The organism is Dyadobacter sp. CY323 (assembly GCF_021390245.1).
In the GTDB taxonomy this organism is placed as follows: domain Bacteria; phylum Bacteroidota; class Bacteroidia; order Cytophagales; family Spirosomataceae; genus Dyadobacter.
Genome location: NZ_JAJUXH010000023.1, coordinates 1 through 57,671, shown reverse-complemented (window position 1 = coordinate 57,671; position 57,671 = coordinate 1). Strand labels below are relative to the sequence as shown.

The following is a 57,671-nucleotide window of genomic DNA, read 5'->3' as shown; positions in this document are numbered from 1 at the left end:
TTTTAGATTGGGATCGGCGGAAAGCATTTTCCGAAGCCTGGAAATAAAAACATCCACGCTGCGACCCACCGTAATTCCTTCATCTTCCAAACCGATTTGAGTATAAAATCACGTTCAAGAACCTGATTTGAATGGCGGGTTAAGAGATTGAGCAGCTTTGCTTCGCGGAATGTCAGCTGATGTGTAACGCTGCCGGAGACCAATGTTTGATTTTGTGTATCAAAATGCGAATTGCCGAAATGGATCGTCGATACCGGTTTTTCATCAGCAATACTTGCAATTAAAGTTACCGGTTTCCGACGTGACTTAGTCCAGGCAAAAAAGCCCAGCCCCGCCAACGCGCTGCCGAAAGGCAAAATCCACCAGTTACTTTTACTATCGGCGGCCGACGGATTTTCGGCAATGAAATTGACCTGCAAGGTGTAGCAGGCTTCCTCGTTTTTCCGATCGGCGCACGGAACGCCACCGGGTTGTTTTAAGTCGGAAAAGTGATACCCTAGCTGTATCGTACCATTGTCGCAGCTCAAAACTGAAACATTATATCCTTTTTCAATTTGCTGCATTTCAAGTGATTGCTGCAAAAGTTCTGGCAGTTTTCCATAATCAAACAAATGGTCAACCCGGACTGAATAGGTATTTCCATCGATTTGCTTTACCGGTGGGATTGTTGACGTGGAATCTCCATTCAGGAGCAGCAAATGATGTGCAGTCCGCCGCATGGCGAGATTCACTTTCTCGGCAAAGCGAAAATTGTCATTGTTGGCCTGCGCGACAGGGTTGGTTAATGCAAGTTTGATTCCAATGACCAGAAACAGAACTGTAAAAATTCGTTTCTGTATTTTTCGAGTAAATGAGAGCGTTCCGGTCATTGGTATTTTAATTTAGCAACCATCATTTTTAAACAAGCTCATTCCGTAAAACCATTTGAACTGAGGTCCGAGCTGAGGTTTTGTTACCGGGATTATCCTCCTTCCGACGGCATCTTCTTTCGAGGCGGGATCTATCACAATGTCGTCACCAACTTTTGCATACCTCAGAATTTCCGCCATCTCGTACTGCATCACTGCGTAGTTGTGTGCATGTGAGTCAGGATTTACGATTTTTCCGGCCCTTTTCAAATAAATCAAAAAAGGTACCCTGGTAGCATCGGCAGACTCAGGATTACCTTTTACCAACGTAATCATTCCTCTGTTTACAGCCGACAGTAATTTATACTCAACAGTATGTCCATTTAAGAGCAGAGGATTTGAATGAAAATTGCCTTCGAGATCGCTTGGAAGAGCCAGTGAAACCGGCAAACTTAAAACCATTAACAAGGCGGGAAACATGTGGAATAGTTTACTTTTCATGATCATCAGGATTGAAATGTTGGCGATTTAATACATGGTCAAATGTAGGTCAGCCACAGGTATCCAGCTATTTATGTGTGTAAAACATTGTAAATGAAATGTAAAAAAATGCCGATTGCATTAATTTTCAGTTAAAGCAGAACATTAAGCCTCCCCGAAGGTGTTACAATTCCAGAACACCACATTTTTGATTTGAAAACAGTATCTTCTCACGATCCCTATGCCGCGCTTCGCTACGCGGATTTCAGGTTTTTTATTTCCAATACATTTCTTTTTTCGGCTACGATCCTCATTCAGGAAGTGATTGTCGGGTATGAATTGTATAAAATGACTCACGATCCGCTGGCGCTCGGACTGGTAGGATTGGCAGAAGTGGTCCCGTTCATCATCACGTCTCTTTTCGGAGGTTACATTGCCGACCAGAAAAACAAGATCACGATCATGCACATTAGTCTGGTGGTGATTTTGTTGGGATCGGTGATTTTATATACTGCATTTCAGCCTTTTATCTACAATTCACTCTCGCAAACGCAGCATTTGATCGTCATCTATTCGGTTTTTGCATTGATTGGTTTCGCCAAAGGATTTTATTCCCCGGCTTCCAGTTCATTAAAGCCGTTCCTGGTTCCCCGCGCCATTTATCACAACTCATCCACATGGAGCAGCTCGTTCTGGCAGGCTGGCTCCATTGCCGGGCCTGCGCTTGCCGGGTTTTTGTACGCATTCATCGGATTGGCAAACACGCTACTTGTGGTCATTTTCAGCTTTGTGATTTGTTGGATCTTGCTGGCCATGATCAAAACACGGCCGGAATTTCCTAAGATCTCCACATCGATCCTGGAAAGTTTAAAAGAAGGTTTCCGGTTTGTATTTAGGACGAGGATCGTGCTTTATGCTATTTCACTGGACTTATTTTCCGTTCTTTTTGGAGGAGTAGTAGCATTGTTGCCTGTATTCGCGGAGGATATTTTAAAAGTCGGGCCCGAAGGTTTGGGCTTGTTGCGCGCGGCGCCGTCTATAGGCTCATTACTTACGATGTTTGCGATGGCATACTACCCGCCCACCCACAATGCATGGCGTAATATGTTGATCGCAGGTGTCGGATTTGGAATATTTACGATCGTTTTCGCCATTTCTACAAACTTCCTTCTTTCCTGCGGGGCATTGTTTGCTACCGGCGTTTTCGATAGTATAAGCGTTATCGTCCGCCAGACAATTCTACAAATTTATCCTCCCGACGAAATGCGCGGCCGTGTCGCGGCCGTTAATGGCATGTTCGTGAGTTCTTCCAACGAGTTGGGTGCATTTGAATCCGGCGTCATGGCGAAAGCATTCGGGACCGTTCCGTCCGTAATGATGGGAGGGGTACTCACGCTCGTCGTCGTCACCTGGATTTATTTTAAATCAAAGGATTTGTTTTCGGTCAGGCTGAGTTAGAGAGGGTGGTTTTAAACAATAGAACATTTCACTATTTTTGTTTAAAATAAACGGAACTTATGTTTATATATAAAAACATAATCAGCGTAGAAGACGGAAAAAGAAGCGGAAAACCATGTATCCGGGAAATGCGAATAACTGTTGAAGATATTCTGCGTTTTCTTGCATCGGGAATGTCTTTCGAAGAAATTCTTCTGGATTTTCCGGAGCTGACTAAGGAAGATATTTTAGTTTCACTTGAATTTTCTGCGAATCAACAGAAGCGGACATTTTACGACGTAGCTGCATGAAGCTACTGATCGATCAGAATATTTCCCACCGCATTGTACCGCTTCTTCATTCCACATTCCAGGCCCTACATCACACAAAGGACCTTGATCTGATCAATGCGGATGATTATCAGATTTTCATGTTTGCACGCCGTAATGATTTTGACGCAGTCATCACGATTGACGATGATTTTGTGAAATTGCTCAATACTTTTTCCATTCCTCCAAAAATAATATGGATTAGAACAGGCAACTGCTCTACGGCTAATCTTGCTGAAATACTTATTGTTAAGTTTGAAGCCATTAATAAATTTTTGAAGGATCAGAATTACTTTCTTTACGAAGTTTTCGGGCAGTGATAGTGTGCTGATCAGTCTGCTACGTCTTTTTGATGATTTTGCGACTAAATGATTCATGCCTTCATTTGGAATACCCTTCACTCCCCCCGCAACGACTTCACCGGATTCATTAACGCGGTTTTGTAAGTCTGAATAAAAACCAGGACAGTAATCATCAAAGTGAACAATACGCTGATTCTCACGAAAGTGCCCCAGCCGATTTCGATGCGGTAAGCATAGGCTTCAAGCCATTTATTCATGAGGATCATGGCGGTCGGGAAAGCGACTACGGCTGCAAAGATGAGTACCAAAAGAAACTCCTTCAGAAAAAGCATTACCACACTAAATCCCGAGGCCCCCAATACTTTGCGAATGCCCACTTCCCGCATTCTTCGCGCTACATTCAATGAGACCATTCCCAGAATCCCCAGCAGTACGATCACAATAGCTAGACCGGTAGCCATTTGGGAAGCTTTTTTCAACTGGATTTCACTGGTGTAAAGCTTTTGAAGCGTGTCATCCATAAAAACGAATTCAAACGGCGCGTCGGGCATAAGCGTTCTCCATTTCGTTTCGATTTCCGTAATGGATTTGCCCAAATCGGACGGTTTGATCCGAAAAGACAGATACCGATAGGAATTGGTATCGCCGATATGCACAAAAGCCAGCGGCTTGATTGTCTGATGCATCGACTCAAAATGAAAGTTTTTACATACGCCGGTAATGGTAACCGGTTTGGCGAAACTATGAATTCGCACCTGTTGCCCCACAGCCTCCTGCGCACTGGAAAAGCCCAATGCCTTGATTGCGGCCTCATTTACCACAAGTCGATCTGGTTGAAAGGATCCGTTTTTCGGCTGGAAGTATTCTCCCGCCAGCATTTTGATTCCGTAGGTTTCCGCGTAGTTTTCATCGGTTCCTAAAAGAAGGGTATGTACCGCATTCGCTGAGTCCTGACCTGATTTGTACACGCCATTATACCCGCCATAGTTGCCATTCGGGATCTCATACGAGAGGCTCACTTCTTTTATTTCTTTCAATCGGCTCAATTCGTCACGTATTCCCTGCATTTTGGCCAGACCGGCAGGAGTCCAGTCGCGAGGAACCCCTACGGTAATGAGCGATTCTTTTTCATAGCCCAGGTCTTTGTTAACAAAATAATTGACCTGCCCGGAAACAATGGCGGCACCTGCAAAAACAAAAAGTGCGATACTAAACTGAGAACTGATCAGCAATCGCCGAAAAAACACGTTTTCCCGGATCGATTTCAATTTGCCCTTCATCGAATCCACCGATGGAATGGATGATAATACAAAAGCAGGATAAATTCCGGCCAATGCGCCGATCAGTATCGCGGACAGTAAAGGAATGGCGAGCGAGTAGGGAAATAATGCTAAAACAGAGTGAATGGGTTTGTTTAAAAGGTCTGCAAAAAAAGGTCTGGATAATTCGTAAAAACCGATTGAGAAAATCATCGCCAGAGAAGCAAGCAAGACCGACTCCGCAAGAAACTGTCCGATCAATTGCCTTTTCAGACTTCCAAGCACCTTTCTGACACCAATTTCCTTTAATCTCGAAGAAGAATTCCCAATTGAGATATTAACAAAATTCACGATTGCCATGAAGAGAATAAATGCGGTAATGCCGGAAAGCGTGAGAATCATTTTACGGACCAGACCATTGTTGGCCTCGCGATAATACAATTTCAAGGGTGTGAGATAAACCTGCAGATTGGCCCGCATGGCTTCCGAAGCGTGAGTTCGAAGGATTTGTGAAATCGGTTTGTCCAAATCCTTTATGGAAACACCTTTCTGAAGTTCCAGGAATGTGATCATATATGGAAATTCCCAGTTGTTTTCTGCTCCTTTACGACCCTCCATACTGCTGAATGGAATGAATATCTCCGCCTGGTTGGGCAGTAAATGGGTTATGGAATTGTTGGGCAAATCCTTTAATACCGCCGTAATCTGGAATTCCTGTTTGCCACCGATGAAGTTGTGTAACGTGAGTGTTTCACCCAATACATCTGTTTTCCCAAAATATTTGATGGCTTTATTCTCGGTGATGGCAATGCTATTCGGAGCACTTAATGCAGAACGGGCATCGCCATGCAGTAATGGAAAACCGTACATGGCGAGCAAGGTCGAATCGCCGGTCTGCACATCCTCCCGGAAATGTTTGTCACCTTTTGAAAAAGCGACGGTAATGCCATCGTATCGATAATAATTGGCTACAAGATTGGGGTAATCCTGTTTCAAGGTTTCGCCCAGAGGCCCGAGTGTTGCCAGATCGACTCCCATATCCGCGTTTTTCCATTTGCTGCGCATGATCACCTGATGATCAGCATGACGCAGGTCCTGGTTGACATTCAGCTCGCCCGAAACGTAGCTCATCATCAGAAAAGTGAAAGTCATTCCTACGGAAAGCCCGAAAATGGTAACCAGCGAATAGAATTTACGTTTCAGCAAGTTTCGCCAGGCGATTTTAAAGTAGTTTTTCAGCATGCCTTAAAACTAGCCAAATTTCAGAATGCCCTGGTTTAAGTCTGCATCGTTTAACGATTTTTAACTTATGGGCAATCGGCAATCGGCAGTCGGCAATCAAACGTCGAAAGCCGATTGCCGACCGCCGTTTTACCCTTATTACAAATTATTTACCGTTTGATTATTTCCTACTATCCGATAAATAATTCGACTCTTTTTCGCAATAGTTAGTGTAACAATAGCATATACATTGCAAAAAAAATCCCACCCCCGGATTGGCGTCGGAAGGGTGAGATCGTAAGCAGTTTAAATAATTGTTCATTATCTAACCAAAACAAATTTATGCAAAATGGTTTAAGATGCATTCTCGCATTATCGGTATTTGGATTTACGCTTTTTTCTTGTGAAGAGAGAGAAATTCAAAAGGAAATCAGCGGCAATTCAGCTGCTAAAACGGAGCTGCTGGACTTTCGGGGAGAGATGGTCTCGATTCAGTCAAGTTTTCCAAAAGAGTTATTTGATCAATCCCTGGAAGATTTCGACGAATATTACGATTTACGGAGTTAACAGTGAGGATACCAAAGCGAATGCATTCAAGCCACGTGACCTGGAATGCATTATCTATCCGTTACATTTTAAAAGGCTCGCCGGCAAGCGAAAATCAAGCGATCGATTTTACCCAGGACGGAACTTCAAAACATGAACAGGATAATAGTGGTAATCAAATTCACTCAGATCAAGCTGCAATGGATCTCCACAATAATATGTCTGCCAGGGTTTGGATGGAAAATGAAACGAAATGGGGTATTGGACCTTTTAGAAAAATGCCTGATTCGAATGACATAGTCACTACAATGGTTTCAAAGGCAAATTCGAGTCCGCTTTTATTAAGAGCAGCTATACTTAATCTTCATGGAGGCGATAATGCCACAGTATGGAATAACCTCTTTAATAATATGTATGGACAACATCAGCATTTAGTTCATTTGTTACCGTAAAATACTATAAGGCCTGGTCACTCCGCTGGCGCTTGAACTCAGCCAGCTGGGAATTTTTAAATCAAAAAATTATAAATATGAAACCAAAAGTTGTTTTCCTGATAATAGCACTAATTTCCTTTTTATCAGCGTGTGATCAGGATATTGATATTGGCGTTGATACTCTTTTTATCAAGAATGAAGATCGAGAAACAGCCCGAAAAGACGCACTTAATGAACTTTATAAACATTATCAGAAGAGTACAAAAAATCGGGAAGCCTATGAGGTTGTTTGCAAGAAGAATGGTCGGTTCATTTTGAATTTTTCACCTGTCTTGAATTTTTTAACTGTCTGTGGTGATCCAGGTAGCGGGTGGTCAAGACAATATCAGAATGTTGACGAAACGTTGCTGAAAAGACTCGTGGACGAACAGATTTCCATTGAGGATTTGGCAGGTTTTGGGCCCCGAAGTAGCCTGATCGATAGTTTGCTCACCAGAAAAAGCCCCATTTACCGGGTAAACACAAACGGCAGCCCATCGATTTGAAAGGCTATCGGCTATCGATAAAACCGAAAGCCGATAGCTTGTTGCCGACCGCCGGTAGGTCATTACTTTAAAAACCACCATGCTCATGAAAAGCAACCTGATTGTATTGAGTCTTTTTATCTGCACTTCTTGCATCACATTCGATGATGGAGAAGAAAATGTCATGTTCTCTCTAAAGAATATTGGACAAACGCATTACTCAAAAATTACAGTTTATGCAAAGGAATTATCCCCGAGTACAAGCTATTTGGACTCTACAGAAGCTTTAATGGAATTAAATTCTCCGGTAAACAGGCCAAGCGATACAAGTTATGCGGTAACCGTAGATTTAGGGAAAATTAAAAATGCAAAGCAAGGCCTATTTGAAATAAAGGCAGTTAATGTAAACAGTGAGATGATAAGCAAAGAGTTTGGCTCCATTAACGGAGTTAAAACGCAGGAATTCTTCTGGATCGAGTTGAAGGATTCTGCAATTTTCGTTTATAACAAACGGCAGTAGTGGCAGTCGGCTATCCGCATTGAAACTTCGACCGCCGACTGCTAATGACATAGTCACTACAATGTCTTCAAAAGCAAATTCAAGTTCTTTGCAGCCAGTGACGGTTATCTTAGAATTGGCATGGAGGGGACAATGGCAACACATGGAATAATCTTTACAATAATATGTATGGGGTACATCAGCATTTGGTGCATGTAGAATAGTGAATGAATGAGGATCAATAAATAAGGCTGGAAGAACGATTTTTCCAGCCTTAAAAATTCAAATCAGCATCAATATGAAAATAAGAATTGTCTTTGTCTTAATATTTATATGTGCCTGTTTGACAGGCTGTTTTGACAAAGTTGACCCTTTAATCAGAACGCTTTATCTAAAAGAGGATGATATGGAAACCCAACGATCACAAGCAGTTAGCAGATTGTACGAGCACTATGTCACTAGTAGGTTTAAAGATGGACAGGGTTATGAAGTTATCTCTAAGAAACATGGTCGGTTTATTCTGCATTTCGCACCTATTCTTGGACTGCTTACTGTTTGCGGTGACCCAGGAAGTGGTTGGGCAAGGCAATACGAGGATGTCGATGAATTAATACTCAAAAAGCTGGTTGATGAAAATATCACTTTTAATGATTTGTATGGTACCGGACCAATGAGTTATAAAGTTGACAGTATGCTCGTTAAAAAGAACCCGATTTACAATGTAAATACGAACGGCAGTCCGATATAAGTCGGCAGTCGGCCATCGGCAATCAAATTTCGAAAGCCGAAAGCCGACTGCCGACTATTCCGTCCGTAGCGACTTCACTGGATTCGTTATCGCCGCTTTCAGCGCCTGGAAGCTGACGGTTGTTACGGCGATGACAATGGCGATCAGACCGGCCACGGCAAAAATCCACCAGGATAGGTTCTCCCGATATTCGAAGTTTTGCAGCCATTTATGCATGGCATAGGCTGCCACCGGAGTGCCGATGGAAATGGCGATGAGTACCAGTTTAACAAAATCCCCGGATAGCAGCATTACCACATTTCGAACGCTCGCTCCGAGTACTTTTCTGACAGCGATCTCCTTGGTGCGTGCTTCGGCGGCAAATGCTGCCAGGCCGAATAATCCCAGGCAGGCGATCAATACGGCGAGTACGGAAAATGAAAGTAGTACCCGTCCCTGCCGCTGTTCCGATTGATATTGTTTTGAAAAATTTTCGTCCAGGAAGTGAAAGTCAAGTTTTGCTTCGGGATCAAATTGCTTGTAGGCAGCGCTGATGTAAGCCAGGGCTTCTTTTGTTTTTTCCGGCTGGATCCGCACATACACATTGTCTTTATCAGATGCTTCCGGAAGCTGGATCATTAATGGCTCAATCTTGTGTTGAAGTGAATAAGTGTGGAAATCCTTGACAACGCCTATCACTTTCGCCTCTTTGGTGTTACCCACTTGATCTATAAAATAATGGATCCGCTTGCCCAATGGATTTTCCCATCCTTGTTTCCTGACAAATGCTTCATTGACCAAAACAGCTCCAAACAGGTCGGCCGGAGAATCCTCCTGAAAGTTTCTTCCCTGTAATAACTTGATTTCCAATGTCTGTAAATAATCCCCATCGGCTGAAAATTTCTGGATGATCTGCGTGGAAGACGGCATCTCGCCAGTTTCCGTTTCGATGAACAATCCAGTTGCACCCATGCTGTTGTTTCCCAATGGGTTACTCGCCGAGGCGGCGCTTTCGATCAATGGGCTTTGCGTCAGTTTTTCTTTGATCGCGCGAATCTGATTTCTTGGTTCGTCTTTGTCGATATGGAAAGTCAGTACCTGGTCTTTGTTAAAGCCGAGATTTTTGTGGTTTACATAATGCAATTGGCGGTACACAATTCCCGAGCAGGCGATCATCACGACGGTCGCGGCAAACTGGAATACGACCAGCGATTGCCGAAATTGATTGCCACCCGCTTTACTCCCGAACTGTCCTTTCAGTGCAGAAACCGGACGATATCCCGATAGCATTACCGCCGGATAAAAACCGCTCACCAGGCCAATGAATACGATAAATGCAGACGCTACAAAAACCGTAGGCCAGCCGTTGTAATCGATCGTCAATGATTTATTGGCAAGTTCATTAAAGAACGGCAACGCAATTTTTATCATTAAAACCCCGACACATCCAGCGAGAAACGTCATTATAAAAGATTCTGTGAGAAACTGTCCGACCAACTGAAAACGCTGGGAGCCAATCGCTTTCCGAACGCCAACCTCGCGAATGCGTTTCATGGAACGCGCGGTATAGAGGTTCACGTAGTTAATGCAGGCAATGAGAAGGATCAGCGCGGCGACCACTGAAAAAATGTAAATGGTATTGATATTTCCATTCGCGCTGATTTCGTAATCGAGGTGTGAATATAAATGGATTGAGGTGAGTGGTTGTAACCTGAGTTTATAGTCCACATTACCGATTTCTTTTTTCAGATATTTCGGGAAAAAGCCTGCTAGTTTTGTCTCAAACTTTTGATAATCAACATCTTTCTTTAATAAAACATAGGTGTAGAGTTCAGATTGCTGCCAGCCGGCTGTGTAGTTTTCGGGTAAGGAACGTAATGCGCTGAAATGCAGGTGAGAATTCTCCGGTATGTCGGCAATGACGCCGGAAACCGTATTTGGAAAGTTATTTGAGAATAAAACCGTTTGCCCTAATGCCTTGGAAGCGTCTCCAAAAAGCTTTTCCGCCAAGGTTTTGGTCAAAACAATTTTCTGAGAACCTTGTAATGCAGACTTGGGATCTCCAGATAAAAAGGGATAGGAGAAAATCTCAAAAATAGCGGCGTCGGAGAAGTACATATCACCAGCCTCAATCGTCTTTTCTTTGAAGGAAACTTTCCCGCCGCCCTCTGGATGGATCCGCACCGTCTTTTCAATTTCGGGATAATCATTCGCCAATGCCGGAGCGTAGGGTGCGGATGTGGGTGCTAATTTGAAACCGCCTGTCGGCCATTTAGCTTCGTGAACAACCCGGAAGATCCGATCCGATTTTTCGTGAAAACGGTCGTAACTGAGTTCATCCGCCACATAAAGTACCATTAACCAAACCGCAGCCATGCCGATTCCCAACCCGATCACATTGAGGCTGCTGAATAATCTTTGGTTCCGGAAGTTTCGGACGGCTATTTTGATGTAGTTTAAGAACATGGCATTTAAGTTTAATTAGTTAGGAACAGATCTTTCGTGATATGTCATTAATATAAATTAATGTGCCATTCTATAACTATACTGAATTTCAATTAATTGATTAATCTATTAGCGTTTATAGTGTTCGGTTGCGAACATTTTGTTCGGGCTGCTGAACAAGTTCAAATGCGTAATACCTGATCATTTACCAGTGAAGGAAATACGCATTGCCATCAAATTCCCTAATTTTGCCAAATTCATGATTTTGATGGATTTATTATTCATTTTTTCTTATTGATTTAACCAAATAGAATGAACCAAGCACCTGCTACTTCTTTACAAGACATTGTCGGACATGCCAAGGAATACGGTTTTGTGTTCCCCTCTTCTGAAATATATGATGGATTGCAAGCCGTTTACGATTATGGTCAAAACGGCGTAGAGCTTAAAAATAACCTGAAAGCAGCGTGGTGGAAGGCCATGACGCAGCTTCACGACAATATTGTCGGGATCGATGCGGCGATTTTCATGCACCCGCTGACCTGGAAAGCATCGGGGCACGTGGACGGTTTCAACGATCCGATGATCGATAACAAGGATTCAAAAAAAAGGTACCGTGCCGATCAGCTTCTGGAAGGAAAAGCGGAACAATATGAAGCTGAGGGAAATTCAGAGAAAGCGCAGGCATTGCTGGCTGAAATGGGAAGGTTGCTCAGCGCCGAGGATTTGAATGGGGTACGTGAGCTGATCATTTCTGAAAATATTAAATGCCCGGTTTCCGGGACTACCAACTGGACGGAAGTTCGTCAGTTCAATCTGATGTTCAGTACGCAGGTAGGTTCTGTTGCAGAAGATTCCAATTTAATTTATCTACGTCCGGAAACTGCTCAGGGGATCTTTGTAAACTTCCTGAATGTGCAGAAAAGCGGAAGAATGAAGATTCCTTTCGGTATAGCTCAAATAGGAAAGGCATTTAGGAACGAAATTGTGGCGCGCCAGTTTACATTCCGGATGCGGGAATTTGAACAAATGGAAATGCAGTTTTTTATTCGTCCGGGTACTGAAATGGCGTGGTACGAATCGTGGAAAGAGGCGCGTATGAAATTCCATAAGGCGATCGGTCTGCCGGCTGAAAAGCTAAAATTCCATGATCACGAAAAGCTGGCGCATTATGCCAATGCAGCGGTTGACATTGAATATCAGTTCCCATTTGGTTTCCGTGAAATGGAAGGTATCCACTCCCGTACCGATTTTGATCTTCGGAACCATCAGGAATTGTCGAAAAAGAAACAGCAATATTTCGATTCGGACCTGGATGAAAATGGAAAACCATACGGAAATTACATTCCTTACGTGGTAGAAACTTCGGTAGGTGCGGACAGGTTGTTCCTCGCCGCTTTTTGTAATGCATATACCAGGGAAACGGTTGGTGAAGGTGAGAACGAAAAAGAGAGAACGTATCTGAAATTGCATCCGGCCCTGGCGCCATTCAAGGCCGCAGTACTTCCTTTGGTTAAAAAAGATGGGCTAGCTGAAAAAGCGCAGGCGATCGCAAATTCGTTGAAATCGTCGTTCCGTACAACCTATGACGATGGTGCGGCAATTGGAAAACGGTATACGCGCCAGGATTTGATCGGAACGCCGTTTTGCATTGCCGTGGATTACCAGACGATGGAAGATGACACCGTCACAATCAGACATCGCGATACCATGGAGCAGGAGCGTGTGGCAATCAGTGACTTGAAAGAAAAGATCGGCTATCAGGTGGCTATCGAGCGGATCCTCGAAGCGATTTAGAAGCTTCAATTCATCAACTGATGCGGAATGATCAACAAGCTTTATGGCACGTCTTTAAGTTTACTAACCGATTTGTACCAGCTGACCATGGCATATGGTTACTGGAAAGCGGGGAAAGCGGAGCAAGAATCGGTTTTTAATCTCTATTTCCGAAAAAATCCTTTTCAGGGTGGATTTACAATTACTTGTGGATTAAACAGCGTTATTGATTACCTGAATGAGTTCCATTTCAGCGATGAGGACCTGGATTACATTGGCTCGCTCACCGGAAATGATGGCAATAAGCTATTTGAGCCCGGTTTTCTCGAATATCTCAAAAACATGGAGCTGCAATGCAGCATTCACGCGATTCCGGAAGGAACCGTAGTTTTCCCAAATGAACCGTTACTTAGGATCCAGGGACCGATTCTTCAATGCCAGTTACTGGAAACACCTTTATTGAACCTCATCAATTTTCAATCGCTCATCGCTACCAAAGCCGCGCGGATGCGGCTGGTCGCCGGGGAAGATACGTTATTGGAGTTCGGTTTGCGCCGCGCGCAGGGGCCAGACGGTGGCGTTACAGCCAGCCGGGCCGCATACATCGGAGGTTTTGATGCCACTTCAAATGTGTTGGCCGGCAAGCTTTATGGAATTCCTGTGAAAGGCACGCACGCGCACAGTTGGGTGATGTCGTTTGATACTGAGCTGGATGCGTTTGAGACTTATGCCAGGTATATGCCAAATAATGTTACTCTGTTGGTCGATACATACGATTCTTTGAATGGTGTCCGGCATGCGATCAGGGTGGGAGAGCAGTTGGAAGCGAAAGGATACCATTTGAGTGGCATTCGCCTTGATTCCGGGGATCTGGCTTATTTGAGTATTGAAGCGAGGAAAATGCTTGACGATACTGGTTTCAAAAAAACCAGTATCGTAGCGAGCAATGATCTGGACGAATACATCATGGACAGTCTTAAAATCCAGGGCGCCAAGATCGACATCTGGGGCATTGGAACAAAACTGGTTACGGCATTCGACCAGCCAGCACTGGGCGGAGTTTATAAACTTGCCGCGATAAAATCCGAAAACGGCGAATGGGATTATAAGTTGAAATTATCAGAGCAGGCCATTAAAGTTTCTACGCCGGGCATTCAGCAAGTCCGGAGGTTTAAAGATTCCAAAGGTTTTGTCTCGGATATGATCTTTCACATTGAATCGCCATTGATTGGAAAAGCAACGATGGTCGATCCTTATGATTTTACAAAAAACCGATCGTTTCCCGAGTCTACCCAGTATGAGGACCTGCTTGTGCCTATCTTCGCAAAAGGAGCGCTGATCTATGCGTTGCCTTCCATTCACGAAGCGCGGGAAAGGGTGCAAAACCAGCTTTCGCATTTTTATAAAGGCATTAAAAGATTTGTGAATCCCCACACGTACCCGGTTGGGCTGGAAAAGGAGCTTTTCGATCTTAAAACAGACCTTATCATGAAATTGCGGGCAGGAAATGAAGAATAATTTAATGACGAAACGATGCAGGAAGCCGCACAGCCGAACTCAGAATTATTGAAAGAACTGATCCGGTATAAAATGCCTTTTGGTAAATACAAAGACTGGCTGATTGCCGATTTGCCGGTTTCGTATCTGGAATGGTTTCATTCCAAAGGTTTCCCGGCCGGGAAGCTGGGAATGTTACTTGCCACCATGTATGAGATACAAACGAACGGGCTGGGCTATTTGATTCAAGGACTTAGAAAGCTGAAATAATGCTTTCCAAGTCCCTGAATGCTTATTTTTTCTCAGGCATCAATACTACTTTGATGAAGTTATCATCATTGAAATACTTTTGAGCGGCCGCTTTTGTACTGGCTACTGTAATGGATTTCAGAAGCTTATCCTGTTGAAGAACTTCCTCCAGATCATCTCCCAGGAAGGTGTTGTCATCCAGGTAATCCAGCCAGAAATTGTTGGTTTTTAATGCAGTCTCTGTTTTACGCTGCGTTTCTGCGACAAACTTTTCAATGTCTTTCGGATCAGCGCCTTTTTCTTTAATCTTCGCGATTTCCTCTTTGGTTCGCGCCACCAGCTTGTCTACATTCTCAGGCGCACATCCGAAACCGACGCTGAAACGGTAATGTCCGGTCGGGAATTTGTCGGTACTTTCTGAAACCCCGACGCCATAAACGCCGCTTTCTTCTTCACGCAGCGCCTCGATCAGTTTGATTTGCAGGACTTCCTGCAAGGCTTCAATCTGAATGTTATTTTCCGGACTGTACTCATATTCACCGCTTGAAATGAGCGTCACGCGGCTTTTTGGTTCAAGTCCTTTGTAAATGGTTTTTTCTATTTTCCCTTTTGGCGGAAAAATATTGGCATGCTTGAACGTGTCGTCGCGGTCGGTGGAAGGTAATGCGCCCAGGTATTTTTCCAGCAACGGTTTAATCTCCTCGGGTTTGAATGCACCGACAATGGTAAATACAAAGTCGGAAGCATCGGAAAAGCGGTTTTTGTAGATCTCAACCGCGCGGTCGAGACTTACTTTGTCAACACTTTCCGGTCTCAGTGGTCTGCGTTTCGGATTGTTACTGGTCAGGATCGCATTCAGTGAATCCGAGTACACTTTCTCGGGCGTCAACGTTTTTTGCTGATTTTCGAGATATGCTTTCTGATTTACCAGAATGCCTTTCACTACGTTTTCGTCTTTTCTGGGCTCTGTAAAATATGCGTAAATCAGCTGCAAAGTCGTTTCCAGGTCTTTCGGACTTGCATTTCCGCCGATACCTTCTGTAAGTTCACTAAGATACGGCCCGGCATTTGCCGTTTTCCCGGCCAGAAATTTCTGCAATTGCGTCTGGCTATATGGCCCCACACCACCCGATTGGATCAGGTAACTGGAAAATATCCCGGTTTCGCGTTCATCCGGAAATAATGAATAACCACCTTTCGCCGTGGCTTTGATCAGGATTTCGTCATTTTTGAAATCCGTCGGTTTTAGCAAAACCTTCACCCCATTAGAAAGAGTCAACTCGGTTACACCCAGCTTTTCCAGTTTCTTTTCAGAGGTTACTTTTCCGGCTTTTGGCTCGGTGCTGAGTAATGGAGAATCTACCGCGTCATCTACGTAAGCTGTAACATCTTTCCCGGCTTCCGTCAGCAGTTTTTTGATTTCAGCTTCGGTTGGCAAAGCATCTTTGCTTTTCTCCGGCCCCATTACTACAACCGCACGGTTTTTATCGGTAATGTATTTTTTCGCCAGCCCGTTTACCTCAGCCAGCGTAACGCCGTCCAGGTGTTTTTTGACAAACTCGTAATATGCTTCGGCGCTCATATAAGGTTTCTCGTGCAGGAAATGTTCGAGATATTCCTGTACGAGCGTGGACGATCTCGTTTTGTCTCTTTCCTTGTAATACTGTTCGATACTGTTGAAAAAGTCCTTCTTCGCGCGGTCCAGTTCAGGCTGGGTAAATCCGAATTTCTGGACACGTGCATTTTCTTCCAGAACCGCGGTCAATGCGGTTTTCATCGAGCCGGCATCTTTTGCCACCGCAACGGATGTGTACGAATCCAGGTTTCCAAGAAAATCGCCGTATTCACTTCCACCATATAAAAAAGGAGGATCTGCTTTTTGGGTGAGTTCCTGCATCCGCTGGCCCATCATCGCATTATATAGCTCCTGGCCAAAGTTATTGCGGACATCCTGCAGCGTCTTCTCTTTGTTATTTGGCTGTTTATAAATGACTTGTATCGCATGTTGAGGATATTCCGGATCCGTAACAATCGCAACCCGGGTTAAACCGTCCAGCGGAATTTCGTATTTAGTACGTTTTTTTGGATTAACAGGCGGCTTGATAGATCCGAACTTCTGCGCGATCGTCGCCTCGACTTTGGCCACATCAAAATCCCCGACAGCGATAACCGCCATCAGATCAGGTCGGTACCAATCTTTGTAAAACGAACTGATCGTTTCCGGTTTGAAAGATTTCAGAATGCTGTCTTTCCCGATTGGCAGACGCTCGGCATACCGCGAATTGTTTAGGATCACTTTGAAAAACTTGTCGCGCATCCGTTGTTGCGCGCCGCGGCCCATCCGTGATTCCTCTAAAACGACGCCCCGTTCCTTGTTAATCTCCGAGGGGTCGAGCAATGCACCATGCGCCCAGTCTTCCAGAACCTGGATGCCTTTGTCGAGCAGCCCGGCCGAATCGGTCGGGATTGGTAACATATATACTGTTTCGTCAAAACCGGTATATGCATTCAGGTCCGCGCCGAACCTGACGCCCGTTTTTTGAAGGAAGTTAACCAGCTCATTCTTCGGAAAATTGGTGGTCCCATTAAAATTCATGTGCTCCATAAAGTGAGCAAGACCCTGTTGCGCGTCCGTTTCGAGCACAGAACCTGCTTTTACAGCCAGCCTGAGCTCTGCCCGGTTCTTTGGCTCCGTATTTTTTTTGATGTAATAAGTGATCCCGTTTTTCAGTCGGCCCATTTTAACATTCGGGTCGAGGGGAACTTTTTGCGTGGAGAGTGTTTGTGCCAAAACCGCCGGAACCGAACAAATTGCCATTCCAGCAAGGCATAAAGCGATGAACGCCTTTTTCATTTTTCTGATTTTAATTTGATGAAACTCGTGAAGAACGAAAGTATGAAATATAAATGTCTTCGGGAAGCTGTCTAAACGACCCGCTATTTTTCCGGACATGGTATTTTTTTGAAAATAAGTCCATTGCCAAATTCGATGGCTGTGTGATCCTTGAAAACCATCGTTCCGGCCCGTTCCTCTACCGGCCCGAAACCTTCTGTCCAGCTGTTATCCTGTTTCAAAAACACCACTTCCCGCATTGATTCTGTTCCTTCGGACTGGAAGGTGTATTTGGCAAAAAGGGTATCGCCGGACATGTAACCTTCTATTTTCCCATTATTGCTGTCTTTCTCGAAAAGCATATAAGCCAGCTCCCCGGTCACAATGCTGTCATTTTGATCCATATGCAGAAAAGCCGAATCCCTGTTTTCAGTATATGCAAAACATCCGGACTTCTCGCCAGAAGTATCCACAACAACGCTCCCGGATTCTGAATCCGGTTTGTTGTTACATGCAACTGTGCACGTCAGCAACAAAATAATTAACGCCTGTTTTTTCATCATCCGGGAAGCTAGTTAAATGGATTAACAACGAAAAGTCGGTTTAGGAATTATTTGCTAAATTTCAGACAGACAAGCATTTCCATTTATGCTGAATCCTAAAAGGAAGAATATTATTTTTGGTGATACCGCAAACAGAAATAATCTTTCTGTCGGGCATATGTTTTTTGGTGGAGCTGATCCTGCAAATGAGGATTGGGTTAAACTACCGTTCAACCGAATCCATACGCGTGATTTCGGATACTTCGATGGATAAAAAACCAAATTCTTCGGTAACAACGCCGCGGATTTTATAAACTCCTTTGACCGAAAAATTGAACCTGGTCGAAACCGGCGGGAAATGCACGGTATCAATAAATTGTCCCTCCTGATCCAGAAAAGTGCCAAAATACATTGTATCACCTTTCGCCGTGCGTGTATTTTTGACGGCTACCAGATACCCATATTGCGTCACTTCCTGATCCACATATCGGGGCAGATCTTTCGACATCACACTGGGAGGCAATGGGTATTTCAGTAGCTCAAACGGGCTGCATAATGGATAACCAAGCAATTCGATCTGATCATACGCATCGTCAATGCGTGACGAGTGGAAATCGGGTAAAACAAAATCCTTCACCTCGGTATGGAAAAGCTGTTTTTGCGGCACTTTAACCGGCGATACATTCAACCTGAAATGCGCTTTCCACAACAAGGTCTTTTTGTCAATTCCCGTAAACCGAAATGCATCAATGCGGATCAGGATCGTAAGCTGCTCGATCGAAATGGGTACCCGGTCCAAAAAGTTGTTAAGCGATAGGAAGTCGCCTTCTTGCTGTCTGGAATGCAGAATTTTCGAAATAACTTTTTCTTCCAAACCACTTAAAAACGCCAGCCCAAGGTAAATGTCTTTCCCTTTGATCATCGCCTGCGCGTCACTGTTGTTGACACAAGGCGCAAGTACCGTCGCGCCATGCATTCTGGCTTCGTGAATGTAAAGTTCAGCCGCATAAAAACCGCCGCCATTGTTCAGAACGGCGACCATGTATTCCAGCGGGAAATAAGCTTTTAGAAAAAGTGTTTGATAACTTTCTACGGCATATGATGCAGAATGGCCTTTTGCAAATGCATAGCCGGCAAAACTGGCGATCTGCCCCCAAATCTCGCGGGTTATCTTTTCGTCATAACCCTTCTCCTCGCAGTTTTTGAAATATTTTTTCTTGACTCTCTCAAACTCATCACGTCCACGAAACTTGCCGCTCATTCCGCGCCGGATCACGTCAGCTTCTCCCAGCGTAAGTCCGGCATAATGATGCGCCACTTTGATCACGTCTTCCTGATATACCATGATCCCATACGTATCTTCCATCAGTTCGAGTAACTTAGGATGCGCTTCTTCCCGCCGTTCGGGATGGCGGTGGCGCAGAATGTACTCGCGCATCATCCCGCTTTTGGCAACACCCGGACGGATAATGGAGCTGGCCGCAACCAATCCCAGATAGTTATCCACTTCCAGTTTTTTGAGCAACATCCGCATTGCCGGCGACTCTACATAAAAGCAGCCTATGCATTGCGCCTGCCTGATCAGATTATTGATCTTAGGGTCTTTCTTGAATTTTTTAACATCGTCAATATCAAATTCAGGAACCTCCGGCCGGTTATAACGGATCACTTCCAGCGTTTCCTTGATTTTCGCCAAACCTCTCTGACCCAGAATGTCATATTTATTCAGCCCCACATCTTCGGCAATCACCATGTCAAATTGCGTGGTAGGGAAACCTTTTGGCGGGATATCCGTGGCTGTAAAGTAATGAATGGGTTTTTCGGAGATCAGAATGCCGCCCGCATGGATGCTGAGGTGGTTCGGCTGATTGTTTTTTTGCAAATAATCGGCATACCGGATCACCAGCCCCGAAAACTGGTCCAACTTTCGGGCATCGTATTTGCCATTGCTTAATGCGTCGATTTCATACGCCGGTAACCCAAACACTTTGCCTAATTCCCGCACGGCTGCACTATGCTGAAAGGTACTGTAAGTTGCTAATAATGAAGCTTGTCCATTTTTACCAAACCGGTCAAAAATGAATTGGGTTACGTCTTCGCGGTCGCGCCAGGAAAAGTCAATATCGAAGTCGGGCGGGTTTTTTCGGTACAAATTCATAAACCGCTCGAAGTACAGATCCAGCTCAATGGGATCCACATTGGTAATGTTCAGCAAATAGGCAATAATGCTGTTCGCTCCGCTTCCCCGGCCCACATAGTAATACCCTTTTTGCCGCGAGTAGCTGGTTATAGCGTGATTTACCAGGAAAAATGGAATGTAATTCTGCTTTTCGATCAGGTCCAGCTCCATATTGAAGCGGTCGAGGATAATATCGTCCACATTCGCGCCGTAGCGGTAGCGCAGCCCGTCACAAGCCAGCTGGTAAATGAGCCGGTAATCGTCTTCCCTGCTTTTTCCAAATACTTTCAGGTTCTGATGTTCCCGATTATCACCAAAACTGAAATGGATGTTGCATTCATCCATCAGTTTTTCAGTATTGTAAATAATCGTCTGAAAATCCTTCCGGCTAAAATGGTAGGCGAGTACCTTACTCGGCATAATCTGCTCGTCTTCATCGGCGGTCTCCGTAGTTGAAAGTTTGCTCAGCATCGTGTTTGCATCCACTGCACGGAGCAACCGGTGCGCATTGAAATCTTTCTTATTTCGGAAACTTAGCGGCTGCTGGATCACGAGCCTGTCTTTTTGGTTAAACAAATGCGAAAACGTAACCCGGTTCAGATCTTTTGTTGAAATCCCGATGTATTCATTTGGCAGGAACGTTGTTTTTTTCTCCTGGTTTATTTTTTCAAACGGATATATAAAAACGGCGTTTTCAAGCTGCGGGGCCTGGTCCGGAAAATCCTGTTTTGCATTTATGTATTGTGATAAATAGGCATTTAACTCCTGAAAACCGGCATTATTCTTTGCTAACCCTACAAATTGCTGCTTTACCCCATTCCGGAAGTCAATCCCGACAATCGGTTTGATATCATATGTCGGCGCCAGCCGGATAAAATTCAGGCAGCCGGAGGTATTGTTAATATCTGTGAGGGCAACGCAGCCATACCCGTTTTCTCTGCTCATCCGAAGCAGTTCGTCCTCCGGAATCATCCCGAAACGAAGGCTAAAATAAGAGTGACAGTTGAGTAGCATTTCTTTATTTTCGAAAATCTTCCGAAACTTGAATCAATTTGAAAAATCGTAACTCCTTGTAAAACGCCAACTTTAAATGGAAAAATTAAACAACATTCATCCTGGGGAAGTCCTCGCTGAGGAGTTTCTGACTCCCATGAACATTTCGGCTTACAGGCTCGCAAAAGACACGGGTATCCCTCAAACGCGCGTAAGTGAAATTATCAAAGGCAGGAGAAGGGTTACCGCCGACACAGCTTTACGTTTCAGCAAATACTTTGGTACAACTCCCAAATTCTGGCTGGGATTGCAGGATGATTTTGATCTCGAAGAAGAACAGCATTTGATTTTTAATCAGTTAAATGAAATAAAAAAGTTAGAATTCGAATCCTGAACAATCGCTACGCATTCCTGTGCGCTGGGATAATCGGCGGATCGCCGTTGAATGGGTTTCCCATGCTGGAAATGTTTGGAATACCCAATGTCGTGGCCCAGCTGATAATTGAATTTCCGCGGTCATCGGTACCGTATTTGTCGCGGATGTGATCCATGGCCTGATACAGGTTCAGCCGTTCCTCGGAATCGTCGAATATGTTGATCTGGTGATTTCCGGTGACCAGATCACTGAAATTTACCCCAACAAGCCGCACCATCATGCGCCGGTTGTGAAGCTGGTCAAACAGCTGCTCGATTTTCGGGATCAAAACATGGTCTGCCGATGTATATGGAATTTTGACCTGTTTCGAAAACGTATTGAAGTCCGAGTAGCGGATTTTGACGGAAACGCAGGATGTAAGTTTGTTCCCCGACCGAAGTTGGTAAGCCAGGTTTTCTCCCATTGCCCGGATCATCTCCCGCATTCTCCGCATATCTCCGGTATCTTTCCCGAATGTCCGTTCGTTGGAAATGGATTTGCGTTCGTGAAACGGGATAATGGGTGAGTTATCCAGCCCGTTCGCCCGGTTCCAAAGTAAAATGCCATTTTTCCCCAAAACCTGCGCCATTACTTCAACAGGCATTTCCTGAATGGTTTTCACATACTTAATGCCCATGTTATATAGCACCTTGTTTGTCTTGTCACCTACCATCGGGATTTTCTGCACGGGCATCGGTGCAAGAAACATTTTTTCTTCCCCGACTTCTATTTTCTTCTGGTTATCAGGTTTAGCCTCTCCCGTGGCGACTTTTGAAACGATTTTACTTGTAGAAAGCCCGAATGAAATGGGCAGCCCGCTTTCACGTTTAATGCGGTCCCGGAGCTCCAATGACATCTTATAGCTATCATGAAATTTATCCATCCCCGACAAATCCGCGTAAAATTCGTCGATACTCGCTTTCTCAAAAATGGGAACGGTCTGGCTGATAATTTCCGACACTACTTTTGATTCATTAGAATACATTCCACCATCCCCGCGGATCACGGTTGCTTCGGGACATAACATTCTGGCCATTTTCATCGACATGCCCGAGTGAATTCCAAAACCCCGCGTTTCATAACTGCAAGCCGCCACCACGCCGCGGTCGCCCACACCTCCGACAAGCACAGGCTTATTATTGAGCCGGTTGTCGTGCTTTCGCTCGACGGACACAAAGAATGTATCCAGGTCCATATGTAAGATCGTTCGGTTCACGCGATTTGGAATTTTTACTGATTTATGGATTTATTCCAAATATATGGAGTATATCCAAGTGATAAAAGGAATATTTCCAAAATTTTTTATATATTTGAATGTTAATGCATTAGCCTGATCTACCAACCATTTCCAATATGCCAATCGACGAGGAGTTTAAACGCTTTAAGCAGATAAGAGAGGAATTGAATTTTACACAATCCGCATTTGCCGAGGAGCTCGGCATTAGTGCTACAACTGCGGACATTGAGAGGGGCAGGACACGCATTCCCGGCCAGGTTGTGAAGGAACTTTTGAAAAAATACCACATCAATCCATTGTGGCTTTTTGGCGATAGTACACAAAAGTACCTCCATTCCGATAAGCTTTCGATCCATCCGAAGGTTGTGACCGTCGACAATGCGGGAAACGATAATATTGTATTGGTAAATGCGAAAGCAGCGGCAGGTTATCCTAATAATATCGGTGACTCACAATGGTTTGAAAGTCTGCCTGCATTCAGTATTCCATTGCCGGAGTATCGGAATGCTACGTTTCGGGGATTTCAGGTCGAGGGCGACAGTATGTTGCCGGCGTTACATTCGGGGGAATGGATCGTGGGGAGGGCGGAGGATGATTGGGAAAACCTGAGCAGCAAACGCATGTATGTGGTCGTGACCGCGGATAGTATTCTGGTTAAAAAAGTACAGAAGGAAGGTCAATCCGGCTTTATCAATTTAATCTCCCTTAACCCGGACTATGCGCCGATCCGGATCGACCGCAATGAAATCAGGGAAGTTTGGGCGGTAAACAGCAAGTTAACTTTTGATCTGGAAGCAGATACCCAGAACATTAGTTTGAATAGCCTTTATCAGGAAATGAAGGAGATGAAGGAGGAAATGAAGAAGCTTTCGAAATGATCATTGCATTAAACTTCTTCTGCAACTAACTGCTTCTCGTAAAGTTCTTTATAAGCTCCATTCGCGGCCATCAGGGACGTATGTGTTCCCTGCTCGATGATCTTACCTTCGTCGAGAACGACAATCGTGTCCGCTAACTTTGCCGATGAAACGCGGTGAGAAATGATCACAGAAGTCCGGTGATCCATAATGCGTTTCAGATTGTTCAGAATGATATTTTCTGTATTGGTATCGACGGCGGAGAGGCAATCGTCTAGTACGAGGATTTTAGGGTCCCGGGCAATCGCTCTCGCAATCGACAAACGTTGTTTCTGTCCCCCTGAAAGCGTAATTCCTCTCTCGCCCAGCATGGTACCATATCGCTGCGGGAAGTCAATGACATTTTGATATAGGTCTGCGTCTTTCACAGCCTGTTCGATCCGCTCAAAAGACATGTCGCTGGTACCAAACCGGACATTGTTTTCAATACTATCTGAAAAAAGGAAAACATCCTGTGGTACATACCCGATCTGTCGACGAAACGCGTGTACATCGTATTCTTTCATCGGGATGTCATCAATCAGGATCTCGCCGCTGGTCGGATCGTAAAGCCGGCAAAGTAAATGCGCCAGCGTACTTTTACCCGAACCGGTTGTTCCCAGGATCGCGACGGTTTCGCCTGATTTTACTTCGAGATCAAAATTGTCCAGGGCTTGAATGCCTGAGTCCGGATAGATAAAACCGACATTTTTAAATGTGATCTTTCCGTCCAGTGGTTTGACAATGTTTTTCTCGGAAACCAGCGTTGTTTTCTCGTTCAAAAATTCATTAATACGGGTTTGGGAAGATGCTGCGCGCTGAATCTGACTGGTTGTCCAGCCGAGCGCCATCACCGGCCACGTAAGAATATTGACATACAAAATAAACTCGGTGATATTTCCAGGCGTAAGTTTTCCATTGATGATCTCCTGCCCGCCGACGTAAATAATGAGAATGTTGCTGAGGCCGATCAGTAACAGAATTACCGGGTAGAAGAATGCATCTACCTTGGTGAGACCCAGTGATTTAATCTTAAACGTTTCGGCTTCTTTTTCAAAGTTGGAGAAGGAGTGTTTTTCCTGGACGAACGATTTAATCACACGGATTCCCGAGAAAGCTTCCTGCACATAGGTCGAAAGCGCAGAAAGTTGTTTCTGGATCTCCTGAGAGCGTTTCATGATCATACTATTGACCACATACACACTCACGGAAAGTACCGGCAATGGGAGTAAAACATAAAACGTAAGCTTCGTGCTCACCGAGGCCATGTAGGTGATTACAAGGAAAAAAAGTACGATCAGGTTGATCCCGTACATAAGTGCCGGACCCACGTAAATCCGCACATTGCTGACATCTTCGGAAATGCGGGCCATGAGGTCGCCCGTGCTGTGGCGACGGAAAAAGCTCGCCGGAAGGGTTTGGTAATGCTGGTATATATCGTTTTTGAGTTCAAATTCAATGTGCCGGGACATAACGATAATCGTCTGCCTCACCAGGAAAAGGAAAATGCCTTTCAGCAGCGCCATTAAAAGGATCAGTAACCCGTAAAGCAGAATGCTGAATGCAAAAATGTCATACATTCCGGTTTGCAGGGATGCACCGTTAAACAGGTAATAAACGTCCAGCGTTTCAATCACCAGGTCGAGCGCATAACGCACAAGCTGGGCCGGAATAATGCCAAAAAGGTTTGAGATAATGGTAAAAAGGGTTCCCAGAATGAGGTACCACTTGTATTTCCATAAGTACTTATTGAGGTACTTTAATGCTTTCACCGGCTAACACTTTTTGCAGAAGAACTAGAAACTATTTATTGGCAACATCCTATTCTCTTAAAACGTTGCAAATGTAAAAGCTGGCATTTCATTTTTTCAGTTCTGAACAAAATACCCTAATTTTGGGTCAATTTTAAACACTAGATGCGGACTTTTCATATAAAACTGATCCGTGCAAACTAAGATTCGTTCTTTGATTTACTGTACCTTTTATCAAATTAGTATTCCGGCTTATGCTGAATAGAAGATTATTAAGAACAAAAGCAGTTCAGGCACTTTATGCCCGGCAACTATCAGCGGACGCGAACCGTTTACTGGCACTCGACCGTATTGATGAGGCTTTTGCCCCAGATTTGAACTCGATGGAACCACAAAACCGCCCCAAGCTTGCAGGGATGAAGCGACTGGCGGGGATGACGCTCGACGAACTGATCAAACACGGGAAACCCAATGAGGATGAGGAACTTCCCGAGCAGGTAATCAGAGTTGCGACCAGTGCTTTTGAAGCATATCGCCGACAAACTGTTACGGACGGAGAGAAGATGGTGCGTAGGGTTCTGAACGAAACAGAATCAATTTATACTGATTTTGTAAGGATTTTATCAATGTTGATTGAGCTAGCACATCAGGCAAAAATCGACCGGGAGAGAAGATATGATGATCCCGAATCGCCATTTCCAAAGGATTCTGGGCTGGATACGAACCGGGTCATTCAGGTATTGATCGCCGATGCTCCGTTACAGGAAGAGATCATCAGAAGCGGGGTCAACTGGAGTAACGAAATGAACCTCATCCGGAAGATCTACCGCGAAGCACTTCGGAAAGATTCGGAATACGAAGCCTACTGCAAACAGGTTTCTCACACTCCCGAAGAAGATCAGGCCATTGTTCAATATATTTTAAGGCAGGTGATTCTTAAACATGAAGTACCGCTGGAATATCTCGAGCAGCGCGATCTGTATTGGGTTGATCACAGCGAGCTTTTACGCAGCCTGGCTATCAAAACACTGAAATCCGCCGATCAAGGCAACACTTTCCAGTTAGCGCCTTTGACCAAAGACTGGGAAGAGGATCGTGAATTCGTGGAAGAACTTTGTCGGATTGTTGTGCAGGAAAGTGACCAATATGATGTGTACCTGGACGATCAGCTTAAAAACTGGGAGCTTGACCGGATCGCGCTTGTTGACCTGATCATTCTCAAAACCGCATTGGCGGAGTTGATCCATTTTCCTGGAATACCAGTAAAAGTGACCATTAATGAGTTTATAGAAATAGCAAAAAGGTACAGTACCCCAAAAAGTGGTAAGTTTGTGAATGGCGTCCTGGATGTGCTTTCTGTGAAACTTGCCAAAGAAGGAGTTATCAGAAAAAGCGGACGAGGATTGATCGACAACAAATAATAGTTCCTGAAAATGCCGGTTTTAGACATGGAATAATTTTTGGGAAGCATTCGCTATCATATCAGCTGAAACGATTGTCAGCTAAAACTAGAAAAACATGAGTAAAACCAGTAATAGTTTAATAGCCTTCCTGACCGGTTGTATCACAGGCGCGGCATTGGGAATACTTTATGCCCCGGACAAAGGCGAAGTGCTTCGTACTCAGCTATCTTACAGATTGTCCAAGTACAGAGAAAAATTGCAGGATGTAATCGAAGACCTGGTCGATAAAAAAGATCAGCCCGATAATTATTCGAGATCGGAAGGCGAACGTGTGGTAAATGATGCCCGCGAAAAAGCTGAAAGACTGCTCGAAGACGTAGATAAACTCATGGCTCAGATCAAAGGTCAGGCACGTTAATGATTTACATGAAAAAAATGTCCCTCTTCATTGTAATCGGTATTGTAAGCAGCTTTTTAGGTTGTTCAAAGTCCGAAGAGAAAAGTGGGGATAAGGAAGCTACCGGAAAGGCGCCTGTCCTGACATTACTGGACAGTGCGTCTTACGATTTTGGTACCGTCAATGAAGGGGCCATTGTGGAGCATGATTTTAAATTCAAAAACAATGGAGAATATCCATTGATTTTGAACAATATCACTTCATCCTGTGGCTGTACAACACCCGAATGGCCCAAAGAACCGATCGGGCCGAATGAAACGTCGAGCATAAAGGTCCGGTTTGACACTAAAAACAAATCCGGCCCGCAGGTGAAGACGATCACCGTTTATGCGAATACCGAACCGGCGTATTCTGAATTGAGGCTCCGGGGAATTGTGAATGCAGTTCCGAAGCCGGAAGTAAAAAATTAACCAACTCTATTTACTAATCTATCCAATACAATGAAGTTCATTTTAGCACAGGCAGAAGCAGGCGGTTCACAGGCAATGATCTACCAGGTCGTTATGTGGGTAGGTATCATTGGCGTTTTTTACTTTTTCATGATCCGTCCGCAGCAAAAAAAGCAAAAGGAACAAAAAGAGTTGCTTGGAAACCTTAAAAAAGGCGATCAGGTTGTGACGATCGGAGGGATACATGCAAGAATTTATACAGTTGAAGAAACAACAGTTACACTTGAATTAGATAAAGGAGTTAAATTGACTGTTGATAAATCGGCTATTTCACGTACGATTGCAGGATAAAAATTGTGAGTTACGTTCCACCTAACCAAAATAGAATCAAAACTTACCTGGGATGCTTTCTGGCAGCTTCATTCTTTTGGTTAATGAATGTGCTCAATAAGGATAATTACTCATTGAAGTTGAATTATCCACTTTCTGTTGAATATGACCAGGCTGCATACGTTCCTATGCAGCCTCTTCCGAAACAAATTTCAGTCAATGTTTCGGGCGATGGATGGAGCTTGTTGCAAAAGTCATGGCTGAATTTCAATGCAAACCCCGTTGTTTACAAAGTTCAAAACCCAAATGAAGCAACGGTCATCAACCCGAGTGCATTAACTGCGCAGATTACCGAACTTTTCCCCAACCTGCGCGTGAATTACGTGGTTTCGGATACGTTTGAATTGAGTTTTGAACCAAAAATCCGAAAAATCATCCCGATCCGGGTAGACAGTGCGGGCATCAATATCCGGGAAGGATATGTGATTTCCAGTTTGGTTAATGTCTCGCCATCGCTGATCTCGGTCGATGGGCCTGTTTCACTGATTAAATCATACCCGGATACCATCCGCGTTTCGGTGCCGACACCGAAGATTCAGAACAATTACGACGAGAACCTGCCGATACCATTGCCTGCTTCGCCGCTCGTTGAGGTGAGTCATCGAGACGTTTTTATAAGTTTTGAAGTAGCCCAATATCTGACACCTCCTCCTCTGTAATTTTTGATTCCATGTCAAAACCTCTCCAAATTGGTGTCACTGGTGGAATTGGGTCTGGCAAAAGTGTGGTTTGTCAATTATTTTCCTGCCTGAATATCCCAGTATATTATGCCGACGATCGGGCCAAATGGCTTACAAACCACGATCCGGAAATCCGCGAAAAGGTTGTGGAATTGTTAAGTGCGCAAGCTTACAATGCAGACGGACTTTACGACACGACTTTCGTCGCTTCCGTTGTTTTTAAAGATGAAGTCCTGCTCAAAAAACTCAATGCGATCATTCATCCGGTTGTGATGCGTGACACGGAGAACTGGGTTCGTGCGAATCACAATGCGCCATATGTCGCCAAGGAAGCGGCCATTATGAACCGGGCGGGCGATGGTAATTCGCTTGATTACGTTATTGTGGTTGAAGCGTCGGTTGAAGTGAGAATCCAACGGATTTTGCAGCGCGACAATCGTTCGGAGGAAGAGATCAAGGCCATTATTCAGCGACAGGTAACAGATGAATCCAGGAGGAAAACCGGCGATTTTTTTATAAATAATAATGAATCGGCGGCACTGATCCCGCAGGTTATGGAGCTACACCATTTATTTTTGGGGAAAGCGTCACATTAAAAATCTACATCCAGGCCCAGGGCTTGCTTCAATTCCAGCAAGTAGGGATTTTTCTCTGCCATATAATTGAATTTTTCTGCCGGAGTATACGGGAGCCTGTTTACTTCCTGAGGCGCTACCCGAGCATTTATATCCAACTTCGGGGCATTGATCCTGCTTTTTAGGTAACCCAATAGATCATATCGGGCATTTTGAATGGCTTCGAGCTGGTGGGTATTGTCCAGCGCCATTTCAATGACCGTGCCGGCTAACTTAAATTCCTTGTTGAGCGTGATTTCTTCTGTGGTGGAGTTTCCGGATTGCTTTCGTTTCTCTGCAAATTCATACCAAAACTTTTGCAAGACTTCCAAAGAAAGCTCTTCTTTTCTGATGTGGTTTGTAAAAGCAGTTTCAGCTACGGCAGTGTCGGAAGCCGCTTTTTTTAGTTCCTGAATGGGAGGAATTGCGGGAGTGAGGGAAATGGTACTTTTCAACTTCGATGATGTTCCTATGGGAGGAACTACCGGCGCAGGCGCATCAACCGAAATGGTGTCTGCAATTTGTGTTTTTACCTCATTCTCATCCGGTTTTTGAACTACCGTTCCGTTTGAAGGTTGAGGCTCAACTTTTTTTTTTGCCGTTTCATCAACGGCGGCAAGAGAATCAAGTTGAAGAATATGCGGCAGGTTCGCCAGCTTCATGAGGCAAAGTTCGACGTGGAGCCGCTGGTTCCGGGCCGATTTGTAATTGATATCGCATTGACCGGCGATGCTCAAAGCAGACAACAAAAAACTCATATCCGCTAATGCAGACTGTTCCTGGTATTTCCGTTCCGCAGATTCGGATACCTGTAAAAGCGTTACAGTCGCAGGATCTTTACAAACGAGCAGATTTCTGAAATGTTCGAGCAGCCCGACCACAAACAAATGGCCGTCAAAGCCTTTTCGTAAAATTTCATCAAACAATACCAATGCGCGGGCAATGCTGCCGCTGGTAAGTGCATCGGTGATTTTGAAATAATAGTCATAATCCAGAATGTGCAAATTTTCCAGAACAGCTTCATAAGTAAGCCGGTTATCTGTTGAAAACGTCACATTCAAATCGAACATGGAAAGAGCGTCGCGCAAACCACCATCCGCTTTTTGTCCGATTAGTTCTAATGCTTCTTTTTCAGTTTCAATGCCTTCTTTCTGAGCGATATCAGCCAAATGGTAGGCAATATCTTTCGGCTGGATCCTATTGAAGTCAAATATCTGGCATCGCGACAGGATGGTAGGAAGGATTTTATGTTTCTCCGTCGTCGCGAGAATGAAGATTGCGTAGCTGGGCGGTTCTTCAAGTGTTTTCAGAAACGCATTGAAAGCTGCCTGCGACAGCATATGCACCTCGTCGATAATGTATATTTTGTAATTCCCCGTTTGCGGAGGATAGCGAACCTGATCGATCAGGTTCCGTATATCTTCTACGGAGTTATTTGAGGCCGCATCGAGCTCATGAATGTTGAAAGATGCGCTGTTTTGGAAACTGACACAAGACTCGCATTCGCCGCAAGCTTCCACGTCGTCGCCTAGGTTCTGACAGTTAATGGTTTTGGCTAAAATCCGTGCACAAGTTGTTTTTCCGACACCCCGGGGACCGCAGAAAAGGAAGGCCTGCGCGAGGTGGTTTGTACGGATCGCATTTTTTAAAGTGGTAGTAATGTGTGATTGCCCCACGACCGAATCAAAGGTGACCGGACGGTATTTTCTGGCAGAAACAACGAAATGATCCATGGTGCAAGATACTTCCGTGCACTGGATTTTCAAAGTTACTTTTTCTCCGCCAGCGGGTAAACGCGCACGTAATCGACCTCCATTTTTTGAGGGAAAATGCTGTCATCCACGCCTTTCTGTCCGCCCCAGTTACCTCCGACGGCGATATTTAAAATCAGGTGAAAAGGTTTGTCAAACGGCCATTCCTGCCATTGATACGCTTTTTCTTTAGTGAATTTGAAGTATGCATTCCCGTCAACAAGAATAGAGATAGCATCGGGAGTCCATTCGCAGGAGTAAATGTGGAAATCCTCAGACGCTTTCACGACAGTGACATTATTACCCTTGTTCGTCTTGATGGAATGGTTAAATGCCTTGGTATGAACGTTACCATGAACACGGTCCTGATCGAAGCCGACATGCTCCATAATATCGATCTCGCCATTATCCGGCCAGCCTTTATTACCGTAATTATCTTGGCTGAAAAGCATCCATATCGCCGGCCAGGTGCCAAGCCCTTTCGGCAGCTTAGCCCGAATCTCAAATTTGCCGTACAGAAAGTCTCCCTTTCCTTTCGAAACCAACCTAGCTGAACTGTAATTAGCCTTTCCCGACTTTTCCTTTATTGCCGTAATGACAAGGTTGCCATTCTCAACTTCGGCATTTTCGATTTTGTTCGTGTAATTTTCCAACTCATTATTTCCCCAGCCATGATCACCGAGGTCATAGCTCCATTTGGCAGGATCGGGTTTGCCAGGAGTGTTGAATTCGTCTTGCCAGGATGGGGTGGTGGCGAATTCGTAAGTTGTGTTATCTGCCGTATCGGGGATTTTAGTCGAATCTGAACAACAGACAAACACACTGCTAAGGAATGATAGAGAAATGATGAACATAACTGAGACGTTATTCATTAGTCTTTTTTTGCCGCATACTTTCAAAAAAGGAAGGATCTATTTTTCGCAACATTGCATTTGCTTCATCCAGTTTTTTCTGAACCACTTGGTCTCCTGTGAGTTTTCTTGGAGTGGGTCTCTTTGTTGTATCTTTCATGATTTCTTTTTTACAAGATAGAAATTATACGTTGTGTCAGGAACGAAGGTGATGGGAAAACTCGAAACTAGTCCGAAAATTTCAAAAGTGTTTGTTAGCTCTTTCAACTCTCTACTAATGATTATGCTGTATAGTCGATGTCTTCTTGGGTCACTGCCTCTGAAAATTACATAAGATTCAGGATTGTTTCTCAGAAAGTCTGCCACTATTTGCATGACCGTAGCCATGACCATACGTAAATCGTTATTTCTGCTTTCCGTTAAATCGCAGAGCGATCCATCATCAAGGACATCGAGCAGGGCTACGTTGTGGACATTACGCCTTTCAGTCTCTGTGATTAGAACAACCTTCTTTACCGTCTTCATTTCACTAACACTCAAAAACTCATAACGAAAGTCGGACGGATCTACTTCAAAGGGATAAAATTTTTCGTTCACTGAATGGAAATTATAAGTGTGTGATATTTCAGGCTAAAACTAGAATATTTCCCCGAAAATAAATTTTCCGTTTATCTGCCGGGCTGATATTGCCTAATTTTACATGACCTCACAATATTTAATGAATGAAAGAAATCAAGTTCAGCACCGAAGTCGAGATCAAGCCACCAGATTGGAAATTGACACATCGTTCCAAAATCCTGACAATCGGTTCCTGTTTCGCAGATGTACTTGGAGACCAACTGGGCCATTATAAATTTTCAGTTGCTAACAATGACTTTGGTAATGCATTTAATCCACTGGCAATCTGCAAAATACTGGATTCGGTTATCGAGCAGCGGAAACCCAATGCAGATCTCTACATTGAAAATCCGGACCAAATCTGGCTGCATCATGACTTCCATTCTTCGCAATGGGCTAGAACAAAAGCGGATCTGGAATCTTCAATAATGGAAAAAATGAAATCTGTCCAATCCTTTCTCTCAGAGACGGATTTGCTGGTCATCACATTTGGAACTGCCTATGCTTACCGCCATAAACGCACCAATCAGATCATCGGGAACTGTCATAAAATGCCTGGTGAAAATTTTGTAAGAGAACTGCTGCACCCCGACCAGATCACAATTCCATTTGAGCAACTCATTCAGAAGCTGCTGACCTTTCGCAGAAACTTACGCATTGTTCTGACAGTAAGTCCGGTGAGGCACACAAAAGATACATTGCCATTAAATCAGTTGAGTAAATCGGTCTTGCGACTGGTCTGTCACCGGCTTTCAGAGAAATATAAGCCCGTCGAATATTTCCCGTCATACGAGATCATGATCGACGAATTGCGGGATTACCGGTTTTATAAAGAAGATCTGATCCACCCGAATAAAGTTGCGGAGGAATTCATATTCAATGCATTCACACGGGCTTACCTGGATGAAGATGCGCAGGGTTTTATGAAACAATGGGATCAGGTCGCGCAGTCCATACAACACCGGCCGCAGCATGGTCACACGCCGAGTCAGCTCAAACTTTTAAAAAATGTCAGGGATAAGCTGAATGCAATTTCCCGCCAGGTGGACGTATCAGCTGAATTGGCGCAGGTAACACACCGGATCGCTGAATTTTCCGGTTGATAACAAACTCATTGACACGCTTTCGTGTTGAAAATAGTAGTTAAGGTCCTCTAACCAGTACAATGGGAGAATTTACAATCAATAAAGAAAAAGTATTACAGGCATTAAGCACCGTCGAAGAGCCGGATCTTAAGAAAGACCTCGTGACCCTCGGAATGATCCAGGATATCGAGATTGGAGTAAATCAGGTACGGTTTACAGTGGTGTTGACGACGCCGGCATGTCCACTCAAAGAATTAATAAAACGAAATTGTGAAAATGCGATTCACGAACATTTAAGTCCTGATGTTGAGGTAATTATAAAGCTTACGGCGAATGTGACTTCTACGCGGCTAACAGGTCCGTTGATTCCGGGAGTTAAAAATGTGATAGCGATTTCATCTGGTAAAGGCGGAGTAGGGAAGTCGACGGTCACGGCGAACCTCGCAATGGCTTTGCATCGTTCCGGTGCGAAAGTCGGGATTATCGACGCGGATATCTCCGGGCCTTCAATTCCGGTCATGTTCGGTGCGGAAAATATGCAGCCGACCATTACGCCAAAAGACGGTAAGAATTACATTAACCCGATCCGTCAGTACGGGATCAAAATGATCTCCATTGGGTTTCTGACACCGCCCGATAGTGCAGTGGTTTGGCGGGGGCCGATGGCGAGTCAGGCGTTGAAGCAATTTTTCGGAGATACGGATTGGGGCGACCTGGATTATCTTCTCATTGACCTTCCTCCGGGAACGAGCGATATCCACCTTACATTGGTACAAACAGTGCCGGTAACGGGTGCAGTCATCGTAACTACGCCTCAAAAAGTGGCTTTGGCAGACGCCATTAAAGGTTTACAGATGTTCAGGCAGCCTCAGATCAATGTCCCGATTTTAGGTGTCATTGAAAACATGGCCTGGTTTACACCGGAAGAATTGACTGATAATCAGTATTTTATATTTGGGAAAGGTGGGGGTCAATCTCTCGCAGATAAATTTGACGTTCCGCTCCTAGGTCAGATCCCATTGATACAGGGTATCAGGGAGGCAGGGGATGAAGGCCGGCCGGCCGTAATGGATACCAATCCGATCGTGAACGATGCTTTCCGGGATGCTGCCGAATCACTCGCCCAGCAGGTAGCCATCCGAAATGCCACGAAGGATAAGACTGTCCCGGTTGAAATCCAGGTGTAGCATGGAGGGATTACAATTTGATTTTTTGAATAATATCGTGCATCTTAGCATATAGATTTTTGTAACAATGGATTCAAAAGAAAAAACGATTGAACTTATCGAGCAGGCGCTCGAAACAGTGCGCCCGTATTTACATGCGGACGGTGGTGATGTGAGGTTTGTGGAATTAACGGATGACATGATCGTTAAACTTGAATTGCAAGGATCGTGTCAGAGCTGCCCGATGAGCGCAATGACTTTTCGCGCGGGACTTGAAGAATCAATAAGAAAAGCGGTGCCATACGTCTCGAAAGTAGTTTCCGTAAACGTCCCGGAGCTCGCGTAGCACTTAATAATAGCAGCCTTTTACAGATAAAGCGGTTCTCTTCGGAGGGCCGCTTTTTTTTGTTAAAAATCTCCGGCTTTCGAGGTAGAAATTGATTACTCCCGATTACTGACTTATATTGCAACAGAGATTTAAATGCATTACGACGGACTTTACTATGCGTATCGGAATTTTTTTTGGAGGCCCTTCCCGTGAGCGGGAAATTTCATTTGCAGGTGGTAAAACCGCATTTGAATACTTGGATAAATCACTTTTTGAACCCATTCCGATCTTTGTAGACAGCTTTGGAAGGTTCATACTCCTCAAAAAAGAACGGATGTATTTATCAGAAATACGCGAGTTTTACCCTGCCCAGAACATTCAAAAAGAAGGCTTTAAGACGTATATTGAATCTCATCCGGAACTGGCGAATGCACCGGTTTCCGAAGAAGTCGGATTGGAGATCGCGCCGTCAGAATTCAAGGATCATTTCGAATTTGCGTTTCTTGCCATGCACGGCCCCGATTGCGAGGATGGCGCGATCCAGGGTTTGCTGGAATGGTACAAAATTCCTTACAGCGGCCCGGGACTGATGGGTTCGGCGGTGGGAATTGATAAAATCCTGCAAAATGAAATGATCGCGCTCGTCAACCGACAGGAAAAGAAAAGCTGGACTTTAAAATACAGCCAATGGATTCCGGAAGAGTATCCGATTCTTTTTCAGGTACTTAAAAAACACCTTGGACTTCCGCTGGTTATAAAAGCGCCGCATCAGGGATCGTCGATCGGTGTGGCTATCGTGAAGGAAGATGTGCTGGAAGAATTTGTATCTGCGGTAAATCAATGCTTTTTTCAGATTGAGTTAGACGCGGAAACCTGGCGTTTGTTTGGTAGCGCTGAAAAACAGGCCTGGGGGCAGAAAATGGCTAACCTGGACGAAGGCATCGGTTTCCCGGTCGTTTTTTCGGGAGAAACGATATTTCATCCTTCCGATTTGATCGCCTCACTGGACACTTATTTTGCAGAGGGAAATGAACATGCATTTCTAAGCAGTTCCAATGCCGAGGATCAGGTTTTGATCGAAGAGTTTGTAGAAGGTCAGGAATTTTCCTGCGGCTGCATTCAGTTTGACGATGGAAAGCCGCTTGCGTTGCCTCCGAGTGAAGTCATTAAAATGGTTCAGGTTTTTGATTTTAATGCAAAATATAAGCCTGGCGCAAGCCGCAAACGCATTCCTGTTGACACAACGCTTGAAAAAAACCAGGAGATCCAGACGGTGATTGCAGAAGTTTTCCAGCAACTGGGAATCAATGTCTGTGTCCGCATCGATGGTTTCCTCACGCCGGAAGGTACTATTGTACTTCATGATCCTAATACCATTCCGGGTATGTCGCCAACTTCATTCATCTTCAAACAAATGGCGGAGATCGGTCTGAATGTTACGCAGGCGCTGACCTACCTCGTGAGACAATCGATCAGGGAACGGATCAGGACCGGGAAGCTTACCTGGCAGTTGAGAAGCCTTTTGGAAAAACTGGACGGTAAAATAACCTCAAATAATGCAGTAGTTAAGCCGACGGAACGAATTGTTTTTGGCACGACAGATGAAGAATATTCCGCCGCACGACTGAAATATGCGCGGATGAATGCGGAAGGTAAAACCACACCTGTCCCTGTTCTCCATGCCGGCGACGGTAAATTTTACAAACTTACTAATCCATTGATGTTCAAAGAGTATGTCGCCGATGTGGAAGCATTATTGCATTCCCCAAGACATCCGCTTTTGACAGAAACTTCTGAAAAAGCCAGGTCTCTGACCGCATTTTATGCAGGAGATGTGAACTATCAGGTCAGTGTACATGCCGACGTCGCATCCATGGCAATTCCCTCATAAATTGCGTAGATTGTAATTGAAAATCATTCCTATTAAAAAGATATTTGGATGGCAAACGGAGCTGAGAAAGTAAGGTTAAGCTTGCAGAAGGACAATAAAGGATGGAAGAAATGGGGGCCATATTTGTCTGAACGCCAGTGGGGAACGGTACGTGAGGATTACAGCGGAAATGGAGATGCCTGGAACTACATTACGCACGAAATGGCGCTCTCGAAAGCCTACCGATGGGGAGAAGATGGTATCGGAGGTTTTTCAGACAACAAGCAGCACATTTGCCTTTCGTTCGGATTTTGGAACCATAAAGATAAGATACTGAAAGAAAGGATCTTTGGACTTACCAACCGGGAGTCCAATCACGGCGAGGATGTGAAGGAAATGTACTATTATCTGGATAGTACGCCCACGCATTCGTACACTAAAATGCTCTACAAGTATCCCCAGCAACCTTTTCCATACGAAAAAATACGTCAGGAGAATGGCCGCAGAGGAAAGGAGGATCCGGAGTATGAGATCATGGACACCGGGATATTCGAAACGGACGAATACTTTGATATTTTCATCGAGCATTCAAAGAATGACGAGGAAGATATCCTGATGAAAGTAACCGTTTTTAACCGCGGTCCGAACGATGCGCCGATCACTGTCCTGCCCACGATCATGTTTCGAAATACGTGGTCGTGGGGATATGAGGCCTTCAATTACAAGCCCATTATGAACGGGATTTCAAACCGTTTGATTGAGGTAACCCATAGGAAACACGGGAAATATAACCTGTATCTGGATAATGCGGATGAGCTTTTGTTTTGTGAAAACGAGACGAATTTTAAGAAGCTTTATGGTACTGCGAACAACACGGCTTATCCAAAAGACGGCATTAATGACTTTATCGTCAGTAACGGAAAGTCGAATACCGTAAACCCGAACCACATCGGCACGAAAGCTTCGGCGCGTTGTACCAAAACCATTAAGGCCGGTGAAAGTGCCGTTTTCCGATTGCGATTTGTAAATCACAGTATTTCAGAACCGTTTGGCGGTTTCGAAGATCTTTTTAACAAACGTATACGGGAAGCCGATGAATTTTACGACGATCTCCAACGCGATGTTTCCGATGCGGATCTGCGTTCTATCCAGCGACAGGCGTATGCCGGAATGCTTTGGAGCAAGCAATTTTATTACTACAATGTCTACGAATGGCTGAAAGGCGATCCGGCGCAGCCCGGGCCTAACCAGGGCCGGAAATGGGGCCGGAATTCTGGATGGAAACATTTATATGCGGCCAATATCATTTCAATGCCGGATAAATGGGAGTATCCGTGGTTTGCGGCCTGGGACCTTGCTTTCCATTGCGTGCCGCTGGCAAGGGTCGATGCGGATTTTGCAAAAAGGCAACTTGAAATATTGCTCCGTGAATACTATATGCATCCCAACGGGCAAATCCCGGCTTATGAATGGAATTTCTCTGACGTAAACCCGCCTGTTCACGGCTGGGCAACCTGGAAAGTATACGAGATTGATCGTGAGCAGAATAATGGGGTTGGGGATATTGAGTTTCTTGAAAAGATCTTTCATAAACTGCTGCTCAATTTCACGTGGTGGGTCAATCAGAAAGACGATACCGGCAATAACATATTCAGTGGCGGGTTTTTAGGACTGGATAATATTGGCGTCTTCGACCGTTCGACTCCGATGCCTTTTGGCGGAAAACTGCAACAGGCGGATGCGACGGGCTGGATGGCGATGTATACGCTTAATATGCTGCGTATTTCGGTTGAAATTGCATTGGTACATCCGGTTTACCAGGACATGGCGTCCAAGTTTTTCGAACACTTTCTGCATATCGCCGGTGCTATGGAATCGATTGGCGGCAAGAATTCGTCGATTAGTCTCTGGGATGAAGAAGATCAGTTTTACTACGATGTGATCCACATTCCGAACGGACAAAGCATCTTATTGAAAGTGCGCTCGATCGTAGGGTTGATCCCTTTATTTGCGGTCGAAATCCTTGATCCTCAGAACCTTGATAAACTGCCGGTTTTCAAGCGCAGGGTTGAATGGGTTTTGGCGAACAGGCCCGATCTCGCAAGATTGATATCGCGTTGGTTTGAGTCGGGTAAAGGTGAAAATCGCTTGTTATCCATTCTGCGCGGCCACCGGATGAAGATGATTTTAAAGCGGATGTTGGATGAGACAGAATTTTTATCCGATTTTGGCATTCGCGCTTTATCAAAATATCACGAGGAAAATCCCTATAAATTTTTCATAAATGGAGAAGTGTTGCAGGTGGATTATACTCCGGCTGAGGCACTTACGGATATCATGGGTGGGAATTCCAACTGGCGCGGCCCGATCTGGTTTCCATTGAACTACCTCATTTTTGACTCCTTAATGAAATTCCACGCCTATTATGGCGAAGATTTCATGGTGGAATATCCGACTAATTCGGGGAATCTGGCGACGATTAAAGATGCAGCCATGGCAATTGCATGCCGGTTGATCGATATTTTCAAAAAAGATACCGAAGGAAACCGGGCTGTTTACGGGCACGATGAAAAAATGCAGAAGGATGAGAACTTCAACGAGCACGTCCTTTTCTATGAATATTTTCACGGAGATAATGGCCGCGGCTGCGGTGCAAGTCACCAGACTGGCTGGACCGGGCTTGTCGCAGAACTGATTCACAAAACCGCTAAAGAAACGTTTTCACAAGTCGAGAAAGAGGAGCTGGAAATAATCAAATAATTCCGGCGTATATTTCAATAAATTTTTATATCAATTCTATACTATTTATGACTGCAAAATTGGATCCAACTGTAATGGCCAAGGTTAGTAGCTGGCTCAGCGGTGATTATGATATCGATACAAAACAATCCATTCAGCAATTAATTGATGAAGGGAATGACACGGAATTGACGGATGCATTTTATAAAGACCTGGAATTTGGTACAGGTGGCTTACGCGGATTGATCGGGATCGGATCCAACCGCATGAACCGCTACACCGTGGGTACTGCTACCCAGGGACTTGCCAATTACCTCAACAAGGCATTTCCAAATGAAGAGAAAAAAGTGGCGATCGCGTACGATAGCCGCATTAAGTCAGACGAATTTGCCAAAATTATCGCCGATATTTTTTCAGCCAATGGAATAAGCGTTTACCTTTTCGAGGCGCTCCGCCCGACGCCCGAGCTATCATTTGCAATCCGATTATTAGGTTGTAAAAGTGGGGTAGTAGTAACTGCTTCGCATAATCCAAAAGAGTATAATGGCTATAAAGCCTACTGGGACGACGGTTCGCAGGTGGTTGCGCCTCACGATACCAATATCATCAACGAGGTTAATGCGATTCAATCGATTGATGACGTGAAATTCGACGGAGATGCATCGAAAATCACGAAAATCGGTACCGAGGTAGATGAAAAATACATGGATCACATTCTGTCGCTTTCCATTTCAAAAGATGCATTGGCACGTCAGAAAAACCTTAAAATCGTTTATACGCCATTGCACGGAACGGGAGTTACATTGGTTCCGCAATTGTTAGGCAAAATGGGTTTCGAGTCAGTGACGGTCATCGCGGAGCAGGCCGAGCCAAATGGGAACGGACAGTTTCCCACGGTGGTTTATCCAAATCCCGAGGAAACGGAGGCAATGTCCAAAGCGGTCGAAAAAGCGAAAGAAATTGACGCTGATTTAGTTCTCGGAACAGATCCGGATGCAGACCGTGTGGGGATCGCCGTGAAAAATCATCACGGAGAAATTCAGCTTTTGAATGGAAACCAGACTGCCAGCGTGCTCATCTACTATTTGCTGAATGCGTGGAAAGATGCCGGCAAACTCACAGGTACACAATTCGTCTGCAAAACCATCGTAACCACCGACCTGATCGATAAAATGGCGGCGGCTTATGATGTAAAGTGCTACAATACGTTGACCGGTTTTAAATATATCGCACAGGTAATCAGGGAAAAAGAAGGCTTGGAACAATTTATCGGCGGAGGCGAGGAAAGCTACGGGTATTTGATCGGTGACGCAGTTCGTGATAAAGATGCGATTGCATCCTGCGCCATGATCGCCGAGCTGACCGCGTATGCCAAAGACAAAGGATTGAGCCTTTTTGATATGTTAATGGAAATCTACAAACAGTTTGGTTTCTATTATGAGGGCCTTATTTCTTTGACTAAAAAAGGAAAAACGGGCGCTGACGAAATCCAGCAGATGATGGCGGATTTCCGTGCAAACCCTCCGAAAACTATCGCAGGCTCGCCGGTGATCAGAATGGACGATTATAAAGCATTAACCACAGTCGATTTCACGAGTGGAACTTCGCATTCCATTCCATCCGGTAAAATGGGTATCGAACCGTCTAATGTATTGCAGTTCTTCACTGAAGACGGTACCAAATTTACCTGCCGTCCATCCGGAACCGAGCCGAAAATTAAATTCTATGTGGGAGTTCGGGCTACATTAGAGAAGAATGAAGATTTCGACAATGTTTACGCCAGCTTGAAAGATAAGGTGAAAACGATTGGGGAAGAGTTGGAATTGAAATAGTATCTGAGTTAGACATTAAACAACAAGGCCGCCCAATTTTGGAGCGGCCTCGTTGTTTAATGTCCTTTAATGAATCGATTCTGATGATTTCGTCTTTAACTTGATAGATAATTCTGTGTTCACGGATGCTTCCAATTTTTCTTTGCTGTCGGGCCGGAATATCAGAGTTTCCATGTCAAGTCAATAATTTTATTGTAAAGTTTCTGCAAATGTTAGTAAATCAGTTCGGCATTGTTAACGCAGTAGGTGGTTATGGGTTTCAATCGTGTTGGCGACTTCTACTTTGTATAAATAATCACATATTCTTTCGCTCGCCGGTGATCTTTGAGGATAGTGACCCGGTCGATCTGATCAAATGGAATGGCATTCGCTTCGCTGAATGAAGAGAGCTCCCAATTCACCTGGAACTCCGCAAATTTGTGGGTAGCATCCACCAGCAGCGTATTCTCAGCTGATTTACCGATTCCGGCTTTTTTCAGAACAGCCTTCCCTTTTTCTCCATCCAGCGACTCTTTGAGATAGGTGCTCGCTGAACCGTAAGACCCGTCATTGATCACTTTTGTTAATTTATACTCCTGATATTCGCCGGCTTTTTCATGAGAAAGCTGAACTGCCTTTTGATAATCTTTTTCAAGATTTGTCTGAATCGGATCGGGTGGGAGGTGTCCCATACTGAGCCCCCCCGCCTTGGTAATATACCCCGAAACGCCTTTGATCGGCGCAAATTTATCAGGCCCGCCCTCGCTTTGTCCAGACGAACCGTTGGTAATCCTGACTCGCACAACGGCACTTGTAATGAATAGCTGCAAAGGATCATACTCGATCGCATTAACAGTCATTTCTCCCCCGAAAGCCTTAATTTCAGTCATTACTTCACTAATATCTTCCCACTTTGCCAGAGGTGAAATGGCCCAGTAAAGTGTCCCCGGCTTCTCAACGACCCATTTGCTGCGTGCCGGGGCATTCCGGTTAACGGGATCGTTCCCAGCCGCATTTGTTGTAGAAATTGGCCTTTGGTTTTCTTTGGTTTTCTCTTTTTTAAATGCTTTTGACGGGGTTAAAGTCTGATCTTCTGCCGCCGGTACGACAAGTTGACTAATAGCCGGGCGAATCGCGGGAGGTGTGAAACGGATCGCTTTTATCGTATATGGTGCGACAAATGCCGACGAAAAATAAAGTATGCCAATCAGCAACGCATATTTGCCCCACGCGAAATAGTGGGAAGGTTTTCTGTTCATCATTTTAATCCGTTTTTTAAGTAGCGATTGTGCAAACGAATTCGTCATCGGGAGTTCGTTACTTTGTAATATGGCATTTAGCAAACTGTACTGATATTGTTTTTTCTCACAACCACTTTCCAAAACACCCCGGTCCGCGAGGTATTCGAGATTTGCCTGAACCAGTTTTTGATGAAACCAGGCAAATGGATTGAACCATAATGCAATGCGCTGAATTTCTGAAATCATCAGGTCCAGGCTGTGCCATTGCAGTACATGCCCGGTCTCGTGCGCAACAATGTGGCTTAGTTCCCGGGGTGTATGATTTTCCGGATTGATGACAATCCAGCGAAAAAATGAAAAAGGTGATTTAATGTGTTTATTTCTGACAAAAATGACCTTGGAATCAGACTTTTCAACAGATGACGCCGCCAGGATCCAAATCAAACGCCCGACTTGAAACAGAAAATAAATGCTCAGAATCGCAACTCCCGCAAGGTAAATGAGCAGCATGATCTCGCTGATATTCAACGTGTGCAGATTTTGGCTGTTGATTACATTCGGTGCCGGGTTGTAAGCGGAGATCTGATGTTTTACAGCCGGTGCCGCCGCTGCGATTTTCGGGATGGTCTGATGAAACTCCGTTTGTATTTTAACCGGCCCCCAGCCGGGCATTGGGATTACCGGGAATGACCAGGCTGCGATTACATTCAGCCAGAGCAGCACACGATTGAATTTTGAAAAGGTCTCAAACTGGACCATCCAGCGATAACCGAGCGTCAAAACTGCCAGAAGCAAGCTGACTTTTAAAAGGTACAGAAATAGCATCGGTAAAAAGATTAATGGTGGTACATCAATACATTATTCTCCTTTTTCAATCATTCTGGCAATTTCACGCAACTCCTCGGGCGTCACTTTTTCATTTCTGGCAAAATAGGTAACCAGGTCTTTGTAAGAATCATTGAAATAATTTCCAACGACTTTATTCAGCACAAAATGGTTTTGGTAATCCTCGCGTTTCACGACCGGAAAATATTCATAAGTGTTTCCAAATTGCCGGTGATCCACATACCCTTTTTCTTCCAGGTTCCGGATGATGGTTGAAAGCGTATTGTAGTGCAGCTTTGGCTCTGTAAATAGCGGCAGCATGTCTTTTACAAAGGCATTTTCCAGATTCCATAGTACCTGCATTACTTCTTCTTCCTTGTTGGTCAGCTTTTCTAATTCCATGCAGCAAGTATAGAAACTATTTTTATAGTTAACAAACTATTTTTCTAGTAGAGATCATTTTTATGTTTTTAGAACCTCTCTTTTATCTTTGGAATGAAAAGACTTTTAACAATCCATGCATCCGGTACCGAACCCCAAAAAAATAGCTTTTTTCTGCCGACTCCGGATTATTGCATTTGTTTCAATATGTGCTCTGGGCCATTCTTTCGCTCAGAATGTAACGCTCACCGGAAAGGTAACGGATGAAAAAACAGGAAAACCGCTGCCTTTCGCCAATGTGTTCATCAACAATTCTACCATTGGGACGAATGCAGATGAAAACGGAAATTACAGGCTGCCGAACCTGAATGTAGGGAACCTGGAAATGGTGGTATCGTTTCTGGGATACGAAACCGTGAAGCAGACGCTCCGTTTTGAGCAGGGTGGGGTGAAAAGTGTTTTGTTCAAACTTAGGGAAGGTCAGCAGTTGCAGGGGGTTACCATTTTTGCGCGGAAAAATAAGAAGCGGGAGAAAAACCTGAAAATAGTTACGCGTGAACTGCTGGGTAGCAGCAGGTTCAGCAAGTTATGTGTCATTAAAAATCCCGAGGTGCTGCGAATTTCGGAAGACGATGACGGACACGTGATCGCGCAGTCGACAAGTCCGCTGATCATTGAAAACAATGCGCTGGGTTACCGCATTCATCAGGATCTGGACGATTTCGATTATTTCAGCGGCAAAGTGTACTATGGAGGCAGTACCCGTTTCGAGGTACTTGTTCCGAAAGACAGCTTGCAGAAAAAACAGTGGCGCGCAAATCAGAAAATAGCTTATCAGGGTTCGTTGAAACACCTTTTGGCAAGTATGGTATCCGACAGTCTGATCGAGCAGGGTTTTAAGGTGTACCAGGTAATCCCGGATTCGCTTCGGATGTTCAAATCGGTGAGTACCGTGAACGGACTGAATCTTTTGTCGAGGCACCTGCATAACCGGATCGAGGCGGTGCGTGGTATGCGGTTGGTGAGACCAGGAGAATTGCCCACCGAACGTCTGGTGGTGTCGATGACGCAGCTCGAAGTTTTCAACACCAATCGGAAAGGGCGCTCACCTTATTCGGATATGCCTTTTGCGTACACCCAGATCACCATGCCGCAGGGTTACATTGTAATCACGCCGCAAGGGTGGGTGGTAATGCCAATGGGATTCGAAATAGCCGGGGATTTGGGCAGTGACCGTTTTTCAACCTTACTGCCGGCCGATTGGAAAAGGGATGACTAAGCTATAAATCCTGAAATCGAAGGTTGGCAATTTGTGAATGTGTTCGCGGCCTTTGCCGGTATGCCAATATGTGAATAATGGTGACTTAATTATAACTATTCTTTTTTATCTTTTTACGATAGTATTAGATTATCTTCGGAATTAGCTCTCAGAATAAGGTAATTATTGATCGAATAATTATATATGCTGACTTGCGATTTGGCCTGGCTCCTGATCCGAAAACACTACTGGCTTTACAATAAAGCAGGCGGATGGCCGGCCCAATATTAGGTTATCGAACTTAGCAAGAACAAATTACTGAAACATGTTTACACGGCCCTTCATTCTATTTTGCTTTCTGGCAATGCTGCTCTTTTCATGTCAAAAAAAACTGAAGACATTCACCCGGCTGGATAGCGACGGCACGGGGATCAGGTTCTCTAACCGCATTGCGGAGAATGATACTATGAATATTCTCAGTTTCGAATACGTGTACAATGGCGGTGGCGTAGCTCTCGCGGACTTTAATAATGACAGCCTGCCTGATGTTTATTTCACCGGCAATTCAGTGGATAACAAGTTGTATTTAAACAAAGGGGACTTCAAGTTTGAAGATGTAACAAAAAAATCCGGTGTAGCCGGTGAAAACAAATGGGCTACTGGTGTGGCGGTAGTGGATATCAATAGCGACGGGCGTCCGGATATTTATGTTTGCTCATCGGTGAGAAAAGTTGCTGCCGAACGGATGAACCTGCTCTATGTGAACCAGGGAACGGACAGCAATAACGTCCCGGTTTTTAAGGAAATGGGCCAGGAGTATGGGGTTGCAGATACGACACACACGACCAATGCGGCGTTTTTTGATTATGATAATGACGGAGACCTGGATTTATTCCTGGTCGTGAATGAAATGGACAATACGACGTTTCCGAATAAGTTTCATAAAAAAATTACAGACGGATCATCAAAAAGAACGTCCCGGCTTTTTAGAAATGACTGGGATGCGACCCTTAATCATCCTGTTTTCACAAACGTATCAAGAGAGGCGGGCATTCTGATCGAGGGGTACGGGCTGGGGGTGAATGTGACGGATATTAACCAGGATGGCTGGAAAGACATTTATGTGACAAACGATTACATCACAAACGATCTGCTTTACATTAATAACGGCAATGGCACTTTTACCGACAGAGCGGATACTTATTTCAAACACACGTCTTATTCGGCGATGGGCAACGATGTGGCTGACATCAACAATGACGGTCTTCCCGATGTAATTGCCCTCGATATGATGCCGGAGACCAACCTGCGCAAGAAAATGATGACGCCGGCAAACAGTTACATTACCTATCAGAACAACGACCGGTACGGGTATCAGTATCAGGTAGCCAGAAATACACTGCAGGTCAACATGGGGCGGTCTAATGCAGCGGGAAAGGATCCGGCTTTCAGCGAAATCGGGCTTCTAAGCGGTATTGCCGAGACGGACTGGAGCTGGACGCCCATGGTGACGGATTTTGATAATGACGGTCTGCGGGATGTTATTGTCACAAACGGGTTTCCCAAGGATATTACGGACCTGGACTTTATGGCCTATCGGGCAGAGGTCACAAACCTGGTCCCCAAAATGGAAATGCTGAAGTACATTCCGTCCGTAAAAATCCCGAATTATGCATTTAAAAATAGGGGTGATCTGCGGTTCTCGAATGTGAGTGATGAATGGGGTATCGAAACGCCAAGCTTCTCAAATGGCGCAGCTTATGCGGATTTGGACAACGATGGTGACCTGGATTATGTGGTTAATAATATCAATGATTCAGCATCCGTCTATCGCAACAATTCCATCCAGCTCAAACCGGAGGACAGTAATTACCTGCGGATCAAATTTAATGGAGAACGAAAAAACCGGGACGGGATCGGAGCGATTGCGAAGATACACTATGGAGAAAAGCAGATCCAGTACTCAGAAAACTCGCCATATAGAGGTTATCTGTCTACAGTAGAGGCGTTTACGCATTTTGGGCTTGGTGCTGTGAAAGTGATAGACCAGTTGATAATCACCTGGCCGGGTGGCAAAACTCAGGTATTGAAAAATGTAAAAGCCAATCAGGTATTACAGGTATTTGAAAAAAACGCGGGTGAGATAGCAGTGCCAGAAAGTGAGAAAAAGTTGACAAATGCATTGTTTGCCGATATTACTTCGAGTCTTCGCATACCTTATGTGCATGAAGAAATGGACATTATCGATTTTAATTTACAAAAACTGATACCACACAAACTTTCCCAGTTCGGGCCTGCGCTGGCTGCCGGGGATGTTAATGGGGATGGGCTGGATGACGTTTTTGTGGGCGGCGCATTAAACCATAAAGGCCGGTTTCTGATTCAGCTGGCTGATGGGAAATTTAAGGTGGCGGATCTGCTTCCGGGAAAAGAGGGCTCGGAAAAGGTGACGGAAGATATGGGCGTATTGCTATTTGACGCGGACAATGACAAAGACCTGGACCTGTATGTGGTCAGTGGAAGTTATGAGCTCCGGGTGGGCTCGGAAGGGTTGAAGAATATGCTTTATCTGAATGATGGAAAGGGTAATTTCAGTTTTGCTTCCACAGCTCTGCCTCCGTTTGAAATCAATGGCTCGTGTGTAAAAGCGGTGGATTACGATAAAGATGGCGATTTGGATCTTTTTGTGGGCGGGCGGGTTGAGTCGGGCGGATATCCGAAACCTGTTTCGAGCTTTATTCTAAGAAATGATACTCAAGGCAATACAGTACGATTTTCCAATGTGACCGGAACCACCGCGCCGGAACTGCAAAATCTGGGTATGGTTTGCGATGCCTTATGGACTGACTTTGATAACGATGGCTGGGTGGATCTGCTGGTGGCAGGGGAATGGATGCCTCTGACTTTTCTTAAAAACGAAAAAGGTAAATTCAGAAAAGTAACATCTGGTCTCGAAAGCAAAAAAGGCTGGTGGGGCAGCATTGCCGCCGGGGATTTCGATAATGACGGGGACATGGATTACATCGCCGGAAACCTCGGGCTCAACTCACTGAGCCGCGCCTCGGAAAGTCAGCCGGTAAGCATGTATGCAAAAGATTTCAACAACGACGGTTATTTCGATGCCATTCCGACCGTATTTTATAAAGCAGTTGACGGCACGTATCAGGAGTTTCCTTACAATACTCGTGACGATATGGGCAAGCAGGTTATCCTTGCGAGGCAGCGTTTTCAGGAATATGGCAAGTTTGCAAAAGCATCTCTCAAAGACATTTTGAAGCCCGAAGAACTGAAAGAGGCGCTCCACGTTACGGCTACGTATATGCAAAGCAGTTATGTCGAAAATCAGGGAAACGGGAAATTTATTTTGCGTGAGCTGCCGGTTCAAACCCAGTTCGCACCGATTTTCGGAATGGTGACCGAGGACTTCGACCAGGACGGTAATCTGGATGTCATGCTTTGTGGCAACGACTTTGGTTCCGAAGTTTCAGTGGGGCGTTACGATGCATTTAGCGGGCTGATTCTGAAAGGCAATGGAAGCGGAGGTTTTAGTCCGATTACTCCATTAAAAAGCGGCTATCTGGTGCCCGGGAATGCGAAAGCAATGGTGAAACTGGGTTCTTCACGCAACCAATGGCTGACTGTCACCTCTCAAAACCGGGATTCGCTGCGGTTTCACCAGAGCAAAGTCGAAAGCAGGAGAGTGCCATTGCAGCCAAACGAAATCTTTGCTAAGCTGGAATTCAAAAATGGTAAAACCCGCAAGGAAGAGATGACGTACGGTTCTTCTTTCCTCTCCCAATCGTCACATGCACTGTTTTTGCCCGGTAACGTCAGAAATGTAACTATTACCGATTCCAAAGGTGTGATCAGAAAGGTAAACTGATTTTCCCCTAAACCGCATTTAAAGTAAGGCACGGACAGAATACTCGTCTGTGCCTTTTCTTCTTTCAATTTTTAAATCTTCTAGAAAAATATAACTATTTAAATATTGACCAGTAAGTGATTCAATTTTTTTATGACTATTTTATGTTAACATGTAACTTTACTTTTATTTATATGAAAGTTTTTTACATGTTGTATTCTTTATTTAACACTACAAGATGTAACCGGTGATTTTGAAGTTTAGTAACCGTTAATTTACTATAAATTGCTGATTATATGTTATTTGTGATTCAGACACTTAATGGATTCGACATTAAATTTAGATTAAAATTTTATTAATACTCGTCTCACTTATTAATAAAATACAACTTTTCTAGATGTTATTTAATCAAAAAAATACAATTATATCATCAAATGTGTATATATGGTTTAGATTAGATTATTTAATGATTTATTCTCCTAGATTTGGATGTTTAATTAATATTAACCTAGCTAGATCATATGCTACAACATTACCTTCAACTGGGGGGCAAACTGTTTCTAAGTATGCTTCTCTTTCTTATCTGCCAAAATGCATTTTCCCAGGATCTCACCATTACCGGGAAAATTCTGGACGAACAAACCGGGTCTACATTACCCGGTGCCTCAGTAACATTGAAGGGTTCGACAACGATTGGTGTCACTACCGATGCAGAGGGCAAGTATACGATTAAGGTACCTTCCAACGCAGAGATACTCGTGATCTCGTTCATTGGGTACACAGCCAAAGAAGTAGCGATTGGAAACCGGACGATCATTGATGTCTCCATGGCCAGTGACGTTAGCGCTCTTGAAGAGGTGATTGTGACGGGTTACGGCTCACAATCGAAAAGAGATATTACCGGTTCAGTTACGACTGTGAATGCCAAAGATCTGCAATCGGTACCTGCCACTACGTTTGCCCAGCAGCTGCAGGGGCGGGCATCAGGCCTTAATATTGTCAACGATGCCACGCCGGGTGGTAATGCAACGGTCCGTATTCGTGGTTTCGGTACCATTGGTAACAACGATCCCCTTTTTATTATTGACGGCGTACCTACCGAAAACCAGGGTAACCTCAATCCGAACGATATTGAGACTATCCAAATCCTGAAAGATGCATCATCTGCCTCCATTTATGGATCCCGGGCGGCGAATGGGGTGGTGATCATCACAACGAAAAGAGGAAAAATCGGGAAGCCGGTCATTTCTTTTAATGCCTATTATGGTACCCAAAAAACGTACAAAGATGTGGAGGCCCTGAACGCGCAGGAGTTGGGGAAATACCTTTATCTGGCCGACAAATATGCGGGTAAAACACCATCCCACGGTCAGTACTCATTTGGACCAAACGGAGAAGTGACTATTCCGGACTATGTTTTTCCGAGTAGAGGAAAGGCAGGTACTCCTGATGTTGATCCGGCCAAATATTCGCTTGTGCCAGGAAACATTTACGCAATCACCAAATCAGCAGATACCGACTGGTGGAAAGAACTTACTACTACGGCACCGATCCAGAATTATCAGCTTTCGGCATCAGGAGGTAGTGAAAGTAGCCGATATGCATTGTCGGTCGGCTATTTCAGTCAGGATGGTGTAGTTAAATTCATTGGTTACGATCGGTATACAATCCGTGCAAACACCGAATTCTCCGCACTTGGAAAGCGCCTTCGCGTTGGAGAAAATCTGGCTGTTTCTTTCGATAACAGAAAAGGGGGATTCGGTAACAACCAGGAGCAAAATGCAGTTTCGGGAAGCTACAAGCACCATCCGCTGCTTCCCGTTTATGACATCGCGGGCAACTTTGCCGGTTCCCGCGGAGCGAACCTTGGTAACAACTCCAACCCATACGCTACGCTTTACCGCGAAAAAGACAACACCACATACCGCCTGCGTGCATTCGGGAATGTATATGGTGAATTCGATATCATTCCAAACCTTACTGTAAAAACCAGTCTTGGTATCGACGGTGTGAGCCAGCGCGGACGTTACATCGGACGTGCCAATCCTGAATACGTGGAAGGTAGTTTCAACAATGGATCTACATCGACCGATTATTACTCTTATCAATGGGTTTGGACCAATACGTTGAGTTACTCACGCAATTTTGGAACAAATCATAAAGTCGATGCCTATGTAGGTATCGAGGCGATCCGCGAATTTGCCGAAGAATTTGGTGCGAGCCGCTCCGGGTATGCATTCGAAATTCCTTCCATTATCAACTACCTGAACCTCGGTGATGCGACCAAAGCGACCAACTTTGGCGGGGTAAACCGGGATTACAGCCTTTACTCACAGTTCGGAAAAGTGAACTATGGCTACGCGGATAAGTATTTGTTCCAATTTATTTTGAGGAATGACGCTTCTTCCCGTTTTCAGCAAGCTTCCAGGAGTGCATTGTTTCCTGCATTCAGCGCAGGATGGAGGTTATCAGAGGAAAGTTTCCTGAAAGGAGTTGGCTTTATCAACGATATGAAAATCCGTTACGGATGGGGTAAAACCGGTAACCAGAAAATCGGAGATTATAATGCATTTACGACCTACCGGGCTGATATTTTCCATGCAGGTTACCCAATCGACGGGTCAGCCAGCCAGCCGACTATCGGTTACGATGCGTCATCCTTCGGTAACCCGAATGCAAAATGGGAAACCACCACTTCCAACAACCTCGGATTGGATGCGACATTCTTAAATGACGCATTAACATTTGAGATAGATTTTTGGAACCGGAAAACCGCTGATATGTTGTTTTCAACGCCGATTACATTTACTGCCGGTGATGCAAATGCACCTTCTTTCAATGTAGGTGCGATGACAAACAAAGGGATCGACATCGGTATCGGATATCGGAATACATTAATGAAAGGTGAGTTCCGCTACGGAATCTCAGCGAATTACTCGATGTACCGAAACACCGTGGATAAACTGGATGAAAGTGATGCCACCAAATACTTCGGTTCTGGGTCACGTGTGCCTGCTGTGACGCTTACCCAGGCCGGGTTACCATTGTCTTCTTATTACGGGTACAAAGTGCTGGGTATTTTTCAGTCTGATGAAGAAGCAAACGCCTGGGCACCTTATGGTTCCTATAACAAAGCCGGTAAGTTCAAGATCGCCGACATTAACAATGATAAAAAAATCACAGATGACGACCGTACTGTAATCGGTAATCCGCACCCAGATTTTGTATACGGTATCAATGTGAATGTTGGATATAAGATGTTCGATCTGACTGTCTTTGGAAACGGGGTGGTAGGCAATGAGATTTTTAGCTACCTGCGCTATTTTACCGATTTCAACACATTCCAGGGTAACAGAGCAAAACGTGCGTTGTACGATGCGTGGCAGCCAGACCATAAAGAAGGTACTGTGCCCATTATGGATGCGGATGATCAGATCAGCAGCCGCCCGTCAAGTTACTTTGTTGAAAAAGGGACTTATTTCCGCCTGAAAAATGTGCAGCTGACTTTCACGGTCCCAAAAGCTGCCGCAGCGAAGATCGGACTTAGCAATGCGCAGATTTATGTACAAGGCCAAAACATGCTGACTATCACAAAGTATTCGGGACTTAACCCGGAAATACAAACGGGAGCAGATAATACGCTGGGTTTTGATGGAGGATATATGCCGGTATCAAGGACATTCCTTGTAGGCTTGAACTTCGCTTTTTGATAACCAAACAACTTGTTGACTTTAAAAATCCAGATATATGAATAGGAAATTTTTAAAATATTTAGTTTCGGTCGGCCTGGCAATTGGTATCGTCACTGCGTGTAAGGATGAGTTCCTTACAAGAGATCCGCAGGGACAGTATAGCCCGACTGCATTAAAAACGCCGAGTGGGGTGGAAGGTCTGCTGATCGGGGCATATGCGATGATTGACGGAAACGGCCTCGATGGTCAGGATTCGTGGAACAACGATATCCAGAGCTGGGTATTCGGGGGACTTGCATCCGACGACTCCTACAAGGGTACCGACGCAGGTGACCAGCCGGAACAATCATTTATCGAAAAATACGATTTCCAGCCAACCAACAACCACATTAAGAACAAATGGCGCGGACTTTACAAAGGTGTAGCCCGTACCAATGATGTGATCAATACGTTGGCGGAAGTGGAGGCAATGGGAGACGCAAGGAGGGCTCAGATTATCGCAGAATCGAGATTCTTACGCGGCTTATACCATTTCGAAGCGAAGAAAATGTGGAAAACAGTGCCTTATATTGATGAAAAAACATATAAGCTGGATGATCTGGAAAGTACCAAGATTCCGAACGACAAAGACATCTGGCCGATGATCGAAGCAGATTTCAAAGCTGCGTCCGAAGGTCTTCCCGAAGTGCAAACACAGGTAGGTCGCCCCACCAAATGGGCAGCGTTGGCGTTTCTTGCAAAAGCGTACATGTACCAGGGCTGGAATGTAACAACCGGCGCGGTGAACCTGCCTGCATTGCAAAAAGCAAAACCAATCCTGGAACAAATTATAGCTTCCGGAAAATTCTCTCTCGCACCAAAGTTCGAGGATAACTTCCTGATTGCGACCCGTAACAATGCAGAATCCATTTTTGAAATCCAGTATTCTGTATCCAGCGCGTCCGGCGACGCAGCGGATCAGGGAGTAGGTTTGGCGCACCCGTACATTGATCCATGGGGATGCTGTGGGTTTTATCAGCCTTCACAAAACCTGGTAAATGCATTCAAAACGACCGCTGCCGGTCTTCCATTACTGGATACATTCAACGACACCGACGTTAAAAACGATCAGGGATTAAAGTATACCGACCCATTTGAGCCTTACACAGGAACGCTGGACCCTCGTCTCGATCAGACTGTGGGGCGTCGCGGCATTCTTTTTAAAGATTTTAAAATCCATGGCAGCGACTTTATTCGTGACCCAACCTATGCCGGACCTTATTCACCAAAGAAACACATTTCAGAGAAAGCGGGATTTGGGATTAATGGCTGGGGTAACCTTTCCAGCAACAATTACCGGATTATGCGTTATGGTATGATCCTGCTTTGGCTGGCCGAGGTGGAGGTAGAACTGGGTAATCTCGAAAATGCGAGAAAGCTGGTGAACCAGATCCGGACCCGCGCTGCCAACCCTGCCGGGTTTGTCAAAAAGGCAGTTCAGGGAACAAAATCAAGAGATGATTATACCGTGCTGAACGAGCCTGCCGCCAACTATGTGATCAAAACTTATGATGCGGCCTGGGCTGATGCGGCAACTGCCCGTAAAGCAGTGCGTTTCGAATCCCGCCTTGAATTTGCAATGGAAGGTCACCGGTTCTTCGATCTCCAGAGATGGGGAATTGCGGCCGAAACTTTGAACAAATATGTGACCGTAGAGGCGACAAAACGTGTTTACAAAAAAGGTGCTGTGTTTACCAAAGGTAAAAACGAATACTTCCCGATCCCGCAGGAAGCGATTGACAGATCCTACAAACAAGGTGCCGCTACTCTCAACCAGGATCCGGCCTACAAATGATTTTGGATAGTTAATACAAATATTTGTTAAGCGTAGTAATTAGAAAAGCCTCTGCACACTAAATGCGGAGGCTTTCTTTTTCATGGCTTGTAAATGATTAGCTGACCCGGATTTCCTGCACGGGTTTTTCGGAACCGGGAATGATGGGGAGTGTAAGTTGTAAAATGCCGTTTACATACTCCGCTACAATATTTTCCGTGTCGACCGTCTGGTCAATAATGAAGGATCGCTCGAATGCAGTTTTGCTGAATTCATGACGTATCCAGTTTTTAGCGTCCGATTGATTATTCGTCAAGGCATAAGAAATGCTCAATTCCTGACCGTTGATACTGATCTTGAAATCATCTTTTTTCCGGTCAGGAGCGAAAACGAACAGCTGGTAACTGTTGTCGTTTTTTACAATGTTGACAGGTACCCTGAATTCTCGTGGGTCGCCCTCTCGTGGGCCGCCCATTCGTGGGCCGCCCATTCGTGGGTCGCCCATTCGTGGGTCGCCCATTCGTGGGTCGCCCACATCATGGTGACCGAAATTTCTTCTAAAATGCTCGTGACGTACTCCGAAGCCACGATTTCCATATTTATTGCACATCTTCTTTTAGTTTATTGGTTGTCATTAAAATTCTGAGTCGGGCTTTTCAGTGGCTCAGTCGGGCTTCTTTTGCTATTGTGGGTAGGATCTTTCCAGTCGTAACGACAACCAAACGCACCATACTTTCCGGGCATCCGGCGGTGGAATCGTTCCCCAACTGTAACATGGAGACTCGCTGCGGTGATCAGCGCAATGCTTACACCCAGCAAAATTCTTGTGCTTCTCTTCATGGCTATATTTTTTTTGGATTTTGGTTTAAATGGTCATGAAGTCCTTCTTTTCCCTGAAAAGGTTCATATACTTCGTAGCTGTCGTAAAGTGGATGATATCTCCTCCATCTTCTTCTCCTGCCTGCCATCAGACGGAAAATAAGTCCGATGAAAAGGAGAAAAAGCAAGGCTTTGAAAAAAACGAATGAAATGGCAAACAGCAACGCTCCTCCAAGGATGCCTGCTAAAATGACTCTTAAATTCGGTGCAATCATGGCTTTTGGTTTATGTTACAGGATTGCAGACGGGTGACATTAATAAATACTTTAAGATGGAGAAAAAAATAAACCCGGCGTTGCGGGCCGGGTTTGTATTCAGTGATTTTCGGGAGGTCTGCCGCATCGTCGGCGCATTTCCTGCTTGAATTTTGTACGTTCTTCATCGCTCATTGATTTCCATTTGCTGCGCCATGCTCCAAAACGTGCGCCGGGACCTGTCGCATTTTCGTCAAACTTTCGCCAGTTGCCCCATCTTCCGGGGCCACTCATAGGTCCTCTGAAACCGCCGAACAAAATTTTAGATAAGACAAACAAACCCACAGCCTGCCAGTAGGAAATGGGGTTGGCGTTTAATGCGTGCGGGAAAATGGCATTCCACAGCCACTGGATAACCGCTCCTAAAATCAGGGCGGCGATCAATGCGAAAACTGGAAACATGACGAAACGCCTTTTCCCGAATCGTCCTCTATTTCTGCGCTGCTGGTTCATGATCAACAAATTTAATAATTTACAAACTCCCGGTAAATGGATTCCAGTCGGTCCCTCAAATGCCGGACCGCGTACCGTTTCCGGGAAATCAATGTTTTGATGTTTTCGCCAGTCCGATCGGCGATTTCCTGAAAAGTCTGGTCTTCCAACTCGTTCCAGACAAACACCTGTCGCTGGTTTTCGGGGAGCTCTGCCAATGCGATCGTAAGCTGCTCCCAGAATAATTCCTTCATATATGCGGTTTCAGGTGTATTGTCATCGGCTAGCAGGATGTCCTTAAAGTAAAACTCACCTTCTTCATCCTCGTACCCATAATCTTCCAGCAAATCCGGCTTTTGTTTTCGGTATTTGTCGATGATCCGGTTTCGTGCTACCCGATAAAGCCAGCTTCCGATCTGCTCGATTGCCTCAATTTCAGGTAAACTGCTCAGTTGAAACCAAACATCCTGCAAAATATCCTCCGCATCCTCATCCGTATTCACACGCTGCCGGATAAAACCCAGCAGTTGCTTACTATACGAAGTGACGGTTTGAATGATATTTGGTTTTTTCTGTGACAAACGGATCGAATGGATTGATAGCAGTTTAACAGACGGATGTTACTGGAAAATACTTTAACAATATCGCATAAAGATCTTTGTTGCTTATATTTCTTGTTTAAATACAATTAGTAATAGATTGTACTTATTGAATGCATGTGGCAAATTTCAAACGACTTGTTGTACTTTTAACATAAACATATAACTATTCTAATATTAATAGATAATAAGAAAAAGAACTTTTAACTGCTGAAAATCACGTTGTTGACTTGTATTCGATATGTTGTTTACATTTGAATCATCAAATCGGTTAAAGGCGTCAAATGTCGGACTGATTTAATAGTTTGAAAATTGATCATTAGAAATATTTAAAAAGTACAATTGTACACTTAACATTAAAGTAACATGAAAAAAACAATCTTGACAATCGCAGTTTTGGTGGGAGTATCAGCTGCAAATCTTTCAATCGCAAGCGAAAAAGTAAAAGAAAACAATGCCATCGAACTGGTTTCAACAGGCGAATTGAAATTCAAATTGACACTAGATAACGTGAAAGAAAAGACTAGTATCGCGATCAAAGATTTTGGCGGAGACGTGGTTTACAGCACTTCAATTCCAAAATCAGAGAAGAACTTCACGAAAATTTTCGACCTGTCGAATCTTGCGGATGGTAATTATAGCTTTGTAATCAACAATGGCAGCGAAATTTCTACAAAGCCATTCTCAATCTCTACTGAAACAAAACGTCAGGTTACTGCGGTAGTGAAGTAATCGAGATATCCCTGTGTCGCGTCCTAAAATAAGTTGACGGTTTTAGATTGAGTTTAGGCCTTGGGGTGTTTCTCCAAGGCTTTTTTATGTACTGCATTCGGGGTCATCATTTTGAGACTAAGATGAGGCCTG

51 protein-coding genes (1 of these 51 running past the window's edge) are annotated in these 57,671 nt (G+C 44.6%); 30 read left to right on the top strand and 21 right to left on the bottom strand.

Going from position 1 to position 57,671, the window contains the following annotated elements; all coding sequences use genetic code 11:
- The 3 genes in view from LZG72_RS24915 to LZG72_RS24905 are tightly spaced (at most 12 nt apart) and all read right to left on the bottom strand, a layout consistent with a single transcriptional unit that may run on beyond the window.
- Window positions 1–27 carry the start of a hypothetical protein gene (locus LZG72_RS24915; RefSeq protein WP_233877925.1) on the bottom strand. It extends 48 nt beyond the left edge of the window, so only the first 27 of its 75 coding nucleotides appear in the window; it begins with the start codon at window positions 25–27; its stop codon lies beyond the left edge, outside the window.
- A complete protein-coding gene (locus tag LZG72_RS24910; RefSeq protein ID WP_233877857.1) occupies window positions 3–869 on the bottom strand; it encodes a winged helix family transcriptional regulator in 867 nt (288 codons plus the stop codon). Before LZG72_RS24910 ends, LZG72_RS24915 begins: the two co-directional genes overlap by 25 nt.
- 12 nt (window positions 870–881) lie before the next feature.
- The gene (locus tag LZG72_RS24905) at window positions 882–1,349 is read right to left on the bottom strand and encodes a hypothetical protein (RefSeq protein ID WP_233877856.1); all 468 of its coding nucleotides are present in this window, start codon (window positions 1,347–1,349) and stop codon (window positions 882–884) included.
- A gap of 192 nt (window positions 1,350–1,541) precedes the next feature.
- On the opposite strand from LZG72_RS24905, the gene LZG72_RS24900 reads away from it, so the two are divergent.
- From LZG72_RS24900 to LZG72_RS24890, 3 genes are read left to right on the top strand one after another with little or no spacing between them, the layout of a single operon-like run.
- A complete protein-coding gene (locus LZG72_RS24900; RefSeq protein ID WP_233877855.1) occupies window positions 1,542–2,786 on the top strand; it encodes an MFS transporter in 1,245 nt (414 codons plus the stop codon).
- A gap of 59 nt (window positions 2,787–2,845) precedes the next feature.
- A complete protein-coding gene (locus tag LZG72_RS24895; protein ID WP_233877854.1) occupies window positions 2,846–3,076 on the top strand; it encodes a DUF433 domain-containing protein in 231 nt (76 codons plus the stop codon).
- Window positions 3,073–3,414: a DUF5615 family PIN-like protein gene (locus tag LZG72_RS24890; RefSeq protein ID WP_233877853.1), complete on the top strand. Its 342-nt coding sequence runs from the start codon at window positions 3,073–3,075 to the stop codon at window positions 3,412–3,414. The genes LZG72_RS24895 and LZG72_RS24890 overlap by 4 nt, the downstream gene beginning before the upstream one ends.
- Window positions 3,415–3,491: 77 nt before the next feature.
- On the opposite strand, the gene LZG72_RS24885 is transcribed toward LZG72_RS24890, so the two are convergent.
- Window positions 3,492–5,897, bottom strand: a complete 2,406-nt coding sequence (locus LZG72_RS24885) for an ABC transporter permease (protein WP_233877852.1) — start codon at window positions 5,895–5,897, stop codon at window positions 3,492–3,494.
- A gap of 321 nt (window positions 5,898–6,218) precedes the next feature.
- Between LZG72_RS24885 and LZG72_RS24880 the strand changes: the two genes are divergently transcribed.
- The 5 genes from LZG72_RS24880 (at window position 6,219) to LZG72_RS24860 (ending at window position 8,627) form a co-directional block, all read left to right on the top strand.
- Window positions 6,219–6,443, top strand: a complete 225-nt coding sequence (locus LZG72_RS24880; protein WP_233877851.1) for a hypothetical protein — start codon at window positions 6,219–6,221, stop codon at window positions 6,441–6,443.
- A 20-nt stretch (window positions 6,444–6,463) separates the two neighbouring features.
- Complete coding sequence (locus tag LZG72_RS24875) at window positions 6,464–6,874, top strand: DUF6973 domain-containing protein (protein WP_233877850.1); 411 nt, start codon at window positions 6,464–6,466, stop codon at window positions 6,872–6,874.
- A gap of 77 nt (window positions 6,875–6,951) precedes the next feature.
- Window positions 6,952–7,401 carry a hypothetical protein gene (locus LZG72_RS24870; RefSeq protein WP_233877849.1) on the top strand — a complete coding sequence of 150 codons (450 nt, stop codon included), beginning with the start codon at window positions 6,952–6,954 and terminating at the stop codon, window positions 7,399–7,401.
- A gap of 85 nt (window positions 7,402–7,486) precedes the next feature.
- Window positions 7,487–7,900 (top strand): hypothetical protein, encoded by a 414-nt coding sequence (locus LZG72_RS24865; protein WP_233877848.1) that lies wholly within the window; start codon window positions 7,487–7,489, stop codon window positions 7,898–7,900.
- A 277-nt stretch (window positions 7,901–8,177) separates the two neighbouring features.
- On the top strand, window positions 8,178–8,627 hold the full coding sequence (locus LZG72_RS24860) for a hypothetical protein (RefSeq protein WP_233877847.1): 450 nt from the start codon (window positions 8,178–8,180) through the stop codon (window positions 8,625–8,627).
- 54 nt (window positions 8,628–8,681) lie between these two features.
- Here the strand turns inward: LZG72_RS24860 and LZG72_RS24855 are convergent, their stop codons facing one another.
- Window positions 8,682–11,072, bottom strand: a complete 2,391-nt coding sequence (locus LZG72_RS24855; RefSeq protein ID WP_233877846.1) for an ABC transporter permease — start codon at window positions 11,070–11,072, stop codon at window positions 8,682–8,684.
- Between the two features lie 291 nt (window positions 11,073–11,363).
- On the opposite strand from LZG72_RS24855, the gene LZG72_RS24850 reads away from it, so the two are divergent.
- Genes LZG72_RS24850 through LZG72_RS24840 form a run of 3 tightly spaced genes read left to right on the top strand, consistent with a single transcriptional unit; the run spans window position 11,364 to window position 14,594 of the window.
- Window positions 11,364–12,848, top strand: coding sequence for a glycine--tRNA ligase (locus LZG72_RS24850; RefSeq protein ID WP_233877845.1), 1,485 nt, complete (start codon window positions 11,364–11,366; stop codon window positions 12,846–12,848).
- A 27-nt stretch (window positions 12,849–12,875) separates the two neighbouring features.
- Window positions 12,876–14,345, top strand: coding sequence for a nicotinate phosphoribosyltransferase (locus tag LZG72_RS24845; RefSeq protein WP_233877844.1), 1,470 nt, complete (start codon window positions 12,876–12,878; stop codon window positions 14,343–14,345).
- 15 nt (window positions 14,346–14,360) lie between these two features.
- Complete coding sequence (locus LZG72_RS24840; RefSeq protein WP_233877843.1) at window positions 14,361–14,594, top strand: DUF3820 family protein; 234 nt, start codon at window positions 14,361–14,363, stop codon at window positions 14,592–14,594.
- Window positions 14,595–14,616: 22 nt separating this feature from the next.
- Here the strand turns inward: LZG72_RS24840 and LZG72_RS24835 are convergent, their stop codons facing one another.
- The 3 genes from LZG72_RS24835 to LZG72_RS24825 form a co-directional block, all read right to left on the bottom strand.
- Window positions 14,617–17,427 (bottom strand): pitrilysin family protein, encoded by a 2,811-nt coding sequence (locus LZG72_RS24835; RefSeq protein ID WP_233877842.1) that lies wholly within the window; start codon window positions 17,425–17,427, stop codon window positions 14,617–14,619.
- Between the two features lie 83 nt (window positions 17,428–17,510).
- Window positions 17,511–17,969, bottom strand: coding sequence for a hypothetical protein (locus tag LZG72_RS24830; RefSeq protein WP_233877841.1), 459 nt, complete (start codon window positions 17,967–17,969; stop codon window positions 17,511–17,513).
- 202 nt (window positions 17,970–18,171) lie between these two features.
- The gene (locus LZG72_RS24825) at window positions 18,172–21,141 is read right to left on the bottom strand and encodes a DNA polymerase III subunit alpha (protein ID WP_233877840.1); all 2,970 of its coding nucleotides are present in this window, start codon (window positions 21,139–21,141) and stop codon (window positions 18,172–18,174) included.
- 76 nt (window positions 21,142–21,217) lie between these two features.
- Here LZG72_RS24825 and LZG72_RS24820 point away from each other — a divergent pair, with 76 nt between their 5' ends.
- Window positions 21,218–21,514, top strand: a complete 297-nt coding sequence (locus tag LZG72_RS24820) for a HigA family addiction module antitoxin (protein ID WP_233877839.1) — start codon at window positions 21,218–21,220, stop codon at window positions 21,512–21,514.
- A 7-nt stretch (window positions 21,515–21,521) separates the two neighbouring features.
- On the opposite strand, the gene dinB is transcribed toward LZG72_RS24820, so the two are convergent.
- The gene (gene dinB / locus LZG72_RS24815) at window positions 21,522–22,751 is read right to left on the bottom strand and encodes a DNA polymerase IV (protein ID WP_233877838.1); all 1,230 of its coding nucleotides are present in this window, start codon (window positions 22,749–22,751) and stop codon (window positions 21,522–21,524) included.
- A 137-nt stretch (window positions 22,752–22,888) separates the two neighbouring features.
- On the opposite strand from dinB, the gene LZG72_RS24810 reads away from it, so the two are divergent.
- The gene (locus LZG72_RS24810) at window positions 22,889–23,650 is read left to right on the top strand and encodes a LexA family transcriptional regulator (RefSeq protein ID WP_233877837.1); all 762 of its coding nucleotides are present in this window, start codon (window positions 22,889–22,891) and stop codon (window positions 23,648–23,650) included.
- An 8-nt stretch (window positions 23,651–23,658) separates the two neighbouring features.
- Here LZG72_RS24810 and LZG72_RS24805 read toward each other — a convergent pair whose 3' ends face one another.
- Entirely contained in the window at window positions 23,659–25,440 is a 1,782-nt protein-coding gene (locus LZG72_RS24805; RefSeq protein ID WP_233877836.1) for an ABC transporter ATP-binding protein, read from the bottom strand.
- A gap of 233 nt (window positions 25,441–25,673) precedes the next feature.
- Between LZG72_RS24805 and nusB the strand changes: the two genes are divergently transcribed.
- From nusB to coaE, 6 genes are all read left to right on the top strand, one after another.
- Window positions 25,674–26,840, top strand: a complete 1,167-nt coding sequence (nusB, locus tag LZG72_RS24800; RefSeq protein WP_233877835.1) for a transcription antitermination factor NusB — start codon at window positions 25,674–25,676, stop codon at window positions 26,838–26,840.
- A 97-nt stretch (window positions 26,841–26,937) separates the two neighbouring features.
- Window positions 26,938–27,240 carry a YtxH domain-containing protein gene (locus tag LZG72_RS24795; RefSeq protein WP_233877834.1) on the top strand — a complete coding sequence of 101 codons (303 nt, stop codon included), beginning with the start codon at window positions 26,938–26,940 and terminating at the stop codon, window positions 27,238–27,240.
- Window positions 27,241–27,257: 17 nt separating this feature from the next.
- Window positions 27,258–27,689 carry a DUF1573 domain-containing protein gene (locus LZG72_RS24790; RefSeq protein WP_233877833.1) on the top strand — a complete coding sequence of 144 codons (432 nt, stop codon included), beginning with the start codon at window positions 27,258–27,260 and terminating at the stop codon, window positions 27,687–27,689.
- Window positions 27,690–27,719: 30 nt separating this feature from the next.
- Window positions 27,720–28,019 (top strand): preprotein translocase subunit YajC, encoded by a 300-nt coding sequence (yajC, locus tag LZG72_RS24785; protein ID WP_233877832.1) that lies wholly within the window; start codon window positions 27,720–27,722, stop codon window positions 28,017–28,019.
- An 83-nt stretch (window positions 28,020–28,102) separates the two neighbouring features.
- Entirely contained in the window at window positions 28,103–28,717 is a 615-nt protein-coding gene (locus LZG72_RS24780) for a hypothetical protein (protein ID WP_233877831.1), read from the top strand.
- A gap of 11 nt (window positions 28,718–28,728) precedes the next feature.
- On the top strand, window positions 28,729–29,334 hold the full coding sequence (coaE, locus tag LZG72_RS24775) for a dephospho-CoA kinase (RefSeq protein ID WP_233877830.1): 606 nt from the start codon (window positions 28,729–28,731) through the stop codon (window positions 29,332–29,334).
- On the opposite strand, the gene LZG72_RS24770 is transcribed toward coaE, so the two are convergent.
- From LZG72_RS24770 to LZG72_RS29515, 4 genes are read right to left on the bottom strand one after another with little or no spacing between them, the layout of a single operon-like run.
- Window positions 29,331–31,085, bottom strand: coding sequence for a DNA polymerase III subunit gamma/tau (locus tag LZG72_RS24770; RefSeq protein ID WP_233877829.1), 1,755 nt, complete (start codon window positions 31,083–31,085; stop codon window positions 29,331–29,333). The genes coaE and LZG72_RS24770 overlap by 4 nt on opposite strands.
- A 35-nt stretch (window positions 31,086–31,120) precedes the next feature.
- On the bottom strand, window positions 31,121–31,957 hold the full coding sequence (locus LZG72_RS24765) for a family 16 glycosylhydrolase (RefSeq protein ID WP_233877828.1): 837 nt from the start codon (window positions 31,955–31,957) through the stop codon (window positions 31,121–31,123).
- 10 nt (window positions 31,958–31,967) lie between these two features.
- Window positions 31,968–32,114, bottom strand: a complete 147-nt coding sequence (locus LZG72_RS24760; protein WP_233877827.1) for a hypothetical protein — start codon at window positions 32,112–32,114, stop codon at window positions 31,968–31,970.
- Complete coding sequence (locus LZG72_RS29515) at window positions 32,111–32,551, bottom strand: DUF6934 family protein (RefSeq protein ID WP_409017743.1); 441 nt, start codon at window positions 32,549–32,551, stop codon at window positions 32,111–32,113. The genes LZG72_RS24760 and LZG72_RS29515 overlap by 4 nt, the downstream gene beginning before the upstream one ends.
- Window positions 32,552–32,676: 125 nt before the next feature.
- On the opposite strand from LZG72_RS29515, the gene LZG72_RS24755 reads away from it, so the two are divergent.
- From LZG72_RS24755 to LZG72_RS24730, 6 genes are all read left to right on the top strand, one after another.
- Entirely contained in the window at window positions 32,677–33,675 is a 999-nt protein-coding gene (locus tag LZG72_RS24755) for a GSCFA domain-containing protein (protein WP_233877826.1), read from the top strand.
- Window positions 33,676–33,737: 62 nt separating this feature from the next.
- Window positions 33,738–34,844, top strand: coding sequence for an Mrp/NBP35 family ATP-binding protein (locus tag LZG72_RS24750; protein WP_233877825.1), 1,107 nt, complete (start codon window positions 33,738–33,740; stop codon window positions 34,842–34,844).
- Between the two features lie 67 nt (window positions 34,845–34,911).
- Window positions 34,912–35,169, top strand: a complete 258-nt coding sequence (locus tag LZG72_RS24745) for a NifU family protein (protein WP_233877824.1) — start codon at window positions 34,912–34,914, stop codon at window positions 35,167–35,169.
- Between the two features lie 157 nt (window positions 35,170–35,326).
- Window positions 35,327–37,042, top strand: a complete 1,716-nt coding sequence (locus LZG72_RS24740; RefSeq protein WP_233877823.1) for a D-alanine--D-alanine ligase — start codon at window positions 35,327–35,329, stop codon at window positions 37,040–37,042.
- A 48-nt stretch (window positions 37,043–37,090) separates the two neighbouring features.
- The gene (locus tag LZG72_RS24735; RefSeq protein WP_233877822.1) at window positions 37,091–39,781 is read left to right on the top strand and encodes an MGH1-like glycoside hydrolase domain-containing protein; all 2,691 of its coding nucleotides are present in this window, start codon (window positions 37,091–37,093) and stop codon (window positions 39,779–39,781) included.
- 47 nt (window positions 39,782–39,828) lie between these two features.
- Window positions 39,829–41,592 (top strand): phospho-sugar mutase, encoded by a 1,764-nt coding sequence (locus LZG72_RS24730; RefSeq protein WP_233877821.1) that lies wholly within the window; start codon window positions 39,829–39,831, stop codon window positions 41,590–41,592.
- Between the two features lie 278 nt (window positions 41,593–41,870).
- Here LZG72_RS24730 and LZG72_RS24725 read toward each other — a convergent pair whose 3' ends face one another.
- Window positions 41,871–43,637 (bottom strand): M56 family metallopeptidase, encoded by a 1,767-nt coding sequence (locus tag LZG72_RS24725; protein ID WP_233877820.1) that lies wholly within the window; start codon window positions 43,635–43,637, stop codon window positions 41,871–41,873.
- Between the two features lie 33 nt (window positions 43,638–43,670).
- Window positions 43,671–44,039 (bottom strand): BlaI/MecI/CopY family transcriptional regulator, encoded by a 369-nt coding sequence (locus tag LZG72_RS24720; RefSeq protein WP_233877819.1) that lies wholly within the window; start codon window positions 44,037–44,039, stop codon window positions 43,671–43,673.
- A gap of 115 nt (window positions 44,040–44,154) precedes the next feature.
- On the opposite strand from LZG72_RS24720, the gene LZG72_RS24715 reads away from it, so the two are divergent.
- From LZG72_RS24715 to LZG72_RS24700, 4 genes are all read left to right on the top strand, one after another.
- Complete coding sequence (locus LZG72_RS24715) at window positions 44,155–45,297, top strand: carboxypeptidase-like regulatory domain-containing protein (RefSeq protein ID WP_233877818.1); 1,143 nt, start codon at window positions 44,155–44,157, stop codon at window positions 45,295–45,297.
- A gap of 304 nt (window positions 45,298–45,601) precedes the next feature.
- Window positions 45,602–49,159 carry a VCBS repeat-containing protein gene (locus LZG72_RS24710; protein WP_233877817.1) on the top strand — a complete coding sequence of 1,186 codons (3,558 nt, stop codon included), beginning with the start codon at window positions 45,602–45,604 and terminating at the stop codon, window positions 49,157–49,159.
- A gap of 500 nt (window positions 49,160–49,659) precedes the next feature.
- Entirely contained in the window at window positions 49,660–52,848 is a 3,189-nt protein-coding gene (locus LZG72_RS24705; RefSeq protein WP_233877816.1) for a TonB-dependent receptor, read from the top strand.
- 37 nt (window positions 52,849–52,885) lie between these two features.
- The gene (locus LZG72_RS24700) at window positions 52,886–54,664 is read left to right on the top strand and encodes a RagB/SusD family nutrient uptake outer membrane protein (RefSeq protein ID WP_233877815.1); all 1,779 of its coding nucleotides are present in this window, start codon (window positions 52,886–52,888) and stop codon (window positions 54,662–54,664) included.
- 97 nt (window positions 54,665–54,761) lie between these two features.
- On the opposite strand, the gene LZG72_RS24695 is transcribed toward LZG72_RS24700, so the two are convergent.
- From LZG72_RS24695 to LZG72_RS24675, 5 genes are all read right to left on the bottom strand, one after another.
- The gene (locus tag LZG72_RS24695; protein WP_233877814.1) at window positions 54,762–55,253 is read right to left on the bottom strand and encodes an Hsp20/alpha crystallin family protein; all 492 of its coding nucleotides are present in this window, start codon (window positions 55,251–55,253) and stop codon (window positions 54,762–54,764) included.
- A gap of 11 nt (window positions 55,254–55,264) precedes the next feature.
- On the bottom strand, window positions 55,265–55,483 hold the full coding sequence (locus LZG72_RS24690) for a hypothetical protein (RefSeq protein WP_233877813.1): 219 nt from the start codon (window positions 55,481–55,483) through the stop codon (window positions 55,265–55,267).
- A gap of 2 nt (window positions 55,484–55,485) precedes the next feature.
- The gene (locus LZG72_RS24685; protein WP_233877812.1) at window positions 55,486–55,737 is read right to left on the bottom strand and encodes a hypothetical protein; all 252 of its coding nucleotides are present in this window, start codon (window positions 55,735–55,737) and stop codon (window positions 55,486–55,488) included.
- 99 nt (window positions 55,738–55,836) lie between these two features.
- A complete protein-coding gene (locus tag LZG72_RS24680; RefSeq protein ID WP_233877811.1) occupies window positions 55,837–56,229 on the bottom strand; it encodes a poly-gamma-glutamate biosynthesis protein PgsC/CapC in 393 nt (130 codons plus the stop codon).
- Window positions 56,230–56,240: 11 nt separating this feature from the next.
- Window positions 56,241–56,789, bottom strand: a complete 549-nt coding sequence (locus LZG72_RS24675) for an RNA polymerase sigma factor (protein WP_233877810.1) — start codon at window positions 56,787–56,789, stop codon at window positions 56,241–56,243.
- Window positions 56,790–57,173: 384 nt separating this feature from the next.
- Between LZG72_RS24675 and LZG72_RS24670 the strand changes: the two genes are divergently transcribed.
- On the top strand, window positions 57,174–57,539 hold the full coding sequence (locus LZG72_RS24670; protein ID WP_233877809.1) for a hypothetical protein: 366 nt from the start codon (window positions 57,174–57,176) through the stop codon (window positions 57,537–57,539).
- The last annotated feature ends 132 nt before the right edge of the window (window positions 57,540–57,671 follow it).

Bases quoted from the DNA above. Each gene is read 5' to 3' on its own strand.
- LZG72_RS24910 (WP_233877857.1), bottom strand. From the start codon at position 869: ATGACCGGAACGCTCTCATTTACTCGAAAAATACAGAAACGAATTTTT.
- LZG72_RS24905 (WP_233877856.1), bottom strand. From the start codon at position 1,349: ATGAAAAGTAAACTATTCCACATGTTTCCCGCCTTGTTAATGGTTTTA.
- LZG72_RS24895 (WP_233877854.1), top strand. From the start codon at position 2,846: ATGTTTATATATAAAAACATAATCAGCGTAGAAGACGGAAAAAGAAGC.
- LZG72_RS24890 (WP_233877853.1), top strand. From the start codon at position 3,073: ATGAAGCTACTGATCGATCAGAATATTTCCCACCGCATTGTACCGCTT.
- LZG72_RS24885 (WP_233877852.1), bottom strand. From the start codon at position 5,897: ATGCTGAAAAACTACTTTAAAATCGCCTGGCGAAACTTGCTGAAACGT.
- LZG72_RS24880 (WP_233877851.1), top strand. From the start codon at position 6,219: ATGCAAAATGGTTTAAGATGCATTCTCGCATTATCGGTATTTGGATTT.
- LZG72_RS24875 (WP_233877850.1), top strand. From the start codon at position 6,464: ATGCATTCAAGCCACGTGACCTGGAATGCATTATCTATCCGTTACATT.
- LZG72_RS24870 (WP_233877849.1), top strand. From the start codon at position 6,952: ATGAAACCAAAAGTTGTTTTCCTGATAATAGCACTAATTTCCTTTTTA.
- LZG72_RS24865 (WP_233877848.1), top strand. From the start codon at position 7,487: ATGAAAAGCAACCTGATTGTATTGAGTCTTTTTATCTGCACTTCTTGC.
- LZG72_RS24860 (WP_233877847.1), top strand. From the start codon at position 8,178: ATGAAAATAAGAATTGTCTTTGTCTTAATATTTATATGTGCCTGTTTG.
- LZG72_RS24855 (WP_233877846.1), bottom strand. From the start codon at position 11,072: ATGTTCTTAAACTACATCAAAATAGCCGTCCGAAACTTCCGGAACCAA.
- LZG72_RS24850 (WP_233877845.1), top strand. From the start codon at position 11,364: ATGAACCAAGCACCTGCTACTTCTTTACAAGACATTGTCGGACATGCC.
- LZG72_RS24845 (WP_233877844.1), top strand. From the start codon at position 12,876: ATGATCAACAAGCTTTATGGCACGTCTTTAAGTTTACTAACCGATTTG.
- LZG72_RS24840 (WP_233877843.1), top strand. From the start codon at position 14,361: ATGCAGGAAGCCGCACAGCCGAACTCAGAATTATTGAAAGAACTGATC.
- LZG72_RS24835 (WP_233877842.1), bottom strand. From the start codon at position 17,427: ATGAAAAAGGCGTTCATCGCTTTATGCCTTGCTGGAATGGCAATTTGT.
- LZG72_RS24830 (WP_233877841.1), bottom strand. From the start codon at position 17,969: ATGATGAAAAAACAGGCGTTAATTATTTTGTTGCTGACGTGCACAGTT.
- LZG72_RS24825 (WP_233877840.1), bottom strand. From the start codon at position 21,141: ATGCTACTCAACTGTCACTCTTATTTTAGCCTTCGTTTCGGGATGATT.
- LZG72_RS24820 (WP_233877839.1), top strand. From the start codon at position 21,218: ATGGAAAAATTAAACAACATTCATCCTGGGGAAGTCCTCGCTGAGGAG.
- LZG72_RS24810 (WP_233877837.1), top strand. From the start codon at position 22,889: ATGCCAATCGACGAGGAGTTTAAACGCTTTAAGCAGATAAGAGAGGAA.
- nusB (WP_233877835.1), top strand. From the start codon at position 25,674: ATGCTGAATAGAAGATTATTAAGAACAAAAGCAGTTCAGGCACTTTAT.
- LZG72_RS24795 (WP_233877834.1), top strand. From the start codon at position 26,938: ATGAGTAAAACCAGTAATAGTTTAATAGCCTTCCTGACCGGTTGTATC.
- LZG72_RS24790 (WP_233877833.1), top strand. From the start codon at position 27,258: ATGTCCCTCTTCATTGTAATCGGTATTGTAAGCAGCTTTTTAGGTTGT.
- yajC (WP_233877832.1), top strand. From the start codon at position 27,720: ATGAAGTTCATTTTAGCACAGGCAGAAGCAGGCGGTTCACAGGCAATG.
- LZG72_RS24780 (WP_233877831.1), top strand. From the start codon at position 28,103: ATGAATGTGCTCAATAAGGATAATTACTCATTGAAGTTGAATTATCCA.
- coaE (WP_233877830.1), top strand. From the start codon at position 28,729: ATGTCAAAACCTCTCCAAATTGGTGTCACTGGTGGAATTGGGTCTGGC.
- LZG72_RS24770 (WP_233877829.1), bottom strand. From the start codon at position 31,085: ATGGATCATTTCGTTGTTTCTGCCAGAAAATACCGTCCGGTCACCTTT.
- LZG72_RS24765 (WP_233877828.1), bottom strand. From the start codon at position 31,957: ATGTTCATCATTTCTCTATCATTCCTTAGCAGTGTGTTTGTCTGTTGT.
- LZG72_RS24760 (WP_233877827.1), bottom strand. From the start codon at position 32,114: ATGAAAGATACAACAAAGAGACCCACTCCAAGAAAACTCACAGGAGAC.
- LZG72_RS24755 (WP_233877826.1), top strand. From the start codon at position 32,677: ATGAAAGAAATCAAGTTCAGCACCGAAGTCGAGATCAAGCCACCAGAT.
- LZG72_RS24750 (WP_233877825.1), top strand. From the start codon at position 33,738: ATGGGAGAATTTACAATCAATAAAGAAAAAGTATTACAGGCATTAAGC.
- LZG72_RS24745 (WP_233877824.1), top strand. From the start codon at position 34,912: ATGGATTCAAAAGAAAAAACGATTGAACTTATCGAGCAGGCGCTCGAA.
- LZG72_RS24740 (WP_233877823.1), top strand. From the start codon at position 35,327: ATGCGTATCGGAATTTTTTTTGGAGGCCCTTCCCGTGAGCGGGAAATT.
- LZG72_RS24735 (WP_233877822.1), top strand. From the start codon at position 37,091: ATGGCAAACGGAGCTGAGAAAGTAAGGTTAAGCTTGCAGAAGGACAAT.
- LZG72_RS24730 (WP_233877821.1), top strand. From the start codon at position 39,829: ATGACTGCAAAATTGGATCCAACTGTAATGGCCAAGGTTAGTAGCTGG.
- LZG72_RS24725 (WP_233877820.1), bottom strand. From the start codon at position 43,637: ATGCTATTTCTGTACCTTTTAAAAGTCAGCTTGCTTCTGGCAGTTTTG.
- LZG72_RS24720 (WP_233877819.1), bottom strand. From the start codon at position 44,039: ATGGAATTAGAAAAGCTGACCAACAAGGAAGAAGAAGTAATGCAGGTA.
- LZG72_RS24715 (WP_233877818.1), top strand. From the start codon at position 44,155: ATGCATCCGGTACCGAACCCCAAAAAAATAGCTTTTTTCTGCCGACTC.
- LZG72_RS24710 (WP_233877817.1), top strand. From the start codon at position 45,602: ATGTTTACACGGCCCTTCATTCTATTTTGCTTTCTGGCAATGCTGCTC.
- LZG72_RS24705 (WP_233877816.1), top strand. From the start codon at position 49,660: ATGCTACAACATTACCTTCAACTGGGGGGCAAACTGTTTCTAAGTATG.
- LZG72_RS24700 (WP_233877815.1), top strand. From the start codon at position 52,886: ATGAATAGGAAATTTTTAAAATATTTAGTTTCGGTCGGCCTGGCAATT.
- LZG72_RS24695 (WP_233877814.1), bottom strand. From the start codon at position 55,253: ATGTGCAATAAATATGGAAATCGTGGCTTCGGAGTACGTCACGAGCAT.
- LZG72_RS24690 (WP_233877813.1), bottom strand. From the start codon at position 55,483: ATGAAGAGAAGCACAAGAATTTTGCTGGGTGTAAGCATTGCGCTGATC.
- LZG72_RS24685 (WP_233877812.1), bottom strand. From the start codon at position 55,737: ATGATTGCACCGAATTTAAGAGTCATTTTAGCAGGCATCCTTGGAGGA.
- LZG72_RS24680 (WP_233877811.1), bottom strand. From the start codon at position 56,229: ATGAACCAGCAGCGCAGAAATAGAGGACGATTCGGGAAAAGGCGTTTC.
- LZG72_RS24670 (WP_233877809.1), top strand. From the start codon at position 57,174: ATGAAAAAAACAATCTTGACAATCGCAGTTTTGGTGGGAGTATCAGCT.